Raw genomic sequence first — 45,198 nt, 5'->3', positions numbered from 1 at the left:
TCGAGTCGAGCATCGGGGATAATCAGCGGCTCATCAGTTAACACCGCAAAGCTGCAAAGCGTGTCGTCACGCGGCACTTCACTTGCCCCAAAACCAACGCAGGACTTAAACCACGCTCTCGATTCATCAACTAGCGAAATAAGCGCAATCGGCATGTCAAACAGCTTCGCTGCCAAGCGGGTAATGCGATCAAACGCGGCTTCAGGCGGCGTATCTAGAATCTTGTATCGCCGCAGTGCTGCCAATCGTTCCGTTTCATTGGCGGGTAAGCGAGGCAAAGGTAATGGAGATTGAGGTGATGCTTCAGTCACGGTTTATCAAGCAAGAGGGGCTAAGAGATTGCAATGGAGGCAGAACAGCATCAGCCTTATCCAGTTTCTTTTGTTAATAATGTGTGAGTCATTCTTAGTGACATGATGGTTCTAATTACTTCCTCTGGCTCAATCGGCTTAGCGAGATGTCGTTGAAATCCGGCTGAGAGCGCTTTCTGATAATCAATTTCCCCAGCGTAGGCAGTCAGAGCGATCGCTGGAGTTTGTCCTCCCATTTCAGGGGAAAGTGTTCTAATCTGCTGGAGTAACATGTAGCCGTCCATGTCGGGCATCCCAATATCGCTTAACAAAACGTCGGGTTTAAACTGAGGCAAAACAGTAAGAACCTCACCGGCTGAGGCAATGGCTATCACGCTTGCTCCGGCTTGCTCTAGCAAGAAGGCAACAAACTCTCGGGTATCAGTATCATCATCAACCACTAAAACCTTAATACCGTTTAACTCCAAGGACTGCTCAATCGGAGCGCTATCCTGGTTGGCTAGTGATTGGGATATCATGATCGGCAGCTTAACGGTAAAAGTTGCCCCTTGTCCTTCACCAGCGCTATCTGCCTGAACTGTTCCTCCATGCAATTCGACTAAGTGATGCACGATCGCAAGTCCTAACCCTAATCCCCCAAACTGGCGAGTGGTGGCGCTGTCGGCTTGACGGAAGTAGTCAAACACATACGGCAAAAAGTTAGGGGAAATGCCTTTGCCTGTGTCACGGATGACGATTTGAGCATGAGTGCCAAGGCGTTGTAGCCCAATTTCGACCCGTCCTCCTGGGGGCGTGAACTTAACTGCATTTGAGAGCAAATTCCAAACCACTTGCTGCAACCGGGACGCATCTCCCCAGACCTGTCCGGCATCTAGTGCAAAAGCTGTCCGTATCTCAATGGACTTAGTCTCTGCTGCCAACCGTACAGTTTCCATTGCAGCTTGAATCGTCGCAGTTAGATCCACTGAACCCACGTTGAGACTGAGCTTACCACTTAGAATGCGGGAGATATCAAGTAAGTCTTCAATCAGCTCAGACTGCAATTTAGCATTGCGTTCAATGACTTTCAGCGCTTCTGTTGTCTTAGCCGCATCCAGTTTTCTCGTTTGCAATAACTTGGACCAGCCCAGAATCGGATTCAGGGGGGATCGTAACTCGTGAGACAGCACTGCCAAAAATTCGTCTTTGACTCGATTGGCAGTTTCTGCTGCTTCCCGCGCTTCCCGTTCGCGCTCCAACAAGTGTTCGCGCTCCTGGCTTGCTTGCTTGCGCTCAGTAATGTTTTCAGCAAAGAGGATAATGCCACCGATGGCTCCTTCACTGTCATACCAGGGAAGAATTTCCCAATGTAACCAGTGACTTGAACCATCAGCCCGAACATAATAATCCTCTTCACAGCGCTCCGTTGCCCCGGCTAGACACCGTTGATGAACCTCCCGCCAACGGTCAGGAGTATCACTCATCACCTCATAATGAGATAACCCCCTGAGATCGCTATAGGTTGGAGCGTATTCCCGCATCCACTGGCGACTGGCAAAGAGATAGCGCATCTCTTGGTCCAGCATCACCACAGCCGTGGGAGTATGTTCAATGAAGCGTTGCAGGGTTTGATTGGCAGACTGCACGCGGGCTAATAGATGTTCTCGTTCTTGCTCTGTCTGTTTGCGCTCTGTGATGTCCTGCACGACACCTAGCATTCCTATCACCTGCTCTGAAGCTCCATACTGGGCCCGTCCCTTGGCAGCAACCCATCGTTCGCTTCCACCCGGCTGGATCACTCGGTATTCAATGTCATAGTCACTCTGCTCGACGATCGCCTGCTCAACCTGTAAGCGCGCCCGCTCTTGATCGTCTTCATGCAATAGAGTTTGAATCTGCCCCCAAGTCAGATGAGGACCGGGTGGAATGCCAAAGATAGTAGCGGCTTGATCTGAAAACGTCACAAGGTCTGTTGCCGCATCCCAACTCCAATCTCCAAGCTTTGCCGCCGTTAATGCCACGCTTAATCGCTCAGCACTGTTCCGTAGCGCTGCCTCTGTGTGCTTGCGCTCGCTAATGTTAAGCAGGGAAACCAACACCCGATCATAGGGTTCTGCTTTAGGTGGGAAGGTAATCGTCACCCACACATCGAATCGGTTTCCGTGTAGAGTTCGCAGCACCGTCTCTGTTGTAAAAAAGGGGGCTTCAGTTGCAATTGCCAAAAGTTCTCCGGCAAACGCTTCTTGAGTTTCAGGGACGAAAATTTGCTCCAGAGAACTCAACAACTCTGCCTTGTCTTGAGCCCCAAACATCTGCAGTGATGCTTGATTCACATCCCGCAGATGCACCTTGCTGGCTGCCTGTTGTACAAATTCGGGATGCTCCACAAAGTATTGATGAAAGTCCTCAACACCTGCTGCTTTAAGTTGGTCGATTGCTGCTTTGACCTGGGAGAAGTCTTCTTCCCAAATCGAAACACTCACCGTCTCAAAAATATGGCGGTAGCGCTGTTCTTGAGCGGCTAAAGCGACTTCTGCTTGCTTGCGATCTGTGATGTCGAGTGCGGTGCCGAGGAACCCGACAGGATGTCGAGCCTCGCCCTCGCCCTCGAATTGTGCTTGTCCATTAGCTGACACCCACCGTTCGGTTCCGTCGTCCCAGACAATACGATAGTCGATATCGTAGGTACCTGATGACCGAGGATTCAAGGCTGCACCAACAGCGGCTGCTACACGCTCTTGATCGTCCGGGTGAATGCGCTCAATCACCTTGGGAAGGGGAATCGTGACAGCGTCTTCTGGCTCACCCCAAATCTTGCGCATTCGCTCGTCTAGTTCAACCAAGTTTGTGTTTGGGTCATAGTGCCACGTACCCAGTTGTCCTACCTTAATCGCGAGCCGTGCCTGGGCTTCGCTTACTCTCAGTGCGGCTTCTGCCTGTCTGCGTTGGGCTTCATTGCGTTTCTGCTCGATGATCGTGGCTTCAGCGATTTGACGAGCACAACTGCTTTGGAGGGCGGCAGTAGCAAAGTCGGCAAGGCTGGTCATCAGGCGCACGTCTTCTGCGTCAAAGTGCCGCTCATGCTCATGAGACACAATCCAGAGGGTGCCTAACGGGCGATCCTCAGCTAACAAGGGAATAACTAACTCTTCAACGATTGCAGGTTGTGTTTGCTGCAAGTAGGTAAAGTATCGCTCTGGATAGAAATAAAGCTGAGGTGTTCCTTGCTCCAGGCAAACTCCACAGGGACTAAAGTTAACTGGAGTTGTCTCCCCCTGATATTGGTTCAACGCTCCGGCCAAAGCCACCCAGCGAAAGACCTCTTCTCCGCTCGCAGTCACTTCTAGCAAACTGACTCCAGCAGTTCCAGCTTGACAGAAGTCTTTCGCAAGTGTCACCAGCTCGTTAAGCAGGGTTTGTGACGATTGGGACAGGTGACGTGCCAGAGTGCGAAGCGCCTTATTCTCAGCCTCTAAAGCAGGAGTTCTGGATGTTCGCCGAAGCAATTCTTCCGTAATAAGAACGCGCTCCAACTCAACTGGGTCAGCCTCACACCTCATGGTTTTGCGTCCTTACTGGAAAGTACTGCTGGAGAAGTAATTGGCTGTATTCTTGCTTCTCACCAGATGAGGAACGGTGTATCTCTTCTAAAAGAGCTTTGATTTGTTTGAGTGCAAGTAGGGAAGGTTGAACATGACCGTTTTCCCAGCGATTAATCGTGCTGTAAGCAACGCCCAATAGGGCGGCGAATTGTTCTTGGCTCAATGCAGTGAGTTGCCGAAGTTCCCGAACGAGTTTGCCAGACGCTGGTTGTTTCAGTGCAATCCTTGCTTGGAATGGAGAACTTTGAGGTGGAATTTGCATGAGCATCGGTGCGATATAGCATCTGCTATACCTAATTTAGTAGGAATTAAATGTAGTACCTCATCTATCTTGAGATATAGCTTCACTACATGAATTGATTAGTGGTTGTGCCAGTAAAGTTGGGAAGAACCTAAAAAGCACGTTAAATGACAATTGTTCTTAGAGCTGAAGTCCTAAGTATCTACATCCATCAAACGAATTAAGTGACTAACCCACCCCGTAACGCTCGCACGGCTGCCTGAGTTCGATCATCAACACTGAGTTTATTTAGAATATTACGGACGTGGGTTTTAACTGTGCCAACAGTGATGTAGCACCGTTCCCCAATTTCGGCATTGCTACATCCTTCCACAATCAGTTGGAGGACCTCTAACTCTCGGACCGAGAGAGGAGCAACTGCCAAAACATCACTATGCTCGTTATCTGCTGTAATCTCGATCGTGTTGGGTGGAGCAGCGGTACTTGCATTTTTTGCCTGAACTTGACTGGTATGTTCTAATACAACTCGGGCGATCGCTGGGTCAATCCAATTATTGCCCTCATGGGTGCTTTGAATCGCTCGAAACAGATGGTCTGCATCTACATTCTTCATACAGTAGGAATCTGCTCCAGCGGCAAAGGCAGCGAGGATATCTGCTTCATTATCTTGCATCGTCAACATCAACACTTTCGTTTGAGCCGCATCAGCTAGCTCATCAGTCAGCGACTCCCTGAACTGGCGTACCAACTCAATTCCATCAATACCGGGGAGATTAATGTCTACGATGGCAACATCTGGTCTAGCTCTCATCAGCAATTTCAGACCTTCAGTCCCACTTGCAGCTTCTCCGATTACCTCAACCTCAATCTGCTGACTGAGCATTGTTTGGAGTCCCATTCGGGTGAGGTCATGATCTTCAATGAGAGCAACGCGAATGGGAGCCATTTGAAGTAGCCTGCTTGTAGAGTCAGTGCTGATACTACCAAATAACAGCCATCGGGCAGGAGCGACAGCTACAATCCGTGCTAAAGAGAAAGTATTTATTAAGCCCTAACCTACCGGTCAGGGCTTTGTTTTTCTATGTGCCGACCTTATAAAGTAAAGTGTGGTCGGCGGTTTTGATATGGCTGTATCATCCTGCTTCCTCTGGCTCTGAGATAGTCGGGAAGCTACCCGTTTTTATGGGTAGCTATGAGTAGAACTGGAAGAGCGATCGCCCTTCCCCACCGGGGCATCCTAACCCTAATCATTTGGTGCCTGCAGCGAATCATCTGGAATAGAGCGGTAAACAAAAACCCCAGCAGCAGCGCCAGGGCAAGGTGATTGTGTAGGCTCAGAGTTCCCTTATCAGGGGAGGTTGGTAACGGGCGATTGCCACATCATTGAGCAGCGTTGGGGCATTGGCACTACGCACGGCTGTAAGCAACCCCTCAGCAAGGTTTCAGAGACAGTCAACCCGTCTAGGGAGAGAATCAGACAGCGCGAGACGAAAGCTTTTGCCCAGCTTCGCCGCCGAACACTTGAAGACTACGGAGCCGAGGTTATCCTAGCTAACTCTGCTCGTGAAGCTCTAAGAGGGTTGAGGTAACAGCGTCCATACATTTTGGTTAGCAATGTCAGGCTTCCTGAGAAGGATAAACGTGGTCGATTGAGCAGATTAGGAATCTGAAGGGAGCCTGGAGTGAACTCCCAGCTATTGCTGTAACTTCCTACGCTAGAGAATTTAATGCTGAAGAAGCTTTGAGAGCCGGGTTTCAGCGTTTTACGTCCAAGCCAGTAAACCTTGATGAGGTAGTTGAGGAGATTCTTCGACTTGTTGGATAAGTGGCAGGTGAAAAGAACTAAGATGATGCCTGATACTGCAATGCATCTACCTTAAGACTGAATATTCTATTCTGTTAAGCAAAACAACGATAGTCAAAGTTTTCGCGAGAAAATTGAGATTTCTCCACAAAATTCGCCAGAGGTCTTGATTTATGCTCCCAGATGGCGACTTAAGTCTGCATGGTTTGAAGGTGCTACTTGTAGAGGACAATGTGGACAACCTTCAACTTTCTACTTTCCTGTTTGAAAGTTATGGTGCGGATGTAATAGCCGTTAGTTCAGCGAGTGATGCCTTTCAAGCTTTATTGGAGCGGCAACCAGACATCTTAGTTAGTGACATCGGACTGCCTGACGAAAGCGGCTACACTTTGATCCGCCGAATTAGAGCATTATCGGTTGAAGAAGGAGGGCAGACGCTAGCGATCGCATTAACGGGCAGCGTCCAAGAATCGGATCGAAAGCAAGCGCTTGCAGCAGGATTTCAGCAGCATCTGTCTAAACCCGTTGGTACGGATACGTTGCTAAAAACAGTGCTAAATGTGGTTTCCACCAAGATTGGATAACAATACGGGGTGTGGTTAAACTCAGCGGAAGCTTGAAAAAATCGAGCAGTTGAGTAGATAGATGGGACGAGCGCCTTACCGTTCGGCTCAAACAAACGATCCCCTATTGGGGGTGATGAGCGAAGCTGTCGTGAAATGCAATTAGGCTGAAACCAGTGCGGACGCGGGAATTGAGAGCAGTTTGCATGTACTAAAAATTTCTGTTGTATCTCTCATTTGCCTCTACTGGCTAACGAATTTACGTTGTTTCAAGCTTGGGATTTGGTCTAATTGCATTTGGTGACAGCTTCGCTCTCATCACGCCTACTTTAAGAGCCAAGGCATCTAGTACGACAGCGAGGGGAATCCTCACACGGATATCTGAGTTGAGGAGTAGGGCGATCGCAAGACTGTTTAAGAGGGAACACTGCTACTGAAATGATTTGAGCTTGACATAAGGTCTAATGGTCTTGCTTCCCTAGCAAAAAATCAATCATCCCTTTGCCATGATCGATTGCTCCTTTAGCGGTTCCAAACTTGCGTTTGGAAATTACAGGAGAATTGCCTTCTAAGTTGTAGCTAAGCGTCCAGATTTCTGTTTCTTGATTTTGAGTAGCTTTCAAAACGTACCCACGATAGAAAACTCGGTGTTCGGGTTCTGGCTCTCTATTGGTAATTCTATCGGTCATACGATCCCTTTATAAGTCTTGGCTGCACTCAGTCCTTAGAGTGAGCAGCAGATAGGCTCTCGTATCTAATCTAAGTACATTCCTGTACACAAGGGTTTACATCTTTAGGTGGAGCCTCTTCCAGTGGTTCACCCCCTGGAACAGATCTCTGCCATATAGGAGAAACAAAAAATTGCCTGATCAGCCTTCATGGATCAATTGTGTTTTCCACTACGGCTATGCGAAATATAAAAAATAAACCTTCCTCATCTCAAGCGCTTTTGACAGGGCTGACAGTGCTTTTAGTTGAGGATGAGCCTGATATTGCTGAGCTTTTTACGTTCATTCTCCAAGAGTACGGAGCCGAGGTTATTCTTGCTAGGTCTGCTGTCGAAGCGCTAGGAGAATTAGGACAACGACAACCAGATGTCTTGGTCAGTAACGTTAGGCTTCCTAATAAGGATGGACGCTGGTTAATCGAACAGATTAGACATCTGAAGGGAGTGTGGAGCGAACTCCCAGCCATTGCTGTCACGTCCTACACGAGAGAGGTTGATGCTGAAGGAGCATTGCAATCAGGTTTTCAGCATTTTATGTCCAAGCCCTTAGACCCAGATGAGTTGGTTCAAGAGATTCTTAGGCTTGTGGGGTGTAACCAGCGTAACCTCTAACTATGACGAGCAGTCTATCCTAAGATAGAGAACCTTTCAGTTTGTTAAGCACAACAACGAAAAGCAAAGCTTTTTGTGGGAATATCAAATTTTCCCTACAATTTCCATCGAGGTTCCCGCTCCATGTCCCCCGATGCTGATCTCAAACTAGATGGTTTGAAGGTGCTGGTCGTAGATGATGATGGTGACAATCTCCAATTTCTTGCTTTCTTATTTGAGACTTACGGTGCAGAAGTAGCAGCAGTTAGTTCAGCGAGTGACGCATTCCAAGCAGTTCAGGAGTGGCAACCAGACGTTTTAGTAAGTGATGTGAGAATGCCTGACGAAGATGGGCACATGTTAATCCGCCGAATCAGAGGATTAACGGTTGAACAAGGGGGGCAACTGCCTGCGATCGCCCTAACGGCGAATGCCAAAGAATCAGATCGGCTGCAAGCGCTTGCAGCAGGCTTCCAACAGCATCTGGCTAAGCCTGTTGATCAAGACACGTTGCTACAAACCGTGATGGAGATGGCTGCTAGCAAGATTCGATAGCAGCCATCTCTATTAGGAAACAGGAGGATTGCGTGTTTGAGTAATCGGTTATAGCTGTTCTTTAGAGGCTCGTTGTGCTGGCTCTAAATCAACAGGGTAAATTCCAACTACGAAACGACCATCATCTGCGGTACAAGCTACGGCAGTTGTAATTGGGTCAACAGCAGCAACAGTCAGTCGCCGTTTGCCGTAATCCTGGAGAACTTTTGGGTCTTCGCCTTTGTAATAAACCTGGTCTCCCTCTTGGAAGTTCATAACAGTCAGACATTAAACACCACTCTCTCAAGTTAACAACTGATTAAGTTTGCGAAATTAAGAAAATTGGTAGTTGAAGGCAACAACAAGGCTTTTTAGCCCCTCTTCAGCAATTTGCCCCCTGGAATTAGAGAGCCATGACTTTCACTAATCGATGCTTTGAGAATGTCTGGATTCAGTTCAAGAAGTGGCGATCGCTTCAGACCACGTACCAGCTAGCAGGGGAACACGTCACCTTGAGTTTAGGAACTGATGAGAGAAGGTGGCACCTCTATCAGGTGCAGATCAGTACACAGCTTTATTGCCTGCATTATGATGAGCTGCCTCTTTGAATCAATTCTCTGATGCTGGTAGTGTGACTGCGGTAGGCGTCTGTCTTTGAATATCGTTCTAGCTGATCTAAGCTAATCATTCCTTGCTCTGCTAATGCAGTTACTTCCCAAGGCAGTAGAGCTTCTAGTTTTACGCTCTCAACAAAATATTCATGAGTCTGACCTCGTTTTGCATTAAGCGCTATAACCTGCTGTTCAAGAGTTTCTAGATCATGAAAATCAGCGCTTCTGGCTACGGTATCCGTAGACCTGGTTCGGCAAGCCAATCTGAAAAAGGTATCTTTCATGGTTACGAGGGTGCAAAGACTCAAAACCGACAGCCGATGAGTAGGTAAATAACCCTTCACCTAAAGTAACACTATGTAACCAAGTTCAAACCATGTTCTCGATGAACAAAAAACTGATGTCTTCTAGTCAAGTGCAACTATCTGCTCAGCGCTGAACCAATCCTCCTCAATTGAGCAGGTCTTTCCGTCTGTAAAATAGACTCCGTATGCCCACTCTTTAGCTTCTGGATAGAAATCAAGACCTACAACGTAACCAGTTGAACCTTTAGATGTTCTAACCTTCTGCCCTATGTTAAATACAGGTTTTGAGAACTGAAAAAATTCTGTATCAACAATTTCAACAGGTATCCTGCTCACTATAGTTATCCAAAGAGTTCAATTCCAATTCAACTATAAAGAGTAGTCTATATATTGCCTTCATTGGGAAAGAAAAAATTAAAAACTTCATAGAGAACTCATTGATTCTTTAAGAAATTGCGATCGCACTAAAACCGATCTATTTAATAGAAACCCTCTGCTTTTGTAGCAGAGGGTTTTGTTTTTCTAGGGTGTAGATAAGGTGTAGATAAGGTGTAGACAGTCCACTTCTACACCTTGTATGGTGTAGGCGAGTGTAGATAAGGGGTGTAGAAGGTGTAGAAACCTTGATACGCAATGGCTTTAGCCAAAGTGTAGAAGGTGTAGACAAAAAGGTGTAGGTGTAGATAAGGGACTGTCTACACCCTGTTTTTGGCACTTCTCAGGATGCTGTCTACACCTTCTACACCTGTCTACACCTCCTCAGTTTTTTGCTAGTTGATTTAGTCGGGAAGCCATTTGAATTTTGTTGTCTGCGCTGTTTCCTCAACCTCTAGCCAGCCATCCTTTACAAGCTTAATTAGCTGTTCCTCTAACCGTTCAGGCTGCGAAACTTTGACTTTCATCTGAACAATTTGTCGCTTTGTGTAGAACTGATCGGGATGCTTTTCAAACCATGCAATAAGAATCTGTTCATCAGTTTCAGGCATAGACTTGTCGACCGGATCGACTTCGCCAACTACATCGTCAAATAGCTTCTCTAATATCTCCAAGTCAGTTCCTAATGCGTTAAAACTAAATCTATCTGCGCTGTCTTTAGGCTCACCCAATAGGGCTACAACTGCCTCTAAATGATGCACTAGCTGAGTATTAGATTGCCCCTGGCACAGTTCAGGAAAGCGATTTAGGAGCCATACGACCGGATCGGTATGCCCCCACTCATTTAGCTCGGTGAGCATCCATTCAGGGATGCTCCACTCGAACGAGTCATCTCCACGAGTCACGATGTAGCGACCAGTCGGGCTGCGATCGCCCAGCTCGTCTTCCTCATGAATTGCCTGGATGCTGACACGCTCAGACCGCCAGGCTGCGTCAATGTTCTTCAGTCCGTGCGCTCCACTGGTGTCTACCTGGCTAATGCCAATCAGCGTCCCGCAGGTCTTAGCTAGTTTCATCAAGGCAGCATTGAGCAGGGGGTTCAGTTCTAGTTCGTAGGTGCCATAGGCGGCAAACATCTCATCAAACACCCAGCCCTCGCCCTTCAGAGAACCCTTTGGAGCCGTGCTGATGCGTCGTGCTACGTCATCGAGCGCAAAGGAGTAACCTTCTGGGGAATCTTCCATCCGGGCCCAGTGTAGCGGGGCAACATCGCTATCTGTTGAGAAGTAACCGATTGCATGTCCCATGCCCATGCGAGCGATCGCCAGCAGAGTCGCAAGGGTGGTCTTCCCGCTCTGACTATTGCCCCAGAACCAGCAAAAGGGCTGATTGAGCAGTGTTCCAAGTGGGCAGCCGCTCTGTGCCATTGCCTTTAACAGTGCCTTCATCCGTTCCCTGACATCTGAGTAGATGGTGAGGTCGGGTGCGTCTGTCTGCCGGTAAGCCTGCGCGGGCGACGCGGTTTTTGGAGCAGCGCTGCCATAACGCCCCAAATGGTTGTGAACATTGATTTCTGGATTGAGGGCAAGGTTCACAGCAGGGCGATCACTTAGCTCTGTTTGAGTAGTGCTGCCTTCGACCGCTGGTAGAGCTGCGCCTGGTCGCTGTAGTTGGGCAGTTGGAGCGGAATCACTTGGCTCTGCGGACTCTGCTGCGATCGCCGCTTTCACCTCAACCCAGTCCAGGGCTTTGACATCACCTAAAGCCATTCGCCGCACCATGTAGGCATAGCCCGCAAGCCGATCTTGCGCTGGCAACCGCTTCAATAGGTCAGCGATCGCCGGTTCATCATCCACTAGAACTGCATACTCAACCCGCTGCTCATAGGGCAGGAAATCCATTACCCGCATTAGCTGCTGCTCTCTGGGGGATACTTCCTCCCCTGCCAGTCCAAAGATGCTCAGAATGTCCCCTGCCCCAATTCGACTCCCCGGCAACAGACACAGCTTGCCCGAGATTTGAAAGTCTCGCCAAACCGTACCCAAGTAGCTAAACCCAGCAATACCAGCCATCACTCCCACACCGGGCAGTGGAGCCACAAACGGCAGGGAGATGGCGATCGCCCCTAAGCTGACCAGTCTTGCCCCATCACAATTACTACACTCTTTGTCTGCGCTGCGCTGCAAAACTCCAACGCGATATCGCAGCGCGTCTAAGATCTTCCCCTGAAGTAAGTAGTCCTCAAAATTCATCGGCGTTAGTCCCTAAAAGCATTAAGTAAGAGCGGGTTTCCCCGCTCCGTTCAACAGTTAATTAATCAGCGGTCTTGGTCTTGCGAGTGCGGTTGAAGTCCTCCACCGCGTCCCAGAACATCGAGCCGGAGAGCTCAGCCGCCACCACCGACAGAATGAACCAGACCAGGCGGGAGAGGGTGACTCCAAACCAGTAGCCGAAGGGATGGTTTTGATAGCTCATGATGATGTCCACGGCATAGGTGGACAGGATCACAAAGCCTTGCTTGCGAATCTCTAACATCCCGGCTCGCTTGTATTGCTTCCATCGAACACCAACAATATCGATCGCCTTCTTGGGCTTGTCCGGTAGAACCTCACTCTCTACCTCTCTCAACCGCTGCTTCGCAATATTGATAGCAATGCCTCGGAATACCCGCGCTTGAATAGCGTTGATGACAGCACTGAACAGGAATGAGAACCAGAAGCTGATGGAAAGGGCAGCAACAACGATGTCTAAAGGATTGGCATCATCGCCGCCATAGGGCTTCAGCACAAAGCTAGGGGCACCGGGATCTAGCACCTGCCAGTACCCTTCAGCCGACACAAACACAAAGTAGATGGTGGCAATCCCGTACAAAATCGCTGCCCCCCGGCCGGTCACCCACAGGTAAATGTGAGGCAGAAGAGTAAGCACATCGTGCATAGCATCTAGAGCAACGTCTAACCCCTCCCACCCCTTGGACTCTGGCTGATCAAACTCACTCTTTCCCCTCGTGTTAGCAGGGCTAGAAGGGGTAGAACTACTTGGTTTATTCGCTGTAAATTTAGCCATCTTGCCGCTCCCTTGCCGCTTCCAGGCGATCGTTGATTAAGTCACCGACTGGGGATGATTTGACGTAGGCAATCCCAATCAGGAGAAGGATGGTAGCGAGGCACCCGGCACTAATTCGGGCGTAGAACTGGTGAGTCATGCCTTTACTCCTGCCCCATTGCCTGCTCAATCCGCTTAGCGAGCCGCTCATCAACCTTGAAAACTTGCGCCCAGGCTTCACTCACCAGTTCACACTCTGCTTGGGTGCGATCGCCTCCAGATGCCAGGATTGCGGCAACCTGAGCCGCTAACGCTTCCTCGACTCCTGCCTTTTTGAGCTGCTTTAGGAATTGCTCGTGCAGCCGGTAGGACGTTTTAACCTGGTTCAGCAGCGCCTCGGCAAAGGCGAACTGACGAAACGGCTCGAATTCCTCAAGCCCCTTCAAAATGCCAAATATCTCCATCGAGCGAGGGCTATTGTGATCCGGCTTCCAGACATCCTCCATCGTTTCGCCGGTGCTGTTGAGGTGATAGGCAAAGATGCCCGTTAAAAGGAGCAGCTTTTCATCTACGTTGAGAGCTTCCAGCCTTGCGCCGTAAAGCTCCTGAAGCGTGTCAAAAAACTCGCCTGTAGCGCCTTGATATCCGAGTAATTCTGCTTTGTGAGCCATGATGAAAGAATCTCCTATGAATTTAGTGTTTGTGGGAGTTGCCAGCCGTTGATCTGTGGTGGAGAGGCGGCTGGTTAATCGTTGATCCGTCCTTGAACCAGTTTGGTCAGCCCAAACATCAGTAGACAAATCGACCCGAGGACCATTGCCGGGAAGATGGCAAGTGCCAGCAGCTTGAACACCCAAGGCAGTGCGGCACCGATTAAAAGCGCCAGCAGCGCAGCGACAAACAGTTCAATCAGGGCTTGACTGTTGAGGTTTCGGAAGAGTAGAGCGGCAATGAGTTTGAGTTGCTGGTTCATAGCTCGATGGGTTCTGTGAACCGGAAATCGGTAGGTACAGATTCAGCAGAAGGGGCGAGCGCTGGCGAAGGGACTGCTGGCTCCATAGAGGGACGCTTCCCGCCTAAATAGTCCTGCCAGTAACAGCGAACGATCGCCTCTATTGCCGTCCTGGTACTGCCTAAACCTCTCTGCTCTGAAACCGTTTGGGCGATCGCCTCTACATCTCCTGAGAGCCGAATAGATGGCATGTGACCTCCTGTCATGTGGGGTGGATGTTAATCAAAACTCAGTTCAGCTAAAGCCTGGATAGGGTTCTCTGGCTTTTGCTCAGTACTAGTAAGTACTGGGGTAGTACTGATGGATACTGGCTGTATGGATGCGGGTTGAATTACTTTTGGGGTCGGTGGATGAGTGGTACTCCGTCTTGCCTGCATGATGAGGTCAGAAACTGCATCATCAATGGAGCAATACTCTCCGGCTTCAACCAGTACCCGGCAGTACTCCCAAGCCGTTGCCGTTAACTGTGCCGACCGGGATTTTTGAGCCATTTCACACCCCAACCAGGCTCATCTGATGCTCATAGGAGCCGCGAACAGATGCAGTCTGAGGGCGATCTGGAATGGTGAAAACCTGCGCTACCTTCGGCTGAATTGAGCTAAGCAATGCAGCACCGCCACCCGTTAGGACAATGTTTGTGATTGCCTGGGATTGGGCGGCGTAATTGGTTCTGATGTAGCCCTGAAAGGTTTTGAGGTATTCCGCGACGTACTTTGCTTTGATCGCTTGCCAGTTACTCTGATCAATCTTGCCGAGCGTGTCGCACTGGAGACAGCGAGAGATCAGCGAAATGTTAATCGTTCCACTGGCATCCGTTGCTAGTGTCCGAACCGCTGGGTCATCGGCGATCGCATTCACCAGGTTGTAGATGCCCAAGTTATCGACCGGGCGACCGTCAACAATCTCACCAGAGGCATCAATCAGGAACTCTTCAGCCGTACCAAAGCCAAGCTCAATTAGCAGGGTTGAGCCAGGGCGGAGGGATGGCTGAAGCGCGTTGTATGTGCCCATTCCTTCCAACACGGGGAGCACTTGAGTCACGACGCAGCGGATTTCAACCCCGTTGCGAATGACTTTGTATTGTCCTTCTAGAGCAGCTTTGAGGGAATCTAAAGCTCTAACATCCCAGTGAGAGGACACCACGATTAGATCTCTGCCATCGTCGGATGGACGCAGGCAGGCGGAGAACGCCTCGCGAGCGGTTTCAATCTTCGAGCGCCCATGAATCCGAACGTGCTGCCCCTGGCAAGCTAAAGCGCCATACCAGCGGGGAAGCTGCCCATCAATGACTACAATGGGGTTCTCTTCATCGTGCCGGGCATAGGCGGTCGGATTTTCCCGGTAGCCCGCCTGGATTACCAGCGTCCCCTCACTGTCGTGGCGCTTAATCCAGCTATTCGAGTTTTCAAAACTGACCAGGCGCGTATGTTTGCTCCTGGTGGCGATCCCTGTTGCCATTCTTCTCTCCTGAATTACTTTGCGTCAGCTTGCGGTCGTTCGCTTGCATTTGCCGCTTCTTGTCACAACCTAGCAAGGTTTTGTTAGGATTACAATAGGTTCTAATCAAATTTGTGAGAAACTAACAAAAATTACCCTATTTTTTACTAGGAGCGTATGATGTCCTCAGAGGTTCACAATGATCCAATGGCAAAGGTTACAGTCACTGCGTTTATAGAAGAAGAGATTAAGGAAGGGCTTAAAGACCTTGCTGACGCTGAACGTCGATCGATGTCTCAGATGATGGCTGTCTTGATCGAGAGGGCTGTCCTTGAGGCGCGAGAACAGGGGAAAATTTCAGATCCTAATAAGCAGGACAAGTGAGGCGATCGCCATGACCCAAGCGAGACTGTTGACCTATGAAGAGTATTTGCAGCGTCCCTACGACGGTAGGCGCACTGAGTTTATTGATGGGGAGATTGTGGAGTTGAATCCGCCCAGGGGACGCCATACTGACATTGCGATGTACCTGTATCGTAAGCTAGAAGGCTATTTTGAAGATCAGGAGCTTTTGCTAGTGTCAAGGGTTTATGCCGCCCAAGTGCAAATTCCTCCATCGGGAGGGAAGATTCGCGGACGTGTACCTGATGTGTTTGTCTGCACGACTAAGCAATGGGACGCACTCCAAGACCAGACCGCAGTGTTTAAGGTTGGCAATCCGCCACTGATGACGATTGAGGTTGTCAGCCCTGGCAATGCTCAAGTAGACATTGGAGCCAAGCGAGCAGAGTATGCAGATGCAGGCGTTCAAGAATATTGGATTGTGAACGCTTTGGAAGGCTATATCTCTGTTTGGACATTAAGAGGCAGATTCTATGAAGAGTTCGGCACATTCTCTGGCGATGAGACTGTGTACTCTAACGTCTTCCCAAATTTGAAGCTGTCCGTTGCTCAAATCTTTAGAGCAAGAGGCTAAACAAAAACCGCCCATCATGAGGCAAGGGCGGCACAAATTCTCGATTCTTCTGCTCCAACAGCATACGCTACGTGTGGAGGAAAGTCGCAGATCATATCGTAATCTAGCGCTATCAGTAGTACAAAACGGTAGACAAATAAGAAATTCAAGATTACGATTCGATTATTAACAAATTTTCTGATGTTTCGGGTATTGTTTATTGCGGGTGTAGCACACCCTACTAGGAGGTTCGGATGCCAGGCGTTTCAAACGTAACCAAGACCATATCGTTTCGATTGCCTCATAGCTATATCAACGATTTGAACAAATTAGCAAAGAGAAAGGGAACTGATCGTTCTGCGTTGATTAAAGAAGCGCTTGAGGCTCAGTTCGGCTCAGAGCTTGCTGAGATTATCGTCTCTGAACCTAGTTCAAAATCTCCGGCTATCCAACAGGGGTCGTGACCGTCGCCACACGCTAGTTGGCTTCTTTTTACGTGTGCTTAAAAGTTGAAAACCCCCAAGCTGCGAAGTTTGGCGACAGAACAGCTTGAGGGTTTTGATCTAGTCCCACCCATAGGGTGGAAACAGTCAAATGTTTACTTCAATATATCGTAACCCGTCCAACGGGGGCGATGTCAATGTTGGCATCGTGAATTTTGGATTAGCGCGAGGAGGTGCAGCATGGTAAGCACCTCCAGAAAGCCTAACCAGAAAAGCCAAAAAGATGGGGCTTGCCCAGTATGCAAGCGCGACCACGACACCGATTGTCGTTGGTTCGACGATCTGAAGACCGTTCTTTGCTACACGAAAGGGCAAGGCGGAACGAGCAGTGTCCCAGAGCCGCCAGACGAGGTTAACGGCTATAAATGGGTTGGCAAAAAGCTAACTAGTGACGGTCGTTGCGCTGTCTATGTCTTGGAGGAACAGCGTCCACAGCCCCGATGGGAGAAACCTCAACGTCCCGCTGGACGTACCCAGTATTTGTACCACGACGCAGACGGCAGTCCCGTGGTGAAGGTCATTCGCAAAGACGACGGCAACGGCAAGAAGAGCTTTAGTCAGTTGTACCGATTTCCAAACGGTAATTGGGAGCAGTACAGCAAGAACGACAAAGGCAAGCTAGTCAGCAATATGCCTGCTGAACTGAAGGAGCAGTTAAAGCGCCAGGTGCCGTTGTACAACCTGCCATCTGTCATGACGGCGATCACTAACCGTGAACCGGTCTTCCTGATGGAAGGAGAAGGGCTAGTAGATAGGCTGACCGCATTGGGGTTGACTGCTACGACCTTGATAGCGGGTGCTGGCAAGTTGCAGGCGTACAACCCGGATGCGCTGAACGTGCTGAAGGGCGCAACTGTTGTTTTGTGTCCTGACCGTGACCAGAAGGGCGTGTCTCACATGGAAGATGTTGAGTCAGCGCTAGAGGGAGTGGCAGCAGAGACGCGATGGCTATATGCGTACCCTGATGACAGCGATCGTCGCAATTGGGAACGGCTTCAGAAGGATGGTGGAGCGGATGTTGGGGATTGGATTGATGGACTGAAGGCGGCATGTGCGGAACAGGTAAAGGCAGCAATCGGGGCAAAGCGGGAGGTTAGGTTTAGCGACGCTATTGATAACGTAGTTGCTTTCCCAAATCGACAGTCGAAGCCTGGAATGAACCAAGCCGAACTCAACCAAGAAATCTCCAACTTGGTTGAAGCAAACCCTTCTCGATATGAGCTAGAAGCCGCAATTCAGGATATTGCAAGTAGGTCTGGGAGACAGTCTCGTGACATTCTTCGCCTGTATGAAGCAAAGCTCAAAGAGGTTGAAAGCGCTGATACTCAAGACCTTTCAGCGGCAGAACTTGATCTGCTGCTAGGCGCTGAAGCCAGCAAGCTAGATATCAAAAAGTACCTGCCGGATCGATTGTCTTCCAAGATTCTGAAGCTGAGTCAGCTCTTGGGGCTGCGCCCAGAGCTTTACCTGTTCTCATTGCTTTGCACGGTTAGTTCAATCCATCACCCTGAAACGACTGTGGTTCTGAACCACGCTATGGAATTTGAGGTTTCGCCAAACCTGTTTGCCATGATCGTTGCAGAGTCATCGCAGAAAAAGAGCCCAGTTGTTAAATCGGTTGTGACCAAACCACTGAGCGTTCTTCAGGCGAAGACGAAGCAGAGCTACGATTTCGCCTTAAAGCTATACAAAGAGGACTACAAGCGATGGGAGAAATTAAGTCAGGAGTCTCAAAGCAAGAACACTGACACCGCTGGTCGTGCCCTTCATGAGATGGAATCGAGGTTTCCAGACGGAGAACCACAAGAACCACACAGACGAGTATTTTCGTTCACCAAGGCTACAGCTGAAGGCATTGACCAGCAAGCTTCAAAGCAGACTGATCACGGAATGCTTTACGTCCGCGATGAGCTGGCAGGGCTGCTGAAATCCAGCAATCAATATCGAGGTGGCAAGGGTTCTGATGACGAAGATTTGCTTGAATACTACGACTCGACTGGACAAACGACGCTAAGGGCTGGCGGCATCGAAAGAGAAACAGAACACATCCTTTTGTCATTGTTTGGGTCAATCCAACCCAAAGTATTACTCAAGCTGATGAAAGATTGCGAAGACTCGAACGGAGCTTGGGCAAGGTTCCTACCTGTGGTGCAACCTTTGACAAGTTCAACGATGTTAGACAACTACGACGCACCTTCAGGGTTGACAGCCGAACTGGTTGACCTTTACGAAGCGATCGACGCTTTACCCAAGATCGAGTTCGTTCTGGAGAAGTCAAGGGCATTTCGCCACTTCATGCAGGTGTACAACCAGTTGGAGCAGAAACGAGTTAATGACCCACTTCCTGCAATGCGTACCGTTTGGGGAAAGACAGAAGGACGTATTGGTAAGATTGCCATCAACCTACAAGTCATCAAGAACTGGGCAGACGAAGTTGAGCCGTCTAACCCGGAGTATCGGATCATCACACTCGAAACCATTCAGGCAGCTACAGAAATCGCCCTGTTTGGAGCGAACCAGTTTGCATCGCTCTACACCCAGTTTGGTGTTGGTGGAAGTTTGGGCGTTAGCGCTAGCCTCTCTCGCTGCATCGAATTGTCTCGGAACGCTTGGAAACAAGGCAAAGACGGTTGGATAAAAGCCAAGGATGTTCAACTTAACTTTGACAAGAAAGACCGACCAGATCCTGGAGAAGTTCGCACTTGGTTTGAACAAATCGCTGCTATGAAATTGGCTCAGGGCAAAGGAGAACTGTCTGGCAGCGGTCGCAGTTTGAAATTTAGATGGATAGACAGTACGCAACTGTCACAAACAGTAGGTGAGTCACCTACTTTCTCAAAACCCTATCAAAGTCATGGGGTTCAACCTACTTGTGACAGTTCATTGGTAGGTGAGCCACCTACCAATGAAATTGCCTCAAACCAATGGTTACGGGTAAATGGTAGGTATAGTAGGTCAGTTTCTGACCTTGATTTTCAAAAAAATATTCCCACAAATTCTCTAGAAAACGCACCTACTTTACCTACCATTAGCTCTAACCCTAAATTTGTAAGCGTTTCAGCAGTAGGTGATTCACCTACTAAAGCAGTAAGTTCACCTACTTTCTCACCTATGTCGTTGCTTTCCACCGCCTGTAACCTTGATTCTGCGAGGGCTTTGAAAGCCAACAAGAAAGTAGGTGGTTCACCTACCAATGTGGTTATGGTTGAGCAAGAAGTTGAGGACTGCGAGGAGCCGATCTCCACTTCTGTAATTCGGGTCGGCTCCAAAGTTGGGAAAATCGGCAAGATGGGCTGGAACGGCTCCATTGAGTCGATCGACAGCGATGAGACAGCTTGGGTGAGATGGGCTGGAGATAAAACGGCTGTTCCAGTAGCCTTGAATCTACTGAGGTTGCTCGACTAGTTTCGTGGCGTGAGCTAGGGTATGTCTGCTGATTGTCCTAATTTTGTAGAGGGGTTGTGAGCTATTGCACTTCTGAATTTTGGTATGTCGTTGCCGGAGAGAAGCGTTATGCAGCGGAAAGTTTCGATGAATGCTTAGCATTTCTGGAGGAACGCTACGGAGTTACGTTGACCTTAGAGGAACTAGAGGACTGCGACTTAGTAGGAAGTGTTAGCGGAGGAGAATGGCGTCTCGTTTGCACTGAAGTTGACTCATCGCCGTTGAGAGAATCCTCTAAGGAGGATTGGATTCTGGTTGCAGATGATGAAGGTTGGATTGGTCAGCTCGGTGCGTGTCTGGATGCATTTGCTGAAGAATCTTGTCACCTTGAGTCTGGACAAGCAGAAGCCAAACTGCTGAGTAGCCTCTATTACGCATAGATTGCTGATAAACATTGCCGTTTTGAGGCATTTTCGGCAACGTTTTGTCCAAACCTAAGCTTGCTTTAAAGCCTTTGCAGCCGCCTCCAGTATTAGGCGTGCTCGCTCCCGAGCAGCTTTCTCTATCTGTTGCAGGCTGTCGTCAGTTGAAGGATTTACTACGACTTCAATTTCTACCAACTCCCCAGAGAGTTCAGGGTTTGGATTATCAATGTTTGCACCAAGGCTGACTCTAATGCTGCCGTCCTGAACCGGTACATACTTTGTGACGGTGAAACCTTCACCATGAGCGTGGACAAATTCCATATAGCTTCCTCATTGGGTTGTTCCTGAAATTCTGCCAAAGGTTCTTATGGATTTAGAGGCAGCAGCCATCAAAGACATTGACGGCTGCTGCTTTACTAACTGTGCCTTAAAGCTTTCACTGAAGCGGCGATCGCTAAGAGACTCGAAATTAGCTCAGACTTGTTTCAGTAATTTTCAATCAGCGATCGCGCTATCACGAGTCCTCGCTTGCGAGGTCTAGAGGACCTGCATGAAAGCCAGTTATAGCTATACCTTCAGTAGCAACATTGGGACCATAGACAATGGGGTGCAATCTTTCAAGAGAGCTGTAGACAAAAACATTTCTGTTGGAATGAGGTAGTCCGTAAACCGCCATAGAGTCTCCAGTTCTAAGGTAGTCTTCTGCTGCGGCGCGTGGCATACATGTAGCCATCAAATTGCTTCCAACACCGCTGTAACGGTCAGCGACAAAGAAAACGGCATCAATCAGTGCTCGCAAAAATGCTATGGGTCCGGCTTTCTTCTTAGCGCAACGGCGGATATGCCGCCAGATAGCATGTTTTTCGTCTTGTCGAAGAGTTTGTCCTGCGCCAGCAATAGAAAATCCTTCCGAGCTTTGCCCCCATCCATTTATACGAATGAGAAACTCATCGGAGGGCTGAGCAAGCCATTCTCCGTTCCCATCTAGAGCGTTTGAAATTGTGCAAAGCAATGGCTGCAAGCCGTCGTCCTCAGGAAGCCTGCACCAGCCTATACCCACAAATGCATGCCGCAAAAAATGTTCTGGACATCTCTTTCTCCTAAGGTTTCTAAATTCTTGAGTGGATTGGGCTCGAACACGTTCGCAGGCTACTCCTAAATCCTGAATTGGTCCGTTTGCCAAAGTTTGGGCTAGCCATATATCGGTTCTCTTTCCAGAAATTTCAGCTAAGCCGGTATAGCAAAATGACATTCGCCCGCCAACTAAAGTGGACTTGTTACTTTCGTCATCAACAACGACACCCGAATTCAATCCACCGAGCATTGTCAAACGGCGATCGGAAACTTGGTAAATGTATTCTCCTGATGTGCATGTGAGGATAAAAGTCATTGGTGGAGCTTTCTATATTGGGTAAAAATTTGCTCAAGTGTATTCTCACTTCTCAGCTACTTGTGTGACAGCGATCGCTCCCTCAACAGCTCAAAGCACTCGCTTCAAACTTCCAAAATGTCGCGATCGCACCCTGGACCCCAAGTAGTACGAAGTCCACATCCAATCCAAACTTGAGTCCGAGTTAAACTCAGTGGAGCAGCCATTCATCCCGCTGCCACACAAAGACATGCAGAGTGATTTTTCTCCCCTCCCAATCTCTGACAGGAGCTTACACCAATGGGCAGAATGCCTTTTGGAGAAGCCCAAAGTTCTGCAAGATATAGTTCTTATTCCGGTTCCTCAATCCCTATTGTCTCTTCCCTATGAGGCGCGCCGACGATCGCCCACTGTGCAAAAGACATTGAATGAGTGGGAGAGACAGATTCGAGAAGACGATTTATGTTTCGGGTTTGAAGAACGCTGTTGGATTCCACGAGTTGAAATTTATATTCCCAATACCCCTCACGGGCAGCAGCTCATCCAAATTGCAACGGAGATCGGCAAGATTCCTCTTCTAGCAGGTATCGTGCCGAAAAATCAAGAACAGGCCTATTGGCTTAAAACGCTCCACTACTTTTACCAAGCGAGAGGAATTCTCTTTGCTTACAAGCTGCTCAGAGGAATTCCAAACCCAAGCAGCACAAAAGGCGTATTTCAACAGTATTTTTCAACGTCTATTATCCGTAACCTCAAACTCGTTAACGAAGTCGATATTGCCGAGTATCAGCTTATTAGCGCAGGTGAGCCCTATCTTAAAAGCTGGATGGCTGGCAGGCAACAACCCTATCCATTTCAGGATCCGCTTCAACTTTTCCTGGAAATTGAAAAGCAAGCGTTTTTACAGGGGTGGGAACTGGGACCCAACAATGCTGGCGATTGGGTCTCGATTGAAGACCAGAAAGACCTGCTTTCTGTCCGTGTTTTCTTGCTTCAACAATTCCAGTGGACTGAATTCAAACGTATTGAGAAACGTGGAACTTATAAGGAGCAGGAGCGGAGATATTTAAAATTTCTCCAGAAAAACGGCTGGTACGGTCGTTTTATCCTCGCTCTTCGTTCTCACGGCGAACCTAACCTCGAAGCTCTGCGCTTTCACAACGGACCTAAGCTCGAAGAGCCTTGGAGGCAATACGTTGAAGCTTTAAGGGATAGCAAGATCGCCTACATTGATGATTTTTACTGGCGTAAAGGGTTGCCCTATAAACGCAAAGAAAACACGGTAGAACCTAAGCCTATTCCCTGCTCATCAATACCGCCTGATCAATGTAACTGTCCTTTTCGCAGCTTGGGGACCGATCTCTCGGCTTCAAATTGCCTCAAGTTGTTACAGGAAGCAACGAAAAAAACAGCAGAGCGCGCTCGAGTAAAGGGGAGCCTCAATTCACTTGGCTATCTACTCTGGCTTTGGGCTTAATATTCCTTAATCGATTCCTGAAAGCAGATTTTTTCAAGTTTGACTCTGCTTAACTGTGAATACAGATAGCAATTTCTTTGAGCAATTGAGTCAAAACAAGTAATCAATTCGAATTCCTAAGAATGCGAATTTGACAGGCTTTTATGCTCAAAAAAATTAGCTTTTTGCTATTAGTTGTGCAAACCCACTTCCCAAGGGGTATACACAACAACGGTTTGTAGAAACGACTGAATAGACGTTTTGTTCGATGACCTATCACTAATTTTTGAGGTAAAGAAAATGCAGCGAAGAAATTTGAAGGAACGTTACTTTACTAAAGAGAGCAGAAATGTTTCTGATTCCGAAACTGTGATTGGCTACGCGAGGGTTTCCACGTTTGATCAAGCCGCGAACTCCAACGCCCTCGAACAGCAAATCAAGCGACTTAAGGATGCCGGAGCAACACTGATTATTGCAGACGCGCAGACAGGGAAAAGAGACGATCGTCCAGGTCTAAAGGAAACAATGAAACGCGTTCGAGAACTATACACAACAACGGTTAGTAGAGACGACTGAATAGATATTTTGTTCGACGACCCATCACTAATTTTTTGAGGTAAAGAAAATGAAATTGAGGAATTTGAAGGAACGTTATCTCATTAAAGAAATCAGAAATGTCCCTGATTCTGAGACCATAATCGGCTACGCGAGGGTTTCCACGCTTGATCAAGCCGTGAACTCCAACGCCCTCGAGCAGCAAATCAAGCGACTTGAGGATGCCGGAGCCACACTGATTATCGCAGACGCGCAGACAGGGAAAAGAGACGATCGCCCAGGTCTAAAGGAAACAATGAAACGCGTTCAAGAACTAAGAGCCACTGAAGTAATTGTTACGCGTTTAGATCGTCTAGGAAGGCGGGTTCCAATTATTCGCAATAATGTTCAACTTTTTCAGGAAACTAATATCAATCTAAAGGTGCTTGACCAAAATATTGACCTCCGTAGTTCCTACGGAATGTTTACTGTAAATCTTTTAGCTAGTTTGGCAGAGATGGAGGTCGATCAGATATCCGAACGAGTCAAGCATGGAAAAGCGCATCGGCGCAAACAGCAACTAGCTTGCGACTCCCTTCCTTTTGGCTATACTACCTCGGAAAATCGCTATCGCTTGGATCACACCCCGTTCTTGTGCTTATTAACAGAGCGCCCTAGCAACTACCAAGAACTATCAAAACTGGGGGATCTCACCCAACTTCCAGGAATAACGGTTGCTCAGCTTGCTCGTAGTTTTGTCGAGATTTTTTTAAAAACAAAAGGAGCAACACCAGCTGTCAGGGCGATGAATACACAGTTTGGAATTGGACATTCTCCAACCAAGAAGAATGGGAACGATAAGAAGCCTAATTTGACTTCTGTAGGGTTCAAGAAATGGCTGGGAAATCCCGTTTTGCGCGGACATACAGCTTACAATAAACGGATTAAAAGTCCTGATGGCAGGCGTAAAGAAGTTGCGCCGGAAAACTGGACAATCATTCACGATACCCATCCAGAAGACCGAATCATATCAGATGAAGAGTTTGCCAAAATTGAGGAAATCTTTTCCTTTAATGCGACTCGGTATAGTTGCAACCTTTACAACTATGATCCAAACAATTCAAACTCATACACGGAATATGCCTACTTGCGGGGTTTAGTTTACTGTGCTGAGTGCGGCAGTAAGTGTTACTCCAAAACGCGATTAAGCAAAGATAACAAAACAAAATACCATTACTTTGCCTGCCGCTATGCCCGCCAGGGGTGTACTAATTTTAGAGGAACTCGTAAGGAGTTGATTGAAAAGGCTTTAATCAATTCCTTCTTGCAACAATCAGTAGTTCTTAACTCTACTATTCCTTCACCATCCGACACTTCACCTATACCGATCAAATCTTCTAAGGTTCAACAGTTAGAGAACCGCTTAAGGCATCTTGAGGCAATCTCAGATTTTGATCCTGATTTGGAATTACTTAAGAATAAAACTCGTCAGCAGATTCAGGAAGAACTCAACCCCTTCGTTCATAACGCTCTGGACACAAAAACAGCAGAGGAAATTATTCAAGCCGGCAACAACTTGTTGATTTGGTACACCCTTTCTACAGACGAAAAAGTGGACATATACCGAAAAATTGTGCAACGCGTCACCGTTTACAACGGTGAGATTAATTCGGTTTTCCTCCGAACTTCTCAAGGTCACGCTTCAGCTTTACAAGCTCCAGATTAAACCACACGAACAAATTACCGGAAGTTTAGGAGGTAGCAGGATGAGCACGCAAGATTTGTTTTACCTTAACCAATTGCGCTATGAAATTGCGATGCAGAAAAGCCTAAAACAATGGAGGACAGGTCCAGTCATATATGGTGATGAGTGCCCCCATTGCGGTTCTGCAAACTATAAAAAGTATTGTGTTGAGAACGGTAAACAGCGTTACCGATGCCAGAACTGCAAGCGACGTTTTAATCAACGGTCTCGATTTGAGTGCAATTGCGAAGTTCCAGGTAGAAAGCCTCAGTGCCATGATTGCCCGGGCTTTCAAGCTTTTCTTAAGGTCTTACAGCAGAATACTGAATCTCTGCGCGATCGTTCGCTTGAAGAGTTAGAGCAACTTAACTAAATGAGTTCGCTTTGCTTAAATTTGCACAACCTCTTGCCGAAAACGAATAAAGAGTGGATTGGTTTAGATGCTAAACATTCAACCAAGGAGATTACTAGAATCTTGAGTCTAAGTACTTTGCAGCTTCAACGATCAAAATTTTCTGTTACTAAACGAAGCCTATTAGGGGAGTTCACCATGCAACGTAGGGTAGTTGGCTACGCACGAGTTAATGCTGACGACAAACATAGCCTGAACCTTCAAATCTCGCAGTTAGAAGATGCTGGGGCTACACAGGTGCTATCAGACATTGGGTCGGGCATGTCAAAGGAACGGGCTGGCTTGAACCGTTTATTGGACTTGATTGAGGCTGATCAAGTTAAGGAGGTTGTGGTCACTCGCATTGATCGACTGAGCCGTTCTTTGATTCAGCTTCAGCCACTCTTCAACGTCTGCCAAGGCAAGGAAGTTGCGATCAAAGTGCTGAATCGAGACGTTCTACTGTTTTAGGCTGAACAGGGATTCAAGAGGGATTGCTTCTGTCGCGCAACTGCAGGAGCGATCGCTCCACAAGCTTGCTTAGGCTTGCCCATTTTTCTGCCTAAAATGCCTCTTTTCGGCAGAAAAGTTGTGCACAATGCTTCGCAATCTGTCAATCTTACAATTAGTCTTCACGGATCAAGTGGACTTCTCACTCCTTGTCCCCCTCGATTTAAGCCATGCGTGTAGATCATGGTAGTCTTCACATCTTTATGTCCTAGCAACTCTTGTATGGTTCGAATGTCATAGCCACTTTGGAGTAGGTGGGTTGCAAAGCTGTGGCGAAAGGTGTGGCACCCCACCCGTTTTGTTAACTTTGCGGCTCGAACAGCCTGCTTAACCGCTTTTTGAATGCTACTCTCATGCATGTGGTGGCGGCACATCCGATCACTACGAGGGTCTTTGGCAAATATGGCTGGAAGGAAACACGAATTGCCATATCCACTCTCGATTGGCGTTAGGGTACTTCCGCTCCAGCGCAAACGGCAGAGGGATAGCTCCAAATCCTCGCCCTAAATCCTGCTGATGTTGTCGCTTCACTCCCACTAAATGATCACGGAGTTCATTGGCTATACTCGAGGGCAGCATAGTGACGCGACTCTTGCTGCTCTTACCATCTCTAATAATGATTTGATGCTGTGCGAAGCCAATGTCTTTGACTCGTAATCGCAATCCTTCGCTCAGACGCAATCCACCACCGTACAGTAACTTAACAACCCGTTGAGGGACACCATCGATATTTTGGATAACGGTCAGGGCTTCTTCCTTCGTTAAAACGGTTGGTAAGTACTGAGTGCGTTTAGCTCGAATGGCATTGACCTGAGACACTTCTAGCTTCAGCACTTCCCGGTACAGAAATAACAGTGCATTCAGTGCTTGATTCTGAGTTGAAGCTGCAACTTGTTCGTGCACAGCCAAATGAGTCAAGCATGCTTCAATTTCAGCCCTGCCCATGTCCTTAGGGTGCCGTTTATTGTGAAACAGGATGTAGCGGCGAATCCATTGCACGTAAGTTTCTTCGGTGCGGTAAGCATAGTGCTTGAGCCGAATCGCATCTCGCACTTGATCCAATAGCTTCTTAGGAGGTGGCTGCATGAGAGGGTTGAGTAGGGAAGGTGTTTAATGTAGCAAATGATACTCATAAATACGACCGTACTGCGTGTGAAGATATACGGAAAAATTCTGCCGATCTACCCAAATCAGCCTATTATGCAGAATCATTCTGTCGATCCACCTGTTTTGGAGTGATATACAGAATCATTCTGCCTATTCTCCGAAGCTGGGTGAATAGGCAGAATCGTTCCATTTAATTAATAGTTAGACCGCAGTCTCAGTAGGACAAAGCAGATGAGGTTCAAATGAGTCGTAAATTAGGACAAGTTTTTACTAATTCTTGCTTTTTAGAAGAAATTGGAGGCAAAAAAGAATGGCTCAAACTCCTAATAATCAAGACAGTGCTGTTGAAGAGGCTAAAAGACTAAAGTTTCTTGGATACTCTTTTTCAGCAATATCTTTCATTGTATTTGCATATATACTTCTGTTTCCTGCTGAGAAAGAGCTAAAACAGCAAGCGATATATTGGTTTGCCTCTTCTTTCGTGGCAGCAATTATTCCAAACGTTAAGCAGTTCAAAATTAAGGACGTTGAAGTTCAATTACAGGAAATATCACAAAAAATAGAAGACAATAAAAATCTCATCGAGCAAAGAACCGAAGAACTTAAGGAGAGTTTGTTCTTGAGTCTTGAATCAGTTAGAGAGCGGGAAGAATCTTTACCCGAAGAATATAAATCAAAAAGAGAGCAAAAATATCAGAGATATGCAGAGAGACTGAAAAACCTAACTACAGCAGAGAGGTTAAAGGAACAAAAAAGATTTACTCGATCTCATCTAAATAATATAGATATGGATATAGCTGATTTGAAGAGAATGCTGCAAAAAGCTGGACTATATCAAGGTTTAATAGATGAGGTGTTTGATGAACAGTTAGCACTATCAATTAGTGCTTTTCAAGAAAAGTATGGAGTGACACCCATCGATGGAACTGCCGGACCTAAGACTTTGAGTAAACTTAGTGAAATAATGAAGTAAGAATAGGCGAATGAGAACTGAAAGACAGATTTGGCAAGACATAAACTGTTTTTGTGTTGGTCTAACAACGCCCATGCACGTCGACCGCCAAAAAATAGTCGGTTTGACACGGAGATTACCTGCGGCGGGTGATGGGCAACGTTATCTCGCTTGGGTTATGGGTGATGGCAGTAGTTTCAAAGCTATCTGTTCGTATTTGAGATCAAGTAAGATTCAGAAGGTGATCATAGAAGCAACCTAAATGAAGCCTGAAGTAATCACCGCAATCATTGCGGCGATTGTTGCAATTACTAGCGCAATTATCAGTATTTACGGTCAAAATCGCATTACCCGATTAACTGATCGACTTACAAAGCAGCGAGAAGCCGAATCGCGTGAAGCTCAGACGGCTGCTTTGATGTCTAAGTACCGAAACCCCTTATTGCGCTCAGCGATTGATCTTCAGAGCCGCTTGTACAACATTCATCAGAACAGGTTTTTGGAGCGTTTCTATCATCAGTCACCATCTGCACAGAGCTATGCGATTAACAACACCCTGTACGTTGTGGCGGAGTACCTTGGATGGGTAGAAATCTTACGCCGGGAAATTCAGTTTTTGGACTTGGGTGATCTGGAACTGAATCGTCGCTTGAGTGAACTACTGGTTAATATCAATCAAGCATTTGCACACTACAAAGCCGGAAGCACTTTTCAACTCCACAATGGTGAACAGCGAGCAATTGGTGAAATTATGACAGTTCCTCGTTCTAATAGTGAAGCTATTGGATATGATTGCATCGGTTATGCGATGTTTGTGAAGAAAATGAGCGATCCGGAGTTTGCGGATTGGTTTGTGAAGCTGAAAGATGATATTGATACGATGGGAAATGCACCAAAGGTTGAGGCTGAGAGACTTGTATTGATTCACAGTAAACTCATCGATCTAATTGATTTCCTTGACCCTCATCACGTCAGAGTGCCCCCAAAGTACCGGACCAGGATTGAACAGAAATAAAAACCTTGTTGACAATTGTGCTAGGGCATAAGTCAAATCGGTAATGCTAGGTCGCGAGATAACAACCCCAATGCACACCGACCACCGAAAGTTTATCTGTGAGCACCAGAGATTGTCTACGGCGGGTGATTGGGAACGTTAGCTGGCTTTGTTTACGGGTTAAGGGACATTTGAAGATTGTCGGTGGGTATTCAAGACTCCATCAGTGTGACGATTACCGGATAGGCATTTTCATAGGACAGCCAATTATCATTTAGCAGGAGAGGGCTAGACTCGTGGTTACTGATATGGCTCAAATTACTGAAACCCAACGATTACTCATTCGAGAATGGAACCCTCAAGCAGATGCAAAACAAGCTTTTCAGATGTACAGCGATCCGAGAGTAACAAAATTTCTTGTCACCAAGGTTGGCAGTGTAGAAGAAGCACAAAAACTGCTTGAACGGTGGGTTAGTATTTTTGCAAATCGCAACAATGGCAGTGGACAGTGGGCAATTACGCTCAAAGAAACTCAAGAAGTGCTTGGAATGATTGCGCTGATGCAATTAAGGGATGCAGAGGAGTTGACACAGGACTATGAAATTGGATGGCATTTGAAACAGACAGCATGGGGACAAGGATACGCAACAGAAGCAGCAAGGGCTGTTCTTGAATATGGTTTCGATTGCCTGGAACTACCAGTGGTTTACTCAATCATGCATCCGGAGAATGTTTCCTCAGCACGAGTCGTAAAGAGGTTGGGAATGAATCGGGTTAGTCGCACTAATCGATATTACAAAACAGAGCTTGAAATGTATCAACTAAAAGTACATGTTTGGAGGCAAGCAGTATAAGGAATTGAAGTGTAAGAGGCACCAGCTAACAATCCGCCTGCACCCTGACCGTTGAGAGGTTATTGGTTGAGTCTCAGAAGTTATTGGCGGCGGGTGAGGCGGAACGTTAGACCGCTATCTACTACATTACGACAGTACTCTGAAGCTATTTTCAAGTGTGAGGTATTTTTTGACGTAACAATGAGGATGCAAGTAAAGTTAAGAAGTATAAGTCATCAACTTTGCTTAAGACTTTTAAGAGTAGACTGTTTTTTAGGTAGCAGTGTGATCTATAACCTTCAAGGCACTCGTTGAGCTAAGGAGGAGCCAATGCCTAAAGAATATAGTCAAAAATTACGAGAGTATGAGTGGAGGTTTCTCGAAACACTACAGCAGCAGGGTTTTATCAGTCCTGATCTTCGGGATGATTTAGACCGCTTTCGGGTGTATTTAGACATCAATCCCGAACATGCAAACGAAGTTGAAGCTAGGGTAGAAGCAGAGTATAAGCAAAAACAACAACAAGCTAGAGAGCAAGATGCGACAGAAGCTTTTAATATGTTGTGTGTTCTGTCAGCTGCTGCCGCAGTCTTTTCATACAGCATTGCGGTGACTGTAACTGGAGGTGCAATCATCCCTGCATTAATCGTTGCTGTAATCGTTTTTATTGTAATTTTCGTAGGCTTAGGTAAGTTGCGTGATAAGCAGAGTTGAAGCAAATGCATTAGTTTGAACGCTTACTTGCTTTCGCACAAAAGCAAGTCAAATAAAAGCGGAACAAGTGTGATCGCTCACCGGTAGGTTAGGTTAATGAAGGAAACCCAACAATTCTTTGGCATTCTACTTCACCCGCTTCAGCGATCGCCAGCTAACTCTTGCGTGTACCGGACGGACTAGCAACCTCTGGCTTCGTTTCAATGTGAGCTGTCGCCGGTAACGCTCGCCGTTAGACATCCAAACGTATTGTCTGCCGACAAGGAGTGAGGGAGTGACCGAATCGAACTTGCTGGGCTCAGATCCTGATGACGATTGCGTGATTCCACACGCGGTCGAGCCGGAGGCACTAGAGCGCTACTTGCTTAAGCGCGGTCCGTACGATGGTGCCGCAGAGATACGCTCGTACGTGGAGGATCAATCACCCGGTGAAGGTGTCACATATCTCGAGCGCATCAGCACGGAACGGGTCATGGGAACGGATTATGAGGTGTGGGACGTGCACACCTCGGGCGAGCGGTACTGGGTCGTTACAAGTCCAACTAACCTGTACGCCCAGCGGCTCTTCCCAAGTGCCGACTACACGCTGTCGTTCCATATTGGGCTTATGGCGCGCGTCATGACTCGGCGGGAAGTACGTGCTGACGAAGATCGTCGAGACCGACTCGTCACAGCATGGCGACGGTGGACTCAGGCTGCCGAGGCGCTCGACCAGGCGGACGAGGCCGAGGAATTCCAAGCGGTAGGGATGCGCTGCCGCGAGTGTCTCCTGTCCTTCGTCCGCGAAGTCGTGACCGACGAAATGGTCCCGCCAGATCAGGAGCGACCGAAGAGTGGCGATTTCATCCACTGGTCTGAGCTGATCGCGAACGCCGTAGCAGGAGGCGGCAGCCAAAAAGAGGCGCGCTCATACCTGAAGTCGAACGCCAAGTCGACTTGGCAGCTCGTATCATGGTTGACGCACGCGTCCGGTGCAAATCGGTTCGATGCCGAGATCGCCCTGGAGGCGACGCACGGCGTCCTAGCTGCGTTCAGTATGGCCATCGTGCGTTTGGAGCGGGGCATTCCGGCACGCTGCCCGAACTGCGGTTCGTACAAGGTCGGATCGCGGGAGGTCGAGGTGGAGGCGGGAACTTGGCACCGCCTGGCGTTCTGCCAGTCATGTGGAGCGTCAGAATCAGCTCCCGGCTCGTCCACTCCCGAATCTCCCAAACCGGGTGTCTAACAACCCTGGTGTAGCGGATTTTCTGAAGCCGCTTGCTGTGCCGCAAAGTTCCTAGCAACCGCTAACCAGGAACGTTAGGCAGCTTTATCCTCTGGTTGTGGCAGTACATCAAGGTTATTTGTGGGGTGCTACTTTTAATGCAGCATTAAATTGAGCAATCGAATATTTTCAGTAGATAGGAACTGCTTGTGAAATATTACATCTACATTTCTCGCACAAAAGTTGATATGCTTTACGCTCAGCTTCCGCCTGAATTCCTAAAAGGCATCTCTGCGGAACTTACAATTAATGTTGGTGTTCTATCTGGAACTCTCAAGGGAACCCCAAATGAGAATGATGGTAGTTTGCCCCAGCGGCTTCATGCGGTGAGTCAATACATAAATAGGCATGAAGATACTGGTACAGTCACTTCACCAGGCAAATATATTTCTGGTACGACCTCTCTTAAATATGGAATTGTATCTGAGTATGCCGCTGATATTGTTTTTTTCGGCGGCATTGTTAGTGGAAAGACACTTGCGTTAATTGGCTCAAGTACGAGTGTTATTGGTGAAGCTGATCGTGCTGATGCTAATCATTCTCTTAGTTACTACACCTTGGAGTTTTTAAAGGGGGCAATTGAGACCGAAGAAAACAGAGATGAGCAATCCGATGTTTTCTCGAAAGCTGCATGGGCTGGGTTAAAAGCTCTTCCTCCGATAACGTATAATCTGGAATTTGTGGCAAAGGTGTTACATAAGGAAAAGGAGTTAGTAATTGGTACTCCAATCTATGTAGCTATGGTCGATTGAGCTAAACTTGCTGCCTAACAATTCGGGTGCAGCGGATTGACCGAAGCCGCTTGGGTTAGATGCAAAGCTCTTTGCAACCGCTGACCCGAACCGTTATGCTGATTCGCCTGTCTTGAATGTACAGTTGAAATTTGATGAATATTGCGATCGCCTTCGATGAACGCGAGCAACACTTTCTTGCATTTGTCTTTATGGAGGTTTTCGGCGGAGGTTCTACACGCATAATCCAAAATATACTGGGACCTTATGTCGAAACCGCACATAATTTGCAACCAAAAGTCCGATTGCAGGCAGAGGCGGAATTACCGTCAATCGAGTTGACAGCCGATGAATGGCGGGTTATGTACGAAGCATTAAATGCTGTTATCTATGGACTTGGACCAAGTGAGTTGCATACTTGCACTGGGTACAACCTTCAAGAGGCTTGTAATATCAACCTCAGAATCTGTGCTGCTGTATGGGACGCTCGTGGAGTTGGAAGAGCATGGGTAGGAAGTTAGAATGATTGCTGACTCTGATTAACGAATTGATGAAGGAACTGCAATAACTTCATACTCCAACACTTACGTTGCTTCAACGCTCGCTGCATAACAAGTCGATGAAGCGGACGATTGAAAAGCTGTTGGTGGAGTGACAAAGAACCTATCAGCCGCTTATCTTGGTCGTTAGGCATCCTTTTACCCCATCTGACGTAGTAGCCCTTATAGGGGATTCAGAAATAATGTCTCCAAACCTACGAGAAAAAGCTCAGCAATCTGTAGAGACTCTCTTGACTGATTTGTCAGTTGATAGCTTCGAGCTACATGTAACTCGTGATTTCTGGGATAGCTACGATGAGAATGATTTTCTCAGTGCCTATCAAGAGGTTGAACAGTATTACCGTGAATCAATCACTTACGTTTCAGAAATCCTTGGCTGCAATGGAACGATAGTAAAATGCAGTGAAAATAATTTTCCAAACTGGTTGCATGTGAATGAAGCTTGTTTTTGGTATCTAGACGGGCGAACCTTCGTTTTGTATTGGAAACATGAAGATAAAGAGCTTCCTGTTATTGTATGGTTATATGCCTTCGATCCAAATTCGTCATCTCATCGTCTCCTCGATTGTGAGGTTGAGAACCAGTTTTCATGCGGTATCTATTATGATTCCGAAGAAAATAGGATTAGAATGCTTGATGCTGATGATACTTCTACTGAGGTTAGAAACATTATTTTTAATTGCTTCTGCGCCTTTCCAAGTAAAGGAATCGCAGAGGCTTTAATCCGTAATAGAGATAAAGACTACGGAAGCTTCACATCTGAAGAGGTTTATGTCAAGATTCTTCAAAAGCAAAAGAAGATAAATAAACTTGGTGATGCATATCCACTCACTCCTAATGAATTTAAGTATTTTGAGGGCTTGGATGAGGTAGGGATAATCACGCTTTTAAATTCCCCAGAGACAAGTCCAGCGTTACGAACAAGAGCTGCTCTTAAAGTTTGGCAGCAGCCATCACTAGCTAAGGTTAAAGCATTAGAACAAGGTAAAGACAGAACCTTCGATCGGCATGTTATTGAGGATATAGGAAGCTTTATTAGTGAAGCCAAGCAACGACTTCAGAGAATGCGATAATTATTGTTCAAGCCGCGACTGCCTAAGATCGGTGCAGCGGATTGAAGAAAGCTACTGGTGCTGAGTTTGAAGGGATCGGTAACCGCTGACCGCAACCGTTCGACCGCTTCGTTGCAGTCGTTGGGGTGTAGTTTGAAGGCGTTTTGTTAGTCTCTGAAGTTAGAGCCGTTGAGCGGACCGGTGAAGCGCGATCGCGGTTAAGGTCTGTTTCGGCGATCGCACTCTAGATGTTTATTGGGTCGTATATCCCCCGTCAACAGCGAGAGTCTGTCCAGTCACAAAAGCTGCACCATCCGAACAGAACCACATTACAGCACTGGCAATTTCTGAAGGTTTGCCAAACCGTCCTACAGGATGAACGGAGAGCATATAGTCTCTAATTTGGTCTGAAGAACCTGCGGAAATGGCGTGCATATCTGTTTCAGCTACCACACCAGGACAAACTGCATTGACTCGAAGCCCTAACTTGGCAAACTCCAGAGCAGTTGCTTTGGTTAAGCCGATGACCGCATGTTTACTGGCAACGTATAGTGGCGCTCCAGCGGCACCAACTAACCCGAAGCCAGAACTATTGTTGATAATCACGCCTGCACCCTGTTTCAACATTTGTGCGGCTTCATACTTCATCGATAGCCAAACGCCCTTAACGTTGGCATCCATCAAGCGGTCATACTGATCCTGCGTTTGCTCAATGAGGGAAGCAGATTCACCAAATGCTCCGGCGTTATTAAATGCAAAGTCGAGACGACCAAAAGTAGCGATTGCCTTCTCGACCATTGCCTGAACATCTGCTTCTTGCGTGACATCTGTTTCGATAAAAACGCCTTGACCGCCACTGTTTTTTACAAGCCGAGCAGTTTCCTCCCCTTCTTCCTTGCGGCGACCCGCAACCAGAACACTTGCGCCCTCTTTAGCAAATGCGATCGCGGTTGCTCGACCAATTCCCGATGTACCGCCTGTAACAAGCGCTACTTTGCCTGCAAAATTTGGCATCAAAACACTCCAAGAGTCATAAGTTGAACAACATCAACAGTGAGGAAAGACATCCCCGTTGCTCTCTCAATTTTGAGCAGCTACAATCTGAAACACAAGTATGTACAAGAAAGTGCTGTACTTACTAAAAGGTGCGTGTCATGAACTCTTCATCCTCTCAGTCTTGCGCTTTCGCTCAAGCTTCTGGTGTCCGCAGAACGCTTGACCTCGTTGCCGATAAGTGGACGGCGCTGGTGATTATGGCACTGATTCACGATAAGAAGCGGTACAGTGAATTGCATCGAAAAATTGAGGGCATTTCGCAGAAAATGCTGACTCAAACGCTACGGAAGTTAGAAGAAAGTGGTTTAGTTCAACGGAAAATTTATCCCGTTGTTCCGCCAATGGTTGAGTACTCTTTAACGCCGTTAGGCAAAACTCTAGTTGAGCCACTTCAAGCTTTATGCCGCTGGTCGTCTGAGCATTTTCATGAAGTTGAAGCTGCTAGAGCAGTAGTCGTTGATGTAACAGCCAATCAGGAAGATGAAGTTGATCGAGTGGTTGTTGGATAGCCTGTATGTAGTGGTCGAACAATCCCAATGCACCGGAACAAAGTTAAGTGGTTCGGTGAGTTGCAGAAGTTGTCGGTGTCCAGTGATTGGGGGCGTTATCTCGCTTCGTTCAGTCGTGTTGAAGTTTATGTAGACTTAAATCACGGTTTCAGATCTCTCATTCCTGTATGAAATCAGAAGATGTTTTGCAGATTGTGACCTGGTTAGAGCGGGCAGAGATTCCTGTATGGTTAGATGGTGGTTGGGGTGTCGATGCCCTGTTAAGTCAACAAACACGATCGCACAGTGATCTCGATCTCGTAGTTAGGTTGGAGGATGCTGGTCAGATTGAACAGACCCTCGCTATCTATCAGTTCGCTATCATACTGAATGAGTTACCGACGCGGTTTGTGATGAAAGATGCTAACTGTCGTAGTGTTGACTTTCACACTGTCCAACAGGATAGTAGCGGACAGTTGATTCAAGTCCTACAAGACGGCTCGCCTTTTCATTATCCACAGGATAGTTTAGCTGGACAGGGCAGGATCGACAGCAATGTGATTTCTTGCATCACACCTGAAGCGCAGATGCTATGTCACACAGGATACAACCCCCAAGCAAAAGACATTCATGACGTTCGGCTATTGCAGCAATACTTTAATCTTCCACTTCCAGAAGAGTATGTTGGTGTTGTGACAGGCTCCGAGTAGTCATGAAAGTGAAGCAACAGCGAGATAACAATTCGATTGCAGCGGACGAGCAAATTTTCTTCGTCTATCGTTCTGGTTTTATCGTCGCCGCTGAATCGAACCGTTAACAGTCAACAACACTGCCGAAAATGACGCTTTTTCGGCATTGTCGCTTATCTTCATTCTCGACAGAATAAGGTTTTAGGCGTGCTACACGCGATTGCTCAATGTTCATTTTCGGCAATGTTACTGAAATAGAGGTGTAGTTAAGCTCAGTGGAGTGTGTGACTGCTCCACTGAGTTTAACTACACTCAAAAGCCGTGTTCCCGCACGGCTTAGTTTGTCGAGTGAAGACGATTGTTACCTTTACCCCTACTACTGAGAAGTCTTCGTGATGATTTCATAAACATGCAGGTGAAATTGCTATTTTCCTATTTCACCCCCCGGTTTCTTTGGGCACTCTAGGGAAGATTTGTGTAACCCATGCTCTAGGAATTTATATGGATTTTATTGATCAAATCAAAGCTCTTTCAGTAAAAACCCAAAGCATACTAAATGATATCCGTACAGAGGAAGCTACAAAACAGTATTTAGTGATTCCTTTTATTCAAGCTCTTGGATATGACGTTTTTGACCCTAAAGAAGTTGTTCCAGAGTTTGATGCAAATGTAGGAGCCGCAAAAAAATATAAACTTGACTATGCCATATTCAAGGATGGTAAGCCCATCATTTTAATTGAGTGCAAAAGCAAGGAGGAGAAGTTTGCTGATAAATGCCACGCGTACAGTCAGCTCTTTCATTACTTTGCGGCAACGGATGCCCGAATTGGAGTTTTAACCAATGGGGTAATTTATCGCTTCTATGCGGATTTAGAAAAAGCTCACAAAATGGACGAAAAGCCCTTTCTTGAGATTGATATGTTGAATCTCAAGGAAGTATTAGTTGATGAGCTTAAGAAGGTTACAAAGTCTGCTTTTGACATTGATAAGATGGTGACGGCGGCTACTGAACTGAAGTATGTAGGTGGCATACTAGCCATGCTGTCAGAGCAATTAACTACTCCTTCAGAAGATTTCACTAAAGTGTTTTATAGCCAACTTTGCCCTGGCAAGGTGTTTAGCCCCACTGCAAAACAGCAGTTTGCTGATTACATGAAAAGAGCACTGAGGCAATTTGTAAGAGAGCAAATTAGTAATTTGCTCGATGCTTCAGGTTTTACGGATGGCTCTCCGGCACAATCTCATACACAGCCTTCCGATTCATCTAGCATCACTGATGATTCTAGTCAGTCAAAGGCAGGAAATAAAATTGTGACTACAGAAGAGGAGATGGAAGGATTCTATATCGTAAAATCCATCCTTCGGGAAATCGTCGATCCTAGTCGGATTGCATATCGGGACGTTCAAACCTACTTTGGAATTCTGCTGGACGATAACAACCGAAAACCCATTTGTAGGCTTTACTTAAACGCCCAAAGCAATAAACGTATTAGCTTTTTTGAGCACGGAGAGGAAGAAAAGCAAGAGGAGAAAATTTCTATCGACACAATGGATGATATTTACAAATATGCTGCGCGGCTAAAGGCAGCGGTAGAGTATTACGAGAAAGCTAAAGTTTAACGGGAATGGCGACCGCCACTTTTGTCATGTTTACAAGTGCCCCTCCACACACGAATCGCTCAACTTTCAGACTGCTCCTGCAAAACTGCTTCAATTAGTTCAATTAGTCCAGGTAGAGAAGCTGCTAGTTCCTTCTCTGCTGGTGTCTTGGGCTTGCTCTGCTGCCACTGCTTCAGCTTAGGCAATGCCTGCTTGAGTAACTTGCTAGGAAAAACCTCGCCACTTGTCGGGGTTTCTGATTTGCTCAAATAGCGCTCAACCGTCCGCAGGCTCTTCCCAAAGATTACCGATAAAGCAGGCTTGAGCCGTTTCTCTCCCTTCTTAGGTCTACCTGGTGTGTCCTGGTAGCCAGCAGCCCTCAACTTCTCGGCGATCGCTACTACTTCAGTTCGGCTATAGTCCCGGCGCTTCTCGTTCTCAGAGAGCTCGACTTCCAGACTTCGATCAGGTTCTGCCTGAGAATCGAAGTCCATGACCCTAACAGGCACCCCATCATTTGGGAATTGGCCCTTGTAAGCATCTCTGTTCTGTTCCCTGAGCAGGTGAATTGCCGCTCGACGGTGCCCACCTGCGAGCAGCCTGCCCTTAGCATCAACGGTAACCGCCTGCACCAGTCCTATAGCTGCAATGCTCTCTGCTAACTCCTCTACGTGCTTTTGGTCAAGCGGGCGGGTGTCTCCAGCAACTCTATCCTTAATGTCATCCAACGGGATTGTTGCTTCAATTCCAGACCGCTGCTGTTGCGGCTGCTCCTTTTCCTGCTCCCTGTCCTTTTTCTCTCTAGCTTTTGCCAGAATCTTGTCAAAGTTTGTCATTTTAGGATTTCTCGCCCCACTGACGTGTAATCCTTCCAAGCAATACCTGCATTACGATCGCCGCGAACATCCTTAACAATAACTCCCAGATTTTCGGCTCTCTGATAAGCTGCGTATCGTCTAACGCGGGACTTAAAGACTGATAGCCCTGCCTTGGTCAGGCTCTCCTGAGCCTTCTCAGCTTCTCTGCTAGGTGGAGGTGGGCATACGGTCAGCAGGATTCGATACTTGTCCGAGTCAATGGATTCGAGGGTATCCAAAGTCTGCACAACAGCTTCCATTGCAAAAGTCGTAGGGGTGGTAGGAAGCACAAGCAGATCACAGCTATCAGCCAAGGCAATTAGAGCTTCATCACTAGGTCTAGCAGGGGTATCAATTACCATGTGATCAAACTCCCCAGCCTCGTCAATATCATCCTGGTCAAATACCCTAAACGGAGCTTCACCACGTTGCGCCCAACTAGTAGCGCTGCGGTTGAGGTCGCCGTCTGCAAGGATTGTTTCGCCTTTAGTTTGAAGGTAAGCTGCGATGTGGATCGCGGTTGTAGTTTTGCCTACACCTCCCTTGAACGAGCTGACGGTAATAATCATGCTTTTGCGCTTTCAATATGAGCAAATGTACAGCGCTTTGGGTCGCAACATCTACCCCAATGTGAACCTAATTTAAGGCGCGATCGCCTCATGTAGCACTTTGGATAAATTGCGCCCAATCTTGGTGGCGATCGCCTCAATCTTTGTCTTCCACTCTAGCGGCACCCTCGTCGAAACATTTGGGTTAAGCTGTCTGCCTACTGCCATCATCAGAAACTCTTAGCCTAAGTCTAACCAGTCTCACTCTGTAGAGGTTGAGGACTTTGCATTCTCAATAAGGTGACATTTCGAGCAATAAGGGGTTATTCTCTGGCTAAGTCCAGCAAAGCCACGGTGAAACTCAGTGAGTCCGTTCGTAATCCATCCGGAATACGAATAGAATGAGGAAAAGCTTTTTGAGGTGAGTCATGCCGCGTGATGGGAAGACGAATCGATCCGGCAGCGCTGCAATTCTAGAACCCGATGAACTGCAAAACTTATTTGGCGAACTAGATGACCCCTACCGGGCAATTTCCCAAATCTGCTACTTGACCGCTGGCAGGATTGGCGAAGTGGTGAACCTGCGGGTTGAGCATTTGAGAAATGGATATGTTATCTTTCCAGTTCCTAACACCAAAACTAATGAGACGCGCAAGGTGGTCATATCAGAGCCGTTGCAAAAGGTGTTGGAGCGAATTAAGCCAGCAGCAGGGTATCTCTTTCCCTCTAGCTCTAAGACTGGATACATCACAGCCAGGGCAGTGGAGAAGCATGTCAAGTTAGCAGCTGAATTGTTGGGCTTTGAAGGAGTGAGTTTGCACAGCTTTAGGCGATCTCGGCTGACTCACTTGCATGAGCAAGGTTGGGGGCTGCACGAACTGAAGCGGGTAAGCGGTCATAAATCTCTGTCGCAGCTTCAAGCTTATTTAGGTGTGGATCAGGCAGTAGTGGATGAGAAGTTGAAGCAAGCGGATATGGGGTTTGAGGTGGCTTGAGGGGATTGGAGCAGGATACGTACAAAATCGGACTGGGTTAGGAACCGGGAAAACAAAGCTTCTGCCAAGTTACGTTGCCGCGCTACAAAGCAAGCAAGCTTGTTGTAGTGCCTAACTTTTGAACTGATGGATGAAGAGTTAGGCACTACACCCCTTCTGTCGACGTTTTGAGAGGCAATCGCACAACGATTGGAGCAAGATGGTGAGTTTTTGGTTTGGCGGCATCCAGAGGTGATCGCTTAAAACTAGAGCAGGCAAAGGTTACGTCAATTAAGACCATTGTGAAACCGTTAAAAGCGAGGGCTAGAATTCCTGCACAGCAAGCTTTTAAGCCTCAGCGTTGTTTTTTGTTCCATTGCTGATGCCGTTGGCGAATGTACCACAAGTAAGATTACGCAAATACGACAGACCCTGAAATGCCTGCTATTTCAATGCTCATAAAGCTTGTAACACTTCTGTAGAAGCATTTGTAACACTTTCACCAACAACATCCATTAATAAAAGAACCCCATCTATCCCATCAGTAAATTCTGGTGCAGCGCCTGGTGAGGCAGGCTGAATAAGGCGTAAAGGTAGTGGTGCGATGTAGTGGAAAGCTCTCTGCTCAACGTTTAGGGTCCCTGAGTAAGCTGGCGATCGCCCTTATTAATACCTCTGGTTCTACTGGTTTTGATACATGCTGTTGAAATCCAGCTTGCAGTGCCTGTTGCTGGTTGAAGTTCCCAGCATAGGCAGTGAGGGCGATCGCTGGAACTTGTCCGCCCTGATCTGGCGGCAACGCTCTTACCTGTTGCATCAGCATGTAGCCATCTACTTCTGGCATCCCAATGTCACTGAGTATCACATCCGGCTTCGATTGAATTGACGTTATCAATGCTTCATGGGCAGACGTTGCTGTCATCACATTTGCTCCAGCTTGCTCTAACACAAAAGCAATAAACTCCCGTGAATCGGGTTCATCGTCCACCACTAATACTTGAACACCGTTCAAATTAGAAGATGACTCTGACGATCGACCATTTTGATGAGGGATTGTCTGTAAAGGCATGAGTGGAAGTCTGATGGTGAAGGTTGCACCTATTCCCACTCCTAAACTTTCAACTCTGACCGTACCCCCGTGCAATTCGACCAAGTGCCGTACAATCGCTAGCCCTAACCCCAGTCCACCAAACTTCCGCGTAGTTGCAGCGTTAGCTTGACGAAAGTGGTCAAACACATAGGGCAGAAATTCAGGCTCGATTCCCTGCCCGGTATCACTCACTGTAATCTGGGCATGGGAGCCAAGACTTTCTAATCGGATGTTTACCTGACCCCCGTTGGGCGTGAACTTCACCGCATTTGAGAGGAGATTCCAGATCACTTGTTGCAACCGAGTGGAATCACCCGAAACCAGACCCACATCTGGTGGAAGGCTTGCTTCTACTTGAATTGATTTGGCTTCTGCTGCTAGCCGTACTGTTTCCATTGCTGCCTGAATGATAGAAACAAGATTAACGGCAGCTACGTTAAGGCTAAGTTTACCGCGCAGAATCCGGGCTACATCTAAAAGGTCTTCAATCAGTTCAGATTGCAGCCTGGCGTTGCGTTGAATCGTTGTTAGCGCTTGGGCGGTCTTGGCTTCATCTAGTTTTTTACCCAGAAGTAAAGTGGACCAACCCAGAATTGGATTGAGGGGCGATCGCAACTCGTGAGACAACACTGCCAGAAACTCATCTTTGATTCGGTTGGCGTTCTCGGCAGCTTCTCGCGCGGTTTGTTCTCGATGTAAGAGTTGCTCGCGCTCAGCTTGGGCACGTCTGAATTCTTCAATGTCCGTGCTGGTACCAAACCACTGCACAATTTGTCTCTGTTCGTCACGAATGGCGATCGCGCGGGAGAGGAACCAACGATAGGTATGATCAGCCTGGTATTTCAAGCGAAATTCAGCTTGATACGGCAGCCCCGTGGCAAGCGCGGTACTCCACAGTTGCCCTGTTGCTTCAAAATCATCGGGGTGAATCACTTGAGTCGCATAGTGGATATCCTGAGTCTGCTCCAGTGTCAGCCCGGTGTAAGTTGTCCATTGCTGGTTTACGTATTGCGTGTTGCCTAGGGCATCGGTAATCCAAACTTGTTGCGGCATTGCGTCCGCCAGTTGGCGAAATTGCGCTTCCCGTTGCAGAATTGTGGCTTCAGCCTGCTTGCGATCGGTAATGTCAGCATTTACCCCAACGAATCGCAGTGGTGAACCGTCGGCAGCAAGTTCAAACTGTCCGTTGACTTCGAGCCAACGCATTACACCGTCCTTGCGACGAATCCGGTAACTTGTTTGAAACAAAAGGCCCGTTTGCATCGCTTCTGTCAGTTTGGCTGTGAGGGCTTCGGCATCGTCTGGATGCAGGTAGTTCTCGAAAAAATCTTGAGCAGAAACTGAACCATCGGCGGGCGTAAGCCCGAACAGTTCGTACTGTCGATCGTTCTCCCAGATCGCGATATCCTCTGGCACTTTCCACTCGAATATTCCTAACTGTGCGGCGGCAGCGGCGATGGATAGGCGTTGTTCACGCTCACGCAAGTCTGCTTCAGCACGAGCGCGTTCAACTGCTGCCCAAGTGCGCTCAGCGACTTCTTCTGCCAGTGCTACCTCATCCGCTGTCCAAGTTCGCGCGCTAGACGTATGGACTGCTAATCCAGCAACGAACTCGCCCTCCTTGATAAGCGGGATGCCAATATAAGCACCAATCTGGATCGTGGCGTAGGCTGCTCGCTGAGTTGGAGACAGATTGAGATCGGCTGCTACATCGGGTACGGTCACAGTACGACCACTGTGGTATGCCGCAAGCAGCGTCGGCCCAAACGAATCAATCGGGTAACTACCAGCGAGTGCCTCAGATCCATTGACGTAATCACGCTCAACCACGTAATCAGCGCCGCGAACCTCAAAGTACGCCACGCGATTCGCGCCGAGATATTTGCCCAGCACACGACTGGCTGTCGCTTGAATCTCCACCGGGTCGGCAAGTGGACGGAGTACGTCGGCAAGAGAAACGCGGAAAGCATCGAGTTCAGCGGTGCGGCGCAAAATTTCTTCTGTCCGTTTGCGCTCAGTGATGTTGTTGAAAACGAGGGCGACGCAGCGGCTCTCAGCATCACCAACCCGTGAGGCATGAACATCGAACCAACGGTTCATTGGTTTGGAATAGTTCTCAAAGTGCACGGCTTCGCCTGTCAGCGCCACCTTGCCGTACACTTCAAACCAGAAGGCTTCAAGTTCAGGTACAAGCTCATGCGCCGTTTTGCCCAGCGCGTCTTTGGGCAATCCAGTTAACCTGAAGAACGCTGGATTCATTTGCAAGAAACGGTAATCAGCTGGTGTTCCCTCAGCATTGAGGATCATTTCAACAATGCAAAAGCCTTCGTCGATCGACTCAAACAGCGTGCGGTATTTTTCTTCAGATTCACGTAGAGCCACCTCGGTTTGCTGACGCTCTAGCTCAGTAGCAATCCGGTCAGCAAAGATTGTCAGCAACGATCCTGCAAGCTGCACATGCTCTAACGGTTCACCATCCATCACCCCTAACAATCCCAAAGGGGTGCCGTTAGCGTCAAAGAAGGGAGCCGCTATATAGCTTTCAACCGAGAGCGGCTTGAGCAGGGGCGCATGGGGAAAGTAAGCCTGCACATTGCGCGGGTAGCAGCAAATTTTGCGCTGCTCAATTGCGTTCCAGCAGGGTGTATCTTGCAACGGATAGGTCAGACTCTCGACAATTTGACCATGAGCGCAGGTGGCAATTGTCCTCATTCGTTTCGAGTCATCACCTTCGATTAAGCCAATGTAGACATAATCAGTGTCCAAAACTTTGGCAAAGTGCTGGATTAGCGCATCGAAAAAAGCGTCCCCTGTGACCGATGCCACCCCTTGACTAACCTCCAGCAGTGCGGCATCAACCTGAGTAATTTGATGAGCCGCCAATCTTAGTTCCAATTCATCAACTACCATCGCGGCTAAGTCAACCAGGGTGGCTTGCTGCTCTAGCGTTAACGGATCACGGGGCTGACTGTCGAGCAGACACAACGTTCCTAGATTGAAGCCGTCCCCAGTGAGCAGAGGTGCACCGCCATAGAACCGCACCCCTGGTTCACTTTGGACGAAAGGATTGCAGGCAAAACGATCATCGAGTCGAGCATCGGGGATAATCAGCGGCTCATCAGTTAACACCGCAAAGCTGCAAAGCGTGTCGTCACGCGGCACTTCACTTGCCCCAAAACCAACGCAGGACTTAAACCACGCTCTCGATTCATCAACTAGCGAAATAAGCGCAATCGGCATGTCAAACAGCTTCGCTGCCAAGCGGGTAATGCGATCAAACGC

At 47.7% G+C, this 45,198-nt stretch carries 46 protein-coding genes and 2 pseudogenes; 25 read left to right on the top strand and 23 right to left on the bottom strand.

From position 1 onward, the window contains the following. The 4 genes and pseudogenes from H6F88_RS00910 to H6F88_RS00895 form a co-directional block, all read right to left on the bottom strand. Positions 1–311 (bottom strand): annotated as a pseudogene (locus H6F88_RS00910) (GAF domain-containing protein); the annotation flags it as partial. A 56-nt stretch (positions 312–367) separates the two neighbouring features. Next, positions 368–3,850, bottom strand: coding sequence for a PAS domain S-box protein (locus tag H6F88_RS00905; protein ID WP_190640873.1), 3,483 nt, complete (start codon positions 3,848–3,850; stop codon positions 368–370). Next, positions 3,840–4,160, bottom strand: coding sequence for a helix-turn-helix transcriptional regulator (locus H6F88_RS00900; protein ID WP_242050333.1), 321 nt, complete (start codon positions 4,158–4,160; stop codon positions 3,840–3,842). Before H6F88_RS00900 ends, H6F88_RS00905 begins: the two co-directional genes overlap by 11 nt. Positions 4,161–4,353: 193 nt before the next feature. Beyond that, on the bottom strand, positions 4,354–5,079 hold the full coding sequence (locus tag H6F88_RS00895) for a response regulator transcription factor (RefSeq protein ID WP_190640871.1): 726 nt from the start codon (positions 5,077–5,079) through the stop codon (positions 4,354–4,356). 412 nt (positions 5,080–5,491) lie between these two features. Here H6F88_RS00895 and H6F88_RS00890 point away from each other — a divergent pair, with 412 nt between their 5' ends. Both H6F88_RS00890 and H6F88_RS00885 read left to right on the top strand, forming a co-directional pair. Continuing rightward, positions 5,492–5,722 (top strand): sigma factor-like helix-turn-helix DNA-binding protein, encoded by a 231-nt coding sequence (locus tag H6F88_RS00890; protein ID WP_190640870.1) that lies wholly within the window; start codon positions 5,492–5,494, stop codon positions 5,720–5,722. 388 nt (positions 5,723–6,110) lie between these two features. Beyond that, a complete protein-coding gene (locus H6F88_RS00885) occupies positions 6,111–6,521 on the top strand; it encodes a response regulator (RefSeq protein WP_190640869.1) in 411 nt (136 codons plus the stop codon). A gap of 440 nt (positions 6,522–6,961) precedes the next feature. Here H6F88_RS00885 and H6F88_RS00880 read toward each other — a convergent pair whose 3' ends face one another. Then, entirely contained in the window at positions 6,962–7,189 is a 228-nt protein-coding gene (locus H6F88_RS00880; protein ID WP_190640868.1) for a hypothetical protein, read from the bottom strand. A 218-nt stretch (positions 7,190–7,407) separates the two neighbouring features. On the opposite strand from H6F88_RS00880, the gene H6F88_RS00875 reads away from it, so the two are divergent. Continuing rightward, on the top strand, positions 7,408–7,839 hold the full coding sequence (locus tag H6F88_RS00875) for a response regulator (RefSeq protein WP_190640867.1): 432 nt from the start codon (positions 7,408–7,410) through the stop codon (positions 7,837–7,839). 123 nt (positions 7,840–7,962) lie between these two features. Further along, a complete protein-coding gene (locus tag H6F88_RS00870; RefSeq protein WP_190640866.1) occupies positions 7,963–8,373 on the top strand; it encodes a response regulator in 411 nt (136 codons plus the stop codon). A 48-nt stretch (positions 8,374–8,421) separates the two neighbouring features. On the opposite strand, the gene H6F88_RS00865 is transcribed toward H6F88_RS00870, so the two are convergent. Further along, complete coding sequence (locus H6F88_RS00865; protein ID WP_190640865.1) at positions 8,422–8,628, bottom strand: hypothetical protein; 207 nt, start codon at positions 8,626–8,628, stop codon at positions 8,422–8,424. Between the two features lie 137 nt (positions 8,629–8,765). On the opposite strand from H6F88_RS00865, the gene H6F88_RS00860 reads away from it, so the two are divergent. After that, on the top strand, positions 8,766–8,960 hold the full coding sequence (locus H6F88_RS00860; protein ID WP_190640864.1) for a hypothetical protein: 195 nt from the start codon (positions 8,766–8,768) through the stop codon (positions 8,958–8,960). Positions 8,961–9,370: 410 nt separating this feature from the next. Here H6F88_RS00860 and H6F88_RS00855 read toward each other — a convergent pair whose 3' ends face one another. The 9 genes from H6F88_RS00855 to H6F88_RS00815 all read right to left on the bottom strand — a co-directional run bounded on the left by H6F88_RS00855 (position 9,371) and on the right by H6F88_RS00815 (position 15,158). Beyond that, positions 9,371–9,604 (bottom strand): hypothetical protein, encoded by a 234-nt coding sequence (locus tag H6F88_RS00855; protein ID WP_190640863.1) that lies wholly within the window; start codon positions 9,602–9,604, stop codon positions 9,371–9,373. Positions 9,605–10,047: 443 nt separating this feature from the next. Next, entirely contained in the window at positions 10,048–11,895 is a 1,848-nt protein-coding gene (locus tag H6F88_RS00850) for a hypothetical protein (protein WP_190640862.1), read from the bottom strand. Between the two features lie 61 nt (positions 11,896–11,956). Beyond that, positions 11,957–12,709 (bottom strand): hypothetical protein, encoded by a 753-nt coding sequence (locus H6F88_RS00845; RefSeq protein ID WP_190640861.1) that lies wholly within the window; start codon positions 12,707–12,709, stop codon positions 11,957–11,959. Continuing rightward, entirely contained in the window at positions 12,702–12,848 is a 147-nt protein-coding gene (locus H6F88_RS00840) for a hypothetical protein (RefSeq protein ID WP_190640860.1), read from the bottom strand. Before H6F88_RS00840 ends, H6F88_RS00845 begins: the two co-directional genes overlap by 8 nt. A 4-nt stretch (positions 12,849–12,852) precedes the next feature. Then, positions 12,853–13,359, bottom strand: a complete 507-nt coding sequence (locus H6F88_RS00835; RefSeq protein ID WP_190640859.1) for a hypothetical protein — start codon at positions 13,357–13,359, stop codon at positions 12,853–12,855. 74 nt (positions 13,360–13,433) lie between these two features. After that, on the bottom strand, positions 13,434–13,661 hold the full coding sequence (locus H6F88_RS00830; RefSeq protein ID WP_190640858.1) for a hypothetical protein: 228 nt from the start codon (positions 13,659–13,661) through the stop codon (positions 13,434–13,436). After that, complete coding sequence (locus tag H6F88_RS00825) at positions 13,658–13,891, bottom strand: hypothetical protein (RefSeq protein WP_190640857.1); 234 nt, start codon at positions 13,889–13,891, stop codon at positions 13,658–13,660. The genes H6F88_RS00830 and H6F88_RS00825 overlap by 4 nt, the downstream gene beginning before the upstream one ends. A gap of 27 nt (positions 13,892–13,918) precedes the next feature. Then, positions 13,919–14,191, bottom strand: coding sequence for a hypothetical protein (locus H6F88_RS00820; protein WP_190640856.1), 273 nt, complete (start codon positions 14,189–14,191; stop codon positions 13,919–13,921). Between the two features lies 1 nt (position 14,192). Then, entirely contained in the window at positions 14,193–15,158 is a 966-nt protein-coding gene (locus tag H6F88_RS00815) for a hypothetical protein (RefSeq protein ID WP_190640855.1), read from the bottom strand. 156 nt (positions 15,159–15,314) lie between these two features. On the opposite strand from H6F88_RS00815, the gene H6F88_RS00810 reads away from it, so the two are divergent. From H6F88_RS00810 to H6F88_RS00790, 4 genes are all read left to right on the top strand, one after another. Then, positions 15,315–15,521, top strand: a complete 207-nt coding sequence (locus tag H6F88_RS00810; RefSeq protein WP_199333394.1) for a hypothetical protein — start codon at positions 15,315–15,317, stop codon at positions 15,519–15,521. A 10-nt stretch (positions 15,522–15,531) separates the two neighbouring features. Further along, positions 15,532–16,113, top strand: a complete 582-nt coding sequence (locus H6F88_RS00805) for a Uma2 family endonuclease (protein WP_190640854.1) — start codon at positions 15,532–15,534, stop codon at positions 16,111–16,113. Between the two features lie 662 nt (positions 16,114–16,775). Beyond that, positions 16,776–20,000: a DUF3987 domain-containing protein gene (locus H6F88_RS00795; RefSeq protein ID WP_190640852.1), complete on the top strand. Its 3,225-nt coding sequence runs from the start codon at positions 16,776–16,778 to the stop codon at positions 19,998–20,000. A 56-nt stretch (positions 20,001–20,056) separates the two neighbouring features. Beyond that, entirely contained in the window at positions 20,057–20,419 is a 363-nt protein-coding gene (locus H6F88_RS00790) for a hypothetical protein (RefSeq protein ID WP_190640851.1), read from the top strand. 54 nt (positions 20,420–20,473) lie between these two features. Here H6F88_RS00790 and H6F88_RS00785 read toward each other — a convergent pair whose 3' ends face one another. Further along, positions 20,474–20,725 carry a hypothetical protein gene (locus H6F88_RS00785; RefSeq protein ID WP_190640850.1) on the bottom strand — a complete coding sequence of 84 codons (252 nt, stop codon included), beginning with the start codon at positions 20,723–20,725 and terminating at the stop codon, positions 20,474–20,476. 193 nt (positions 20,726–20,918) lie between these two features. Then, entirely contained in the window at positions 20,919–21,794 is an 876-nt protein-coding gene (locus H6F88_RS00780; protein WP_190640849.1) for a hypothetical protein, read from the bottom strand. A 193-nt stretch (positions 21,795–21,987) separates the two neighbouring features. Between H6F88_RS00780 and H6F88_RS00775 the strand changes: the two genes are divergently transcribed. The 4 genes from H6F88_RS00775 to H6F88_RS00760 all read left to right on the top strand — a co-directional run bounded on the left by H6F88_RS00775 (position 21,988) and on the right by H6F88_RS00760 (position 26,369). Next, complete coding sequence (locus H6F88_RS00775; protein WP_190640848.1) at positions 21,988–23,250, top strand: hypothetical protein; 1,263 nt, start codon at positions 21,988–21,990, stop codon at positions 23,248–23,250. A gap of 279 nt (positions 23,251–23,529) precedes the next feature. Continuing rightward, complete coding sequence (locus tag H6F88_RS00770) at positions 23,530–23,805, top strand: recombinase family protein (protein ID WP_190640847.1); 276 nt, start codon at positions 23,530–23,532, stop codon at positions 23,803–23,805. 49 nt (positions 23,806–23,854) lie between these two features. Further along, positions 23,855–25,489 carry a fdxN element excision recombinase XisF gene (xisF, locus tag H6F88_RS00765; RefSeq protein ID WP_190640846.1) on the top strand — a complete coding sequence of 545 codons (1,635 nt, stop codon included), beginning with the start codon at positions 23,855–23,857 and terminating at the stop codon, positions 25,487–25,489. 568 nt (positions 25,490–26,057) lie between these two features. Then, on the top strand, positions 26,058–26,369 hold the full coding sequence (locus H6F88_RS00760; RefSeq protein WP_190640845.1) for a recombinase family protein: 312 nt from the start codon (positions 26,058–26,060) through the stop codon (positions 26,367–26,369). 161 nt (positions 26,370–26,530) lie between these two features. On the opposite strand, the pseudogene H6F88_RS00750 reads toward H6F88_RS00760, so the two are convergent. Then, positions 26,531–27,494 (bottom strand): annotated as a pseudogene (locus tag H6F88_RS00750) (integron integrase). A gap of 331 nt (positions 27,495–27,825) precedes the next feature. Here H6F88_RS00750 and H6F88_RS00745 point away from each other — a divergent pair. From H6F88_RS00745 to H6F88_RS00710, 8 genes are all read left to right on the top strand, one after another. Then, entirely contained in the window at positions 27,826–28,488 is a 663-nt protein-coding gene (locus H6F88_RS00745; RefSeq protein WP_190640842.1) for a peptidoglycan-binding domain-containing protein, read from the top strand. A gap of 241 nt (positions 28,489–28,729) precedes the next feature. After that, the gene (locus H6F88_RS00740; RefSeq protein WP_190640841.1) at positions 28,730–29,482 is read left to right on the top strand and encodes a hypothetical protein; all 753 of its coding nucleotides are present in this window, start codon (positions 28,730–28,732) and stop codon (positions 29,480–29,482) included. Between the two features lie 275 nt (positions 29,483–29,757). Then, complete coding sequence (locus tag H6F88_RS00735) at positions 29,758–30,315, top strand: GNAT family N-acetyltransferase (protein ID WP_347277645.1); 558 nt, start codon at positions 29,758–29,760, stop codon at positions 30,313–30,315. Positions 30,316–30,624: 309 nt separating this feature from the next. Continuing rightward, the gene (locus H6F88_RS00730; RefSeq protein ID WP_190640840.1) at positions 30,625–31,008 is read left to right on the top strand and encodes a hypothetical protein; all 384 of its coding nucleotides are present in this window, start codon (positions 30,625–30,627) and stop codon (positions 31,006–31,008) included. 274 nt (positions 31,009–31,282) lie between these two features. After that, entirely contained in the window at positions 31,283–32,233 is a 951-nt protein-coding gene (locus H6F88_RS00725; protein ID WP_190640839.1) for a gamma-glutamylcyclotransferase, read from the top strand. A 188-nt stretch (positions 32,234–32,421) separates the two neighbouring features. Next, positions 32,422–33,024 (top strand): SAVMC3_10250 family protein, encoded by a 603-nt coding sequence (locus H6F88_RS00720; protein WP_190640838.1) that lies wholly within the window; start codon positions 32,422–32,424, stop codon positions 33,022–33,024. Between the two features lie 134 nt (positions 33,025–33,158). Beyond that, positions 33,159–33,524, top strand: a complete 366-nt coding sequence (locus tag H6F88_RS00715; RefSeq protein WP_190640837.1) for a hypothetical protein — start codon at positions 33,159–33,161, stop codon at positions 33,522–33,524. A gap of 221 nt (positions 33,525–33,745) precedes the next feature. Next, complete coding sequence (locus tag H6F88_RS00710) at positions 33,746–34,636, top strand: hypothetical protein (protein ID WP_190640836.1); 891 nt, start codon at positions 33,746–33,748, stop codon at positions 34,634–34,636. A 231-nt stretch (positions 34,637–34,867) separates the two neighbouring features. On the opposite strand, the gene H6F88_RS00705 is transcribed toward H6F88_RS00710, so the two are convergent. After that, the gene (locus H6F88_RS00705; RefSeq protein WP_190640835.1) at positions 34,868–35,629 is read right to left on the bottom strand and encodes an SDR family oxidoreductase; all 762 of its coding nucleotides are present in this window, start codon (positions 35,627–35,629) and stop codon (positions 34,868–34,870) included. Between the two features lie 140 nt (positions 35,630–35,769). Here H6F88_RS00705 and H6F88_RS00700 point away from each other — a divergent pair, with 140 nt between their 5' ends. The 3 genes from H6F88_RS00700 to H6F88_RS00690 all read left to right on the top strand — a co-directional run bounded on the left by H6F88_RS00700 (position 35,770) and on the right by H6F88_RS00690 (position 38,468). Further along, entirely contained in the window at positions 35,770–36,180 is a 411-nt protein-coding gene (locus H6F88_RS00700; protein WP_190640834.1) for a helix-turn-helix domain-containing protein, read from the top strand. Between the two features lie 167 nt (positions 36,181–36,347). Next, entirely contained in the window at positions 36,348–36,869 is a 522-nt protein-coding gene (locus tag H6F88_RS00695) for a hypothetical protein (RefSeq protein WP_190640833.1), read from the top strand. 480 nt (positions 36,870–37,349) lie between these two features. After that, entirely contained in the window at positions 37,350–38,468 is a 1,119-nt protein-coding gene (locus H6F88_RS00690; RefSeq protein ID WP_190640832.1) for a type I restriction endonuclease, read from the top strand. A 59-nt stretch (positions 38,469–38,527) separates the two neighbouring features. On the opposite strand, the gene H6F88_RS00685 is transcribed toward H6F88_RS00690, so the two are convergent. From H6F88_RS00685 to H6F88_RS00675, 3 genes are all read right to left on the bottom strand, one after another. After that, positions 38,528–39,283, bottom strand: a complete 756-nt coding sequence (locus tag H6F88_RS00685; protein WP_190640831.1) for a ParB N-terminal domain-containing protein — start codon at positions 39,281–39,283, stop codon at positions 38,528–38,530. Continuing rightward, on the bottom strand, positions 39,280–39,873 hold the full coding sequence (locus H6F88_RS00680; RefSeq protein WP_190640830.1) for a ParA family protein: 594 nt from the start codon (positions 39,871–39,873) through the stop codon (positions 39,280–39,282). The genes H6F88_RS00685 and H6F88_RS00680 overlap by 4 nt, the downstream gene beginning before the upstream one ends. 72 nt (positions 39,874–39,945) lie before the next feature. Continuing rightward, complete coding sequence (locus H6F88_RS00675) at positions 39,946–40,083, bottom strand: hypothetical protein (RefSeq protein ID WP_190640829.1); 138 nt, start codon at positions 40,081–40,083, stop codon at positions 39,946–39,948. Positions 40,084–40,280: 197 nt separating this feature from the next. Between H6F88_RS00675 and H6F88_RS00670 the strand changes: the two genes are divergently transcribed. Continuing rightward, positions 40,281–40,847 carry a site-specific integrase gene (locus H6F88_RS00670; protein WP_190640828.1) on the top strand — a complete coding sequence of 189 codons (567 nt, stop codon included), beginning with the start codon at positions 40,281–40,283 and terminating at the stop codon, positions 40,845–40,847. Between the two features lie 604 nt (positions 40,848–41,451). On the opposite strand, the gene H6F88_RS32530 is transcribed toward H6F88_RS00670, so the two are convergent. Then, positions 41,452–45,198, bottom strand: a 3,747-nt coding sequence (locus tag H6F88_RS32530) for a GAF domain-containing protein (RefSeq protein WP_199333393.1), incomplete at its 5' end; no start/stop codon positions are given.

The organism is Oculatella sp. FACHB-28 (genome assembly GCF_014696015.1).
GTDB lineage: Bacteria > Cyanobacteriota > Cyanobacteriia > Elainellales > Elainellaceae > JAAUTN01.
Note: the sequence above shows the minus strand (reverse complement) of the source record. Positions and strands in the feature narration are given on the sequence as shown.

Coding starts and splice junctions, on each gene's coding strand:
- H6F88_RS00685 (WP_190640831.1), bottom strand. CDS start 39,283: ATGACAAACTTTGACAAGATTCTGGCAAAAGCTAGAGAGAAAAAGGAC.
- H6F88_RS00895 (WP_190640871.1), bottom strand. CDS start 5,079: ATGGCTCCCATTCGCGTTGCTCTCATTGAAGATCATGACCTCACCCGA.
- H6F88_RS00850 (WP_190640862.1), bottom strand. CDS start 11,895: ATGAATTTTGAGGACTACTTACTTCAGGGGAAGATCTTAGACGCGCTG.
- H6F88_RS00715 (WP_190640837.1), top strand. CDS start 33,159: ATGAATATTGCGATCGCCTTCGATGAACGCGAGCAACACTTTCTTGCA.
- H6F88_RS00785 (WP_190640850.1), bottom strand. CDS start 20,725: ATGGAATTTGTCCACGCTCATGGTGAAGGTTTCACCGTCACAAAGTAT.
- H6F88_RS00845 (WP_190640861.1), bottom strand. CDS start 12,709: ATGGCTAAATTTACAGCGAATAAACCAAGTAGTTCTACCCCTTCTAGC.
- H6F88_RS00860 (WP_190640864.1), top strand. CDS start 8,766: ATGACTTTCACTAATCGATGCTTTGAGAATGTCTGGATTCAGTTCAAG.
- H6F88_RS00805 (WP_190640854.1), top strand. CDS start 15,532: ATGACCCAAGCGAGACTGTTGACCTATGAAGAGTATTTGCAGCGTCCC.
- H6F88_RS00815 (WP_190640855.1), bottom strand. CDS start 15,158: ATGGCAACAGGGATCGCCACCAGGAGCAAACATACGCGCCTGGTCAGT.
- H6F88_RS00840 (WP_190640860.1), bottom strand. CDS start 12,848: ATGACTCACCAGTTCTACGCCCGAATTAGTGCCGGGTGCCTCGCTACC.
- H6F88_RS00795 (WP_190640852.1), top strand. CDS start 16,776: ATGGTAAGCACCTCCAGAAAGCCTAACCAGAAAAGCCAAAAAGATGGG.
- H6F88_RS00710 (WP_190640836.1), top strand. CDS start 33,746: ATGTCTCCAAACCTACGAGAAAAAGCTCAGCAATCTGTAGAGACTCTC.
- H6F88_RS00825 (WP_190640857.1), bottom strand. CDS start 13,891: ATGCCATCTATTCGGCTCTCAGGAGATGTAGAGGCGATCGCCCAAACG.
- H6F88_RS00870 (WP_190640866.1), top strand. CDS start 7,963: ATGTCCCCCGATGCTGATCTCAAACTAGATGGTTTGAAGGTGCTGGTC.
- H6F88_RS00900 (WP_242050333.1), bottom strand. CDS start 4,160: ATGCTCATGCAAATTCCACCTCAAAGTTCTCCATTCCAAGCAAGGATT.
- H6F88_RS00730 (WP_190640840.1), top strand. CDS start 30,625: ATGCCTAAAGAATATAGTCAAAAATTACGAGAGTATGAGTGGAGGTTT.
- H6F88_RS00810 (WP_199333394.1), top strand. CDS start 15,315: ATGATGTCCTCAGAGGTTCACAATGATCCAATGGCAAAGGTTACAGTC.
- H6F88_RS00675 (WP_190640829.1), bottom strand. CDS start 40,083: ATGATGGCAGTAGGCAGACAGCTTAACCCAAATGTTTCGACGAGGGTG.
- xisF (WP_190640846.1), top strand. CDS start 23,855: ATGAAATTGAGGAATTTGAAGGAACGTTATCTCATTAAAGAAATCAGA.
- H6F88_RS00780 (WP_190640849.1), bottom strand. CDS start 21,794: ATGACTTTTATCCTCACATGCACATCAGGAGAATACATTTACCAAGTT.
- H6F88_RS00690 (WP_190640832.1), top strand. CDS start 37,350: ATGGATTTTATTGATCAAATCAAAGCTCTTTCAGTAAAAACCCAAAGC.
- H6F88_RS00905 (WP_190640873.1), bottom strand. CDS start 3,850: ATGAGGTGTGAGGCTGACCCAGTTGAGTTGGAGCGCGTTCTTATTACG.
- H6F88_RS00820 (WP_190640856.1), bottom strand. CDS start 14,191: ATGGCTCAAAAATCCCGGTCGGCACAGTTAACGGCAACGGCTTGGGAG.
- H6F88_RS00760 (WP_190640845.1), top strand. CDS start 26,058: ATGCAACGTAGGGTAGTTGGCTACGCACGAGTTAATGCTGACGACAAA.
- H6F88_RS00880 (WP_190640868.1), bottom strand. CDS start 7,189: ATGACCGATAGAATTACCAATAGAGAGCCAGAACCCGAACACCGAGTT.
- H6F88_RS00770 (WP_190640847.1), top strand. CDS start 23,530: ATGCAGCGAAGAAATTTGAAGGAACGTTACTTTACTAAAGAGAGCAGA.
- H6F88_RS00875 (WP_190640867.1), top strand. CDS start 7,408: ATGCGAAATATAAAAAATAAACCTTCCTCATCTCAAGCGCTTTTGACA.
- H6F88_RS00740 (WP_190640841.1), top strand. CDS start 28,730: ATGAAGCCTGAAGTAATCACCGCAATCATTGCGGCGATTGTTGCAATT.
- H6F88_RS00695 (WP_190640833.1), top strand. CDS start 36,348: ATGAAATCAGAAGATGTTTTGCAGATTGTGACCTGGTTAGAGCGGGCA.
- H6F88_RS00745 (WP_190640842.1), top strand. CDS start 27,826: ATGGCTCAAACTCCTAATAATCAAGACAGTGCTGTTGAAGAGGCTAAA.
- H6F88_RS00865 (WP_190640865.1), bottom strand. CDS start 8,628: ATGAACTTCCAAGAGGGAGACCAGGTTTATTACAAAGGCGAAGACCCA.
- H6F88_RS00670 (WP_190640828.1), top strand. CDS start 40,281: ATGCCGCGTGATGGGAAGACGAATCGATCCGGCAGCGCTGCAATTCTA.
- H6F88_RS00700 (WP_190640834.1), top strand. CDS start 35,770: ATGAACTCTTCATCCTCTCAGTCTTGCGCTTTCGCTCAAGCTTCTGGT.
- H6F88_RS00705 (WP_190640835.1), bottom strand. CDS start 35,629: ATGCCAAATTTTGCAGGCAAAGTAGCGCTTGTTACAGGCGGTACATCG.
- H6F88_RS00835 (WP_190640859.1), bottom strand. CDS start 13,359: ATGGCTCACAAAGCAGAATTACTCGGATATCAAGGCGCTACAGGCGAG.
- H6F88_RS00680 (WP_190640830.1), bottom strand. CDS start 39,873: ATGATTATTACCGTCAGCTCGTTCAAGGGAGGTGTAGGCAAAACTACA.
- H6F88_RS00885 (WP_190640869.1), top strand. CDS start 6,111: ATGCTCCCAGATGGCGACTTAAGTCTGCATGGTTTGAAGGTGCTACTT.
- H6F88_RS00830 (WP_190640858.1), bottom strand. CDS start 13,661: ATGAACCAGCAACTCAAACTCATTGCCGCTCTACTCTTCCGAAACCTC.